At 69.4% G+C, this 56,046-nt stretch carries 56 protein-coding genes and 1 riboswitch (1 of these 57 only partly in view); of the genes, 29 read left to right on the top strand and 27 right to left on the bottom strand.

Translation table 11 applies throughout. From position 1 onward, the window contains the following. From rpmA to proB, 3 genes are all read left to right on the top strand, one after another. On the top strand, positions 1-82 hold the 3' portion of the coding sequence (gene rpmA, locus AVR91_RS25930; protein WP_007034782.1) for a 50S ribosomal protein L27. 176 nt of this gene lie to the left of the window's left edge; the window shows 82 of its 258 coding nt (coding positions 177-258); its start codon lies beyond the left edge, outside the window; its stop codon occupies positions 80-82. Positions 83-194: 112 nt separating this feature from the next. Continuing rightward, entirely contained in the window at positions 195-1,658 is a 1,464-nt protein-coding gene (obgE, locus tag AVR91_RS25925) for a GTPase ObgE (protein ID WP_063272873.1), read from the top strand. Continuing rightward, positions 1,655-2,764 (top strand): glutamate 5-kinase, encoded by a 1,110-nt coding sequence (proB, locus tag AVR91_RS25920; protein ID WP_037342725.1) that lies wholly within the window; start codon positions 1,655-1,657, stop codon positions 2,762-2,764. Before obgE ends, proB begins: the two co-directional genes overlap by 4 nt. On the opposite strand, the gene AVR91_RS25915 is transcribed toward proB, so the two are convergent. Next, a complete protein-coding gene (locus AVR91_RS25915) occupies positions 2,761-3,393 on the bottom strand; it encodes a TetR/AcrR family transcriptional regulator (RefSeq protein ID WP_063272872.1) in 633 nt (210 codons plus the stop codon). The two genes, proB and AVR91_RS25915, sit on opposite strands and share 4 nt — an antisense overlap. A 91-nt stretch (positions 3,394-3,484) precedes the next feature. Between AVR91_RS25915 and AVR91_RS25910 the strand changes: the two genes are divergently transcribed. Further along, complete coding sequence (locus tag AVR91_RS25910) at positions 3,485-4,759, top strand: FAD-dependent oxidoreductase (protein WP_063272871.1); 1,275 nt, start codon at positions 3,485-3,487, stop codon at positions 4,757-4,759. On the opposite strand, the gene argS is transcribed toward AVR91_RS25910, so the two are convergent. From argS to AVR91_RS25895, 3 genes are all read right to left on the bottom strand, one after another. Beyond that, positions 4,754-6,478 carry an arginine--tRNA ligase gene (gene argS / locus AVR91_RS25905; RefSeq protein WP_063272870.1) on the bottom strand — a complete coding sequence of 575 codons (1,725 nt, stop codon included), beginning with the start codon at positions 6,476-6,478 and terminating at the stop codon, positions 4,754-4,756. The two genes, AVR91_RS25910 and argS, sit on opposite strands and share 6 nt — an antisense overlap. A gap of 71 nt (positions 6,479-6,549) precedes the next feature. Further along, complete coding sequence (locus AVR91_RS25900; protein WP_063272869.1) at positions 6,550-7,836, bottom strand: MFS transporter; 1,287 nt, start codon at positions 7,834-7,836, stop codon at positions 6,550-6,552. Positions 7,837-7,927: 91 nt separating this feature from the next. Then, on the bottom strand, positions 7,928-10,033 hold the full coding sequence (locus AVR91_RS25895; RefSeq protein ID WP_063272868.1) for a RecQ family ATP-dependent DNA helicase: 2,106 nt from the start codon (positions 10,031-10,033) through the stop codon (positions 7,928-7,930). A gap of 161 nt (positions 10,034-10,194) precedes the next feature. Here AVR91_RS25895 and nadD point away from each other — a divergent pair, with 161 nt between their 5' ends. From nadD to AVR91_RS25860, 7 genes are all read left to right on the top strand, one after another. Next, positions 10,195-10,827: a nicotinate-nucleotide adenylyltransferase gene (nadD, locus tag AVR91_RS25890; protein WP_073846459.1), complete on the top strand. Its 633-nt coding sequence runs from the start codon at positions 10,195-10,197 to the stop codon at positions 10,825-10,827. A gap of 22 nt (positions 10,828-10,849) precedes the next feature. After that, positions 10,850-11,254 (top strand): ribosome silencing factor, encoded by a 405-nt coding sequence (rsfS, locus tag AVR91_RS25885; RefSeq protein WP_016332398.1) that lies wholly within the window; start codon positions 10,850-10,852, stop codon positions 11,252-11,254. Further along, positions 11,251-11,865 (top strand): histidine phosphatase family protein, encoded by a 615-nt coding sequence (locus AVR91_RS25880; RefSeq protein ID WP_063272867.1) that lies wholly within the window; start codon positions 11,251-11,253, stop codon positions 11,863-11,865. Before rsfS ends, AVR91_RS25880 begins: the two co-directional genes overlap by 4 nt. A 3-nt stretch (positions 11,866-11,868) precedes the next feature. Beyond that, a complete protein-coding gene (gene octT, locus AVR91_RS25875; RefSeq protein WP_063272866.1) occupies positions 11,869-12,597 on the top strand; it encodes a diglucosylglycerate octanoyltransferase in 729 nt (242 codons plus the stop codon). Between the two features lie 10 nt (positions 12,598-12,607). After that, positions 12,608-13,453 carry a DegV family protein gene (locus AVR91_RS25870; RefSeq protein ID WP_063272865.1) on the top strand — a complete coding sequence of 282 codons (846 nt, stop codon included), beginning with the start codon at positions 12,608-12,610 and terminating at the stop codon, positions 13,451-13,453. A 145-nt stretch (positions 13,454-13,598) separates the two neighbouring features. Next, positions 13,599-14,321: a ComEA family DNA-binding protein gene (locus tag AVR91_RS25865; protein ID WP_063272864.1), complete on the top strand. Its 723-nt coding sequence runs from the start codon at positions 13,599-13,601 to the stop codon at positions 14,319-14,321. Continuing rightward, a complete protein-coding gene (locus AVR91_RS25860; protein WP_063272863.1) occupies positions 14,318-16,723 on the top strand; it encodes a ComEC/Rec2 family competence protein in 2,406 nt (801 codons plus the stop codon). Before AVR91_RS25865 ends, AVR91_RS25860 begins: the two co-directional genes overlap by 4 nt. A gap of 17 nt (positions 16,724-16,740) precedes the next feature. On the opposite strand, the gene thrC is transcribed toward AVR91_RS25860, so the two are convergent. Continuing rightward, the gene (gene thrC, locus AVR91_RS25855; protein ID WP_005158594.1) at positions 16,741-18,006 is read right to left on the bottom strand and encodes a threonine synthase; all 1,266 of its coding nucleotides are present in this window, start codon (positions 18,004-18,006) and stop codon (positions 16,741-16,743) included. Between the two features lie 13 nt (positions 18,007-18,019). Then, positions 18,020-18,152: riboswitch (SAM riboswitch) on the bottom strand. Positions 18,153-18,287: 135 nt separating this feature from the next. Between thrC and holA the strand changes: the two genes are divergently transcribed. Further along, a complete protein-coding gene (gene holA / locus AVR91_RS25850; protein ID WP_016332404.1) occupies positions 18,288-19,271 on the top strand; it encodes a DNA polymerase III subunit delta in 984 nt (327 codons plus the stop codon). A gap of 51 nt (positions 19,272-19,322) precedes the next feature. On the opposite strand, the gene rpsT is transcribed toward holA, so the two are convergent. Further along, a complete protein-coding gene (gene rpsT, locus AVR91_RS25845; RefSeq protein WP_005158599.1) occupies positions 19,323-19,583 on the bottom strand; it encodes a 30S ribosomal protein S20 in 261 nt (86 codons plus the stop codon). Between the two features lie 331 nt (positions 19,584-19,914). On the opposite strand from rpsT, the gene AVR91_RS25840 reads away from it, so the two are divergent. Together AVR91_RS25840 and AVR91_RS25835 are read left to right on the top strand one after the other, a co-directional pair. After that, a complete protein-coding gene (locus tag AVR91_RS25840; protein WP_063272862.1) occupies positions 19,915-20,820 on the top strand; it encodes an EamA family transporter in 906 nt (301 codons plus the stop codon). Positions 20,821-20,843: 23 nt separating this feature from the next. Next, entirely contained in the window at positions 20,844-21,218 is a 375-nt protein-coding gene (locus AVR91_RS25835; RefSeq protein ID WP_016332406.1) for a VOC family protein, read from the top strand. On the opposite strand, the gene AVR91_RS25830 is transcribed toward AVR91_RS25835, so the two are convergent. Next, on the bottom strand, positions 21,215-21,802 hold the full coding sequence (locus AVR91_RS25830; protein WP_063272861.1) for a class I SAM-dependent methyltransferase: 588 nt from the start codon (positions 21,800-21,802) through the stop codon (positions 21,215-21,217). The two genes, AVR91_RS25835 and AVR91_RS25830, sit on opposite strands and share 4 nt — an antisense overlap. A gap of 113 nt (positions 21,803-21,915) precedes the next feature. Here AVR91_RS25830 and lepA point away from each other — a divergent pair, with 113 nt between their 5' ends. Then, positions 21,916-23,757: a translation elongation factor 4 gene (lepA, locus tag AVR91_RS25825; protein WP_016332408.1), complete on the top strand. Its 1,842-nt coding sequence runs from the start codon at positions 21,916-21,918 to the stop codon at positions 23,755-23,757. A gap of 50 nt (positions 23,758-23,807) precedes the next feature. Here the strand turns inward: lepA and AVR91_RS25820 are convergent, their stop codons facing one another. Then, positions 23,808-24,254 carry a pyridoxamine 5'-phosphate oxidase family protein gene (locus AVR91_RS25820; protein WP_063272860.1) on the bottom strand — a complete coding sequence of 149 codons (447 nt, stop codon included), beginning with the start codon at positions 24,252-24,254 and terminating at the stop codon, positions 23,808-23,810. Between the two features lie 57 nt (positions 24,255-24,311). Further along, a complete protein-coding gene (locus tag AVR91_RS25815) occupies positions 24,312-26,075 on the bottom strand; it encodes a family 20 glycosylhydrolase (RefSeq protein ID WP_063272859.1) in 1,764 nt (587 codons plus the stop codon). A gap of 151 nt (positions 26,076-26,226) precedes the next feature. Between AVR91_RS25815 and AVR91_RS25810 the strand changes: the two genes are divergently transcribed. Next, positions 26,227-27,279, top strand: a complete 1,053-nt coding sequence (locus AVR91_RS25810; RefSeq protein ID WP_063272858.1) for an NAD(P)H-dependent flavin oxidoreductase — start codon at positions 26,227-26,229, stop codon at positions 27,277-27,279. Here the strand turns inward: AVR91_RS25810 and AVR91_RS25805 are convergent. The 3 genes from AVR91_RS25805 to AVR91_RS25795 all read right to left on the bottom strand — a co-directional run bounded on the left by AVR91_RS25805 (position 27,254) and on the right by AVR91_RS25795 (position 31,001). Next, on the bottom strand, positions 27,254-28,729 hold the full coding sequence (locus AVR91_RS25805) for an amino acid permease (protein ID WP_063272857.1): 1,476 nt from the start codon (positions 28,727-28,729) through the stop codon (positions 27,254-27,256). The two genes, AVR91_RS25810 and AVR91_RS25805, sit on opposite strands and share 26 nt — an antisense overlap. Before the next feature lie 79 nt (positions 28,730-28,808). Further along, positions 28,809-29,852 (bottom strand): alpha/beta hydrolase, encoded by a 1,044-nt coding sequence (locus AVR91_RS25800; RefSeq protein ID WP_063272856.1) that lies wholly within the window; start codon positions 29,850-29,852, stop codon positions 28,809-28,811. A 183-nt stretch (positions 29,853-30,035) separates the two neighbouring features. Beyond that, positions 30,036-31,001: a zinc-binding dehydrogenase gene (locus tag AVR91_RS25795; protein ID WP_063272855.1), complete on the bottom strand. Its 966-nt coding sequence runs from the start codon at positions 30,999-31,001 to the stop codon at positions 30,036-30,038. Between the two features lie 59 nt (positions 31,002-31,060). On the opposite strand from AVR91_RS25795, the gene AVR91_RS25790 reads away from it, so the two are divergent. From AVR91_RS25790 to AVR91_RS25780, 3 genes are read left to right on the top strand one after another with little or no spacing between them, the layout of a single operon-like run. After that, positions 31,061-31,264, top strand: coding sequence for a CDP-alcohol phosphatidyltransferase family protein (locus AVR91_RS25790; protein ID WP_016332415.1), 204 nt, complete (start codon positions 31,061-31,063; stop codon positions 31,262-31,264). Positions 31,265-31,275: 11 nt separating this feature from the next. Further along, positions 31,276-31,755 carry a ribonuclease domain-containing protein gene (locus AVR91_RS25785; RefSeq protein ID WP_063272854.1) on the top strand — a complete coding sequence of 160 codons (480 nt, stop codon included), beginning with the start codon at positions 31,276-31,278 and terminating at the stop codon, positions 31,753-31,755. Then, positions 31,752-32,108 (top strand): barstar family protein, encoded by a 357-nt coding sequence (locus AVR91_RS25780; protein ID WP_063272853.1) that lies wholly within the window; start codon positions 31,752-31,754, stop codon positions 32,106-32,108. The genes AVR91_RS25785 and AVR91_RS25780 overlap by 4 nt, the downstream gene beginning before the upstream one ends. Here the strand turns inward: AVR91_RS25780 and AVR91_RS25775 are convergent. The 10 genes from AVR91_RS25775 to AVR91_RS25735 form a co-directional block, all read right to left on the bottom strand. Beyond that, the gene (locus AVR91_RS25775; RefSeq protein ID WP_016332418.1) at positions 32,105-32,878 is read right to left on the bottom strand and encodes an enoyl-CoA hydratase family protein; all 774 of its coding nucleotides are present in this window, start codon (positions 32,876-32,878) and stop codon (positions 32,105-32,107) included. The two genes, AVR91_RS25780 and AVR91_RS25775, sit on opposite strands and share 4 nt — an antisense overlap. A 79-nt stretch (positions 32,879-32,957) precedes the next feature. After that, positions 32,958-33,581 (bottom strand): hypothetical protein, encoded by a 624-nt coding sequence (locus tag AVR91_RS25770; RefSeq protein ID WP_016332419.1) that lies wholly within the window; start codon positions 33,579-33,581, stop codon positions 32,958-32,960. Between the two features lie 179 nt (positions 33,582-33,760). Beyond that, on the bottom strand, positions 33,761-34,498 hold the full coding sequence (locus AVR91_RS25765) for a sirohydrochlorin chelatase (RefSeq protein ID WP_063272852.1): 738 nt from the start codon (positions 34,496-34,498) through the stop codon (positions 33,761-33,763). Next, on the bottom strand, positions 34,495-35,757 hold the full coding sequence (locus AVR91_RS25760; RefSeq protein WP_016332421.1) for a sulfate adenylyltransferase subunit 1: 1,263 nt from the start codon (positions 35,755-35,757) through the stop codon (positions 34,495-34,497). Before AVR91_RS25760 ends, AVR91_RS25765 begins: the two co-directional genes overlap by 4 nt. Then, positions 35,757-36,677, bottom strand: coding sequence for a sulfate adenylyltransferase subunit CysD (cysD, locus tag AVR91_RS25755; RefSeq protein ID WP_016332422.1), 921 nt, complete (start codon positions 36,675-36,677; stop codon positions 35,757-35,759). The genes AVR91_RS25760 and cysD overlap by 1 nt, the downstream gene beginning before the upstream one ends. 11 nt (positions 36,678-36,688) lie before the next feature. Beyond that, a complete protein-coding gene (locus tag AVR91_RS25750; RefSeq protein ID WP_063272851.1) occupies positions 36,689-37,384 on the bottom strand; it encodes a phosphoadenylyl-sulfate reductase in 696 nt (231 codons plus the stop codon). After that, entirely contained in the window at positions 37,381-37,533 is a 153-nt protein-coding gene (locus tag AVR91_RS25745; protein ID WP_063272850.1) for an eL43 family ribosomal protein, read from the bottom strand. The genes AVR91_RS25750 and AVR91_RS25745 overlap by 4 nt, the downstream gene beginning before the upstream one ends. Further along, positions 37,530-39,224 (bottom strand): nitrite/sulfite reductase, encoded by a 1,695-nt coding sequence (locus AVR91_RS25740; protein WP_063272849.1) that lies wholly within the window; start codon positions 39,222-39,224, stop codon positions 37,530-37,532. The genes AVR91_RS25745 and AVR91_RS25740 overlap by 4 nt, the downstream gene beginning before the upstream one ends. A 36-nt stretch (positions 39,225-39,260) precedes the next feature. After that, the gene (locus AVR91_RS44525; protein WP_350573702.1) at positions 39,261-39,347 is read right to left on the bottom strand and encodes a putative leader peptide; all 87 of its coding nucleotides are present in this window, start codon (positions 39,345-39,347) and stop codon (positions 39,261-39,263) included. Between the two features lie 153 nt (positions 39,348-39,500). Continuing rightward, entirely contained in the window at positions 39,501-40,073 is a 573-nt protein-coding gene (locus tag AVR91_RS25735) for a TetR/AcrR family transcriptional regulator (RefSeq protein ID WP_063272848.1), read from the bottom strand. Positions 40,074-40,154: 81 nt separating this feature from the next. On the opposite strand from AVR91_RS25735, the gene AVR91_RS25730 reads away from it, so the two are divergent. From AVR91_RS25730 to hemW, 3 genes are all read left to right on the top strand, one after another. Continuing rightward, on the top strand, positions 40,155-40,568 hold the full coding sequence (locus AVR91_RS25730; protein WP_063272847.1) for a VOC family protein: 414 nt from the start codon (positions 40,155-40,157) through the stop codon (positions 40,566-40,568). Between the two features lie 85 nt (positions 40,569-40,653). Next, entirely contained in the window at positions 40,654-41,010 is a 357-nt protein-coding gene (locus AVR91_RS25725) for a hypothetical protein (protein WP_063272846.1), read from the top strand. A 65-nt stretch (positions 41,011-41,075) separates the two neighbouring features. Next, complete coding sequence (hemW, locus tag AVR91_RS25720) at positions 41,076-42,290, top strand: radical SAM family heme chaperone HemW (RefSeq protein WP_063272845.1); 1,215 nt, start codon at positions 41,076-41,078, stop codon at positions 42,288-42,290. Here the strand turns inward: hemW and AVR91_RS25715 are convergent. The 4 genes from AVR91_RS25715 to AVR91_RS44440 are packed head-to-tail and all read right to left on the bottom strand — an operon-like array spanning position 42,283 to position 48,292. Next, positions 42,283-42,975, bottom strand: a complete 693-nt coding sequence (locus AVR91_RS25715) for a hypothetical protein (RefSeq protein ID WP_063272844.1) — start codon at positions 42,973-42,975, stop codon at positions 42,283-42,285. The two genes, hemW and AVR91_RS25715, sit on opposite strands and share 8 nt — an antisense overlap. Beyond that, positions 42,972-44,774 (bottom strand): carbamoyltransferase family protein, encoded by a 1,803-nt coding sequence (locus tag AVR91_RS25710; protein WP_016332431.1) that lies wholly within the window; start codon positions 44,772-44,774, stop codon positions 42,972-42,974. Before AVR91_RS25710 ends, AVR91_RS25715 begins: the two co-directional genes overlap by 4 nt. Before the next feature lie 21 nt (positions 44,775-44,795). Then, positions 44,796-46,061: a hypothetical protein gene (locus AVR91_RS25705; RefSeq protein WP_063272843.1), complete on the bottom strand. Its 1,266-nt coding sequence runs from the start codon at positions 46,059-46,061 to the stop codon at positions 44,796-44,798. After that, entirely contained in the window at positions 46,058-48,292 is a 2,235-nt protein-coding gene (locus AVR91_RS44440) for a glycosyltransferase (protein WP_063272842.1), read from the bottom strand. The genes AVR91_RS25705 and AVR91_RS44440 overlap by 4 nt, the downstream gene beginning before the upstream one ends. A 322-nt stretch (positions 48,293-48,614) precedes the next feature. On the opposite strand from AVR91_RS44440, the gene AVR91_RS25695 reads away from it, so the two are divergent. From AVR91_RS25695 to AVR91_RS25680, 4 genes are read left to right on the top strand one after another with little or no spacing between them, the layout of a single operon-like run. Next, a complete protein-coding gene (locus tag AVR91_RS25695) occupies positions 48,615-49,340 on the top strand; it encodes a hypothetical protein (protein WP_063272841.1) in 726 nt (241 codons plus the stop codon). Further along, the gene (locus tag AVR91_RS25690; protein WP_063272840.1) at positions 49,340-50,431 is read left to right on the top strand and encodes a hypothetical protein; all 1,092 of its coding nucleotides are present in this window, start codon (positions 49,340-49,342) and stop codon (positions 50,429-50,431) included. The genes AVR91_RS25695 and AVR91_RS25690 overlap by 1 nt, the downstream gene beginning before the upstream one ends. Continuing rightward, on the top strand, positions 50,428-51,471 hold the full coding sequence (locus AVR91_RS25685; RefSeq protein ID WP_063272839.1) for a hypothetical protein: 1,044 nt from the start codon (positions 50,428-50,430) through the stop codon (positions 51,469-51,471). Before AVR91_RS25690 ends, AVR91_RS25685 begins: the two co-directional genes overlap by 4 nt. Then, entirely contained in the window at positions 51,465-52,484 is a 1,020-nt protein-coding gene (locus tag AVR91_RS25680; protein WP_143254088.1) for a GNAT family N-acetyltransferase, read from the top strand. Before AVR91_RS25685 ends, AVR91_RS25680 begins: the two co-directional genes overlap by 7 nt. A 3-nt stretch (positions 52,485-52,487) precedes the next feature. Here AVR91_RS25680 and AVR91_RS25675 read toward each other — a convergent pair whose 3' ends face one another. Next, entirely contained in the window at positions 52,488-53,162 is a 675-nt protein-coding gene (locus AVR91_RS25675) for a TetR/AcrR family transcriptional regulator (protein WP_143254087.1), read from the bottom strand. A gap of 112 nt (positions 53,163-53,274) precedes the next feature. Between AVR91_RS25675 and AVR91_RS25670 the strand changes: the two genes are divergently transcribed. From AVR91_RS25670 to AVR91_RS25660, 3 genes are read left to right on the top strand one after another with little or no spacing between them, the layout of a single operon-like run. Beyond that, entirely contained in the window at positions 53,275-53,715 is a 441-nt protein-coding gene (locus AVR91_RS25670; protein ID WP_063272838.1) for an SgcJ/EcaC family oxidoreductase, read from the top strand. Between the two features lie 30 nt (positions 53,716-53,745). Then, entirely contained in the window at positions 53,746-54,546 is an 801-nt protein-coding gene (locus AVR91_RS25665; RefSeq protein ID WP_063272837.1) for a siderophore-interacting protein, read from the top strand. 10 nt (positions 54,547-54,556) lie between these two features. Further along, on the top strand, positions 54,557-55,792 hold the full coding sequence (locus AVR91_RS25660) for a serine hydrolase domain-containing protein (protein WP_063272836.1): 1,236 nt from the start codon (positions 54,557-54,559) through the stop codon (positions 55,790-55,792). Positions 55,793-56,046: the final 254 nt, after the last annotated feature.

Below are 56,046 nucleotides of genomic sequence, written 5' to 3'. Positions count from 1 at the left end.
GTTCGCGCTGGCCGCCGGTGCGGTCCAGTTCGGCGAGAAGCGTGGCCGCAAGACGGTCAACATCGTGCCGACCGAAGCCTGAGTTCCGGCTTCGAGTTAGAACCTCGGACGAGGGGTGGGGCCGGAATATCCGGGCCCACCCCTCGTTTGTTTTGTGTATCCCCTTTTCTTTCGCGAGTGAATAGAGGCAAGTCATGGCGTCCCGGTTCGTGGACCGAGCGGTGATCCACCTGGCCGCCGGCGACGGTGGGAACGGCTGCGCCTCGGTGCACCGCGAGAAGTTCAAGCCCCTCGGCGGCCCGGACGGCGGCAACGGCGGCAACGGCGGCGACGTGCTGCTGGTCGTCGACCCGAACGTCCACACGCTGCTCGACTTCCACTTCCGCCCGCACGCCCGCGCCGGCAACGGCAAGCTGGGCCAGGGCGGCAACCGCGCCGGTGCGGCGGGGGAGACGCTGGAGATGCGCGTCCCGTCCGGCACCGTCGTGATGACCGAGGACGGCGAGATCCTGGCCGACCTGGTCGGGCCGGGCACCACCTTCGTCGCCGCCCAGGGCGGCCGTGGCGGCCTCGGCAACGCGGCGCTGGCCTCCAAGGCCCGCCGGGCGCCCGGGTTCGCGCTGCTGGGCGAGCCGGGGGAGACCCGCGACCTCGTCCTGGAGCTGCGTTCGGTCGCCGACGTCGGGCTGCTGGGCTTCCCGTCCGCGGGCAAGTCGTCGCTGATCTCGGTGCTGTCCGCGGCCAAGCCGAAGATCGCCGACTACCCGTTCACCACCCTGGTGCCGAACCTGGGCGTGATCACCGCCGGATCGACCGTCTTCACCATGGCCGACGTGCCGGGACTGATCCCCGGCGCGAGCGAGGGCAAGGGCCTCGGCCTCGACTTCCTCCGCCACATCGAACGCTGCGCCGTGCTGGTGCACGTCGTGGACTGCGCCACCTTCGAGCCCGGTCGTGACCCGCTGTCCGACATCGACGCCCTCGAAGAGGAGCTGGCCCGTTACACCCCGAGCCTCGGCGGCGACCTCGCCGACCGGCCGCGTGTGGTGGTGCTGAACAAGATCGACATCCCGGACGCCGCCGAGCTCGCCGAGTTCGTGCGCCCGGAACTGGAAGCCCGCGGGCTCAGCGTGTTCGAGATCTCGACGGCGTCGCGGCAAGGCCTGAAGGAACTGACCTACGCGCTCGCCGCCGTCGTCGAGAAGTACCGCGCCGAACAGCCCGCCCCCGAGCCCGCGAAGGTCGTGCTCCGGCCGATGGCCGTCGACGACGCGGGCTTCACCGTCGAACTCGACCCGGAGGAGGAAGGCGCGTTCATCATCCGCGGCTCCCGTCCGGAGCGGTGGATCCGGCAGACCAACTTCGGCAACGACGAAGCCGTGGGTTACCTCGCGGACCGGCTCAACCGGCTGGGTGTCGAGGAAGTACTGGCACGCAAGGGCGCCGTACCCGGTAGCCCCGTCACCATCGGCGACGTCCAGTTCGAATGGGAGCCGTCGACCCCGGCCGGGGTCGCGGTGCACCTGTCGGGCCGGGGCACGGACGTGCGGCTGGAGAACACCAACCGCGTCGGTGCCGCCGAGCGCAAGGAAGCCCGCCGGATCCGTCGTGACGGACCGGACGGCGTCGAAGACGAAGACGAGATGGACGACGAGTGAGCTCAACCCGGGTGGCGATCGCCGACGCGAAGCGTGTGGTCGTCAAGGTCGGTTCCTCCGCACTGACCACCGCCGGCGACGGTCTCGACGTGGCCAGGCTGGACGCGTTGGTGGACGCGATCGCAGACCGGGTCTCGCGTGGCACGCAGATCGTGCTGGTGTCCTCGGGCGCGATCGGTGCGGGGCTCGCGCCGCTCTCGCTCGGCAAACGGCCGCGTGATCTCGCCACCCAGCAGGCCGCGGCCAGTGTCGGGCAGCTCGCGCTGGCCCACGCCTATGCCGAGTCGTTCGGCCGCTTTTCGTTGACAGTGGGCCAGGTTCTGCTGACGTCGGACGACGTCGTGCGCCGTGCGCACTACCGCAACGCGCAGAACACGTTCACCCGGCTGCTGGCCCTCGGCGCCGTTCCCGTGGTCAACGAGAACGACACCGTGGCCACCGAAGAGATCCGCTTCGGCGACAACGACCGGCTGGCCGCGCTGGTGGCGCACCTGATCGGCGCCGATGCGCTCGTCCTCCTGTCCGATGTGGACGGTCTGTACGACGGGGATCCCCGTGACGGCGCGACCCGCAAGATCGCCGAGGTCGCCGGGGAGTCCGATGTGGACGGAATCACCGTCGGCATGTCGAGCTCCGGGCTCGGCACCGGCGGCATGGTGTCGAAGCTCGCCGCCGCCCGCACCGCCGCCGGCGCCGGGATCCCGGTCCTGCTCGCCGCCGCTTCCGAGGCCGCGCGTGCCCTGACCACCGCCGAGGTCGGCACGGCGTTCGCCGCCGCGGATTCCCGGCTGTCGGCCCGCCGGTTCTGGCTGGGCTACGCCGCGGGCGCGTCCGGGAAACTGCATCTCGACGACGGCGCGGTCGCGGCCGTCGTCCGCCGCCGTCGCTCCCTGCTGGCCGCCGGGATCACCGGCGTCGACGGCGATTTCCAGGCGGGCGACGTCGTCGATCTCGTCGATCTCCGGCAGCGGACCGTGGCACGCGGTGTGGTGGCCTTCGACGCGGGCGAACTGCCCGACCTCATCGGCCGCTCCAGTCACGACCTCCCCGCGGAACAGCGACGCGAGGTCGTCCACGCGGACGATCTCGTTCCCCTGCGCCGCTAAAGCTCCTGCTCGCCGAGATGGCCGACGAGGCGAGCCAGCTGTTCGCCGTAAGCCTCTGCGAACCCGGCCGAGCCCGGGTCTTGGCCCGTCACGGCCCGGACGATCCGAGGTAGGGTCAGCGCGGCGCTGGACGCGGCCATGAAGATCACCAGCAGGAACGCCGGGTCGAGATCGGCGGGGAAATCGCCCGCGGCCTGACGGGCCCGCACGTACTCCACCTGCCGCTGGAGGAATTCGCGCTGCCCCTCGACGCCGATCGCGTCGGGGGCGCCATCGGTCAGGTTCTCCCAGAGGAACAGCTTGGCGAGGTCGTGGTCCCGGACTCCCGACTGGGCGAAGAACCGGACGACCTCCGCGAACGGTTTCCCGTGGTCGGCGACCGTGACGTAGTCGTCGTACATCGTCGCGGTCAGCGCGTTGTACAACCCTTCCTTGCCGCCGAAGTAGTACGAAATCAGCTGCTTGTTCACGCCCGCTTTCGCGGCGATCTCGCTGACGCGTGCCGCGGCGTAGCCCTTCGCGCCGAACTCGGCCTTCGCCGCCTCCAGGAGCTGCGCCTTCGTGCGCTCGGGATCGCGCTGGCGTTCGACGGGGGCACGGCGAGGGCTGCGCGGGGCGGCTTCGGACATGCGGTTCAGCTTAGCCGCTGACTCTTTCATCTGTATGGTTGACAGTATCATCCGCATGGTTGATAGTTGTCGGCGGAGAGAGGAGAACCCCATGACCACGAGAATCGCGATCATCGGCGGCGGAACGGGCGGTCTCTGCCTGGCGCAAGGGCTGCGCAAGGCGGGAATCGACGTGTCCGTTCACGAACGCAGCCGCACCCGGACCGAACGTCTGCAGGGCTATCGCGTGCACATCAATCCGCACGGCTCCGCCGCTCTGCACGAATGCCTTCCCGCCGAGCTCTGGCAGCGGTTCCTGGACACCACCGGCACCACGAGCGGCCCGTTCTCCTTCGTGACCGAGCGGCTGCGGGACCTGATGGTGATCGACACCGAGCTGACGTCGAGCCCCGATCCCGCGTCGGACCATCATTCGGTCAGCCGGATCAGCCTGCACCAGGTGCTGTCCGACGGGCTCGAAGGAGTTCTGCACCACGGCAAGGAGTTCGTCGGCTACCGCCGTGAAGGCGAGGTGGTCGTTTGCGAGTTCGCGGACGGCAGCACCGTCGAAGCCGACCTGGTCATCGGCGCCGACGGGGCCAATTCCCGCGTACGCAAACAGTTTCTTCCCGACGCCGAGCGGGTGGACACGGGGATCATCGCGATCGCGGGCAAGCATCCGCTGACCGAAGAGACCCGCAAGCGGTTGCCCGCTCGGCTCACCGACGGTCCGAGCCTGGTGATGCCGCGTACCGGGGCGGGCCTGTTCACCGCGCCGCACGAATTGGCCGGCGTCCCGTCGGTGAACGACGAGACCGCGGACTACGACCCCGTTCTGTTCGACAACACATCGAGTTACGTCATGTGGGCGTACGCGGCGGACGACCGGCGCTACCCGGACAACCTGTCCTCATTGGACGGTGCTGAACTGCGCGCCCTGGTGCTGGACCTGATCCACGACTGGGATCCCGCCTTCAAGGAGTTGGTCGCCGGTTCGCCCGAGGGGGCGGTGTCCAGGCTGCCGATCTTCACCTCGAAGCCCGTCGAGCCATGGCCGACGAGCAACGTCACGTTGATCGGCGACGCGATCCACAGCATGACCCCGTTCCGCGGCATCGGCGCGAACACCGCGCTCCGGGACGCGCAACTGTTGTGCCGCAACCTCGTCGAAGCACGGAAGACCGGCACGATGCGCTCCGCGGTCGCCGACTACGAGCACCGGATGCGTGACTACGGCTTCGCAGCGGTGCGCGACTCGGAACGCAGTGCCCGCCAGTTCGTGTCGGAGAACCGGGCGGGCCGCACGATGGCACGAGGGATGTTCCGCTTCTTCCAGGCGGTCCCTCCGCTGAAGCGCAAGGTCTTCAGCGACCACGGCGACTCATAGCCGGGCGGGAGTGGAGATGCCCAGCAGGGACAGGCCCAGCGTCAGTGTCCTCGAGGTGAGTTCGGCCAGCAGCAGTCGTGAGTCGCGGACGCCGGGGCCTTCCGCTTCCAGCACCGGGCACTGTTCGTAGAACCGCGAGAAGACGACCGCGGTCTCGTACAGATAGGTGCACAGCTTGTGGGGGAGATGTCCGGCGGTCGCCGCGCCGATCGCCTCGGGGAAGCGAGCCAGCGCGAGTGCCAACGCGCGTTCCGCGGGGTGGCCGAGCAGGACCCGCGCGCCCGTGAGGTCCTGATCCGCTTTCGCCAGCACGGAGCGGATTCGCGCGTTGGCGTACTGCAGATAGACCGACGTGTTCCCGCTCTTGGCGAGCATCCGTTCCCAGGAGAAGACGTAGTCACGTTCGCGATCGCCGGAAAGGTCGGCGTACTTGATCGCACCGATCCCGATCGCCGTGGCGACCTCTTCCCTGATTTCGGGGGAGAGGTCGGCCCGGTCGTCGATCACTTCGGCGGCGTGGGAGATCGCCTCGGTGAGCAGGTCGGAGAGCCGGACCGACTCACCCGCCCTGGTCTTCATGGCGCGGCCGTCCTCGCCGAGCACCGAGCCGAACCCGATGTGCTCGGCTCGATGCTCCTCGCGGAGCCAGCCGGCCGCCCGGCTCACGGCGAACACCATCGCGAAATGCTGCGCTTGCGGCGCGCCGACGACGTAGAGCAGATCGGTGACGCCGCGTTGTTCCGTCCAGTACCGCAGGGTCGCGAGATCGGTGGCCGCGTAGCCGTAGCCGCCGTCCCGCTTCCGCACGATGAGCGGCAGCGGATCGCCTTCCCGGTTGTGGAAACCGTCGGGAAAGACACAGACCGCGCCGTCGCTGATCTCGGTCAGCCCGGCGGTGCCCAGGTCGTCCACGACCGCGGCGAGAAACGGGTTGTAGAAGCTCTCGCCGTAGACGTCCTCGCTCGCCAGGCCGATCCCGAGCAGTTCGTAGAGCTGGGTGAAATGCCGTGTCGACTCGTCGACCAGACGCCGCCACAGCGACAGGGTCTCTTCGTCGCCGCTTTGCAGGAGCACCACCCGCTCGCGCGAGCGGGTCGCGAAGCCTTCGTCTGCGTCGAACTTCGCTCGGGCGGCCCGATAGAAGCCGTTGAGGTCCCCGATCGCGTACGGGCCGGACGGGCGTTCGTCGAGCAGATGCTCGATCAGCATGCCGAACGGCGTCCCCCAATCGCCGAGATGGTTGTGCGGGACGACCTCGTGGCCCGCGAACCGTGAAAGCCGGACGATCGCGTCGCCGATGACGGTCGACCGCAGGTGCCCGACGTGCATTTCCTTCGCCACGTTCGGGCTGCTGTAGTCGACGGCGATCCGCCGGGGCCGCGTCGCCGCCGCGACACCCAGCCGCGGGTCACCGTTGAGCGCGGTCGTCCGCTCCGCGAGCCAGGACGAGCGCAGCGTGAAGTTGAGGAAGCCCGGCCCCGCGACCGCCGGCGGCTCGGCGATATCGGCGACGTCGAGCCGGGCCGCGATGTCGGCGGCGATCTGCCTCGGCGGCTTGCCGAGCCGTTTGCCCAAGCTCATCGCGAGATCGCACTGATAGTCGACGCCGCTCTGCGCGGAAACCCGCACCAGGGCGGACGGCGGTTCGAAGTCGGTGACGTGGCGAAGGGCCTTCACCACGCGTCGCGCCAATTCCTCGCTTACATCGCCGAACAACACGGTGTCCCTCCTTCGCGCTCGTCGTAGGAGCGCGAGAGTAGCCACCTACCCACGTCGTCGGCGACGGAGTTTCAGCGCAGGTCGCTGCCCTTGGTCTCCGGCAGGGTCCGGATGACGAAGAAGGCGATCACCGCGCCGGCGGCCACGTACCAGAAGAACAGCGTCGAAAGCCCTGCATCGGACAGCGCCGTGAGCACCAATGGAGCGGTTCCGCCGAACAGCGCGACGGTCAGGTTGTACCAGGCGCCGATGCCCAGGCCGCGCAGTTCGGTGGGGAACAGCTCGCTCATGATGGCGGGCGCGATCGACGTCATCGCCGTGTACAGGCAGAGCCCGACGCAGAACACGACCAGCAGACCAGGCAGCCCCGGACGGACCAAAGTGGACAGCGGGACGATGAGGATCGCGGTCGCCGCCGCCCAGACGAGCAGCTGCGGCTTGCGGCCGAAGCGATCCGACAGGACGCCCATCGGGTACTGAAGCGCGACGAACAACGCCGTCGCGATCGACAACGCGAGGAACACGTCGACGTCGTCGGCCTTGCGGGTCTTGACCGCGAACGAGGTCAGCGCGCTGAAGAACGTGTAGTAGCAAAGGGTCGACAGCATCGAGAAACCCACGAGCTGCACGACGGCCCGCGGGTGCTCGCGGAGGGTGGTGCGTAGCGGTCGCTCGACCCGGCGCGCCGTCGACTTCTTCTCCTCGAAGATCTCGGTCTCGGCGAGACTGCGCCGCAGCCACAGGCCGATGATGCCGAGAACGCCGCCGAGCAGGAACGGGATCCGCCAGCCGTATGCCGTCAGATCCGCCTTGGACATGGTCCGCGCGAGCACGAATCCGAGGATCGAGGCGATCAGGACGGCGGAACCGGTCGAGATGTAGAAGAAGGCGGAGTACCGCCCGCGGCGGGCGGGCGGCGCGATCTCGCCGAGGTACGCCGAGGCGTTGGAGACCTCGCCGCCGAGCGACAGTCCTTGCGCCACCCGCGCCAGCAGCAACAGGATCGGGGCCAGCCAGCCGACCTGGTCGAATGTCGGCAGGAGGCCGATGGCCACCGAACCACCCGCCATCAGCACGATGGTCAGGATCATCGCGGGCTTCCGGCCCTTGATGTCGGCGAAGCGCCCGAGCAACATCCCGCCGAGCGGCCGGAAGAAGAACGCCAGCGCGTACGTGGCGAAGGTGTTGATCAACGCGAGGGCTTCGTTGCCCTTCGGGAAGAACTCACTGGCGAAGTAGATGCTGAAGGTCGCGTAGATGGTCCAGTCGAACCATTCCAGCGCGTTCCCGACACTGGCGGCGAACAACTTCTTCACCGGGAGCCGATGCCCCAGCCGCTCCGTCGTTGCGTCCGCCATCGGCACCTCCGTACTCGCGCGTGGACGGAACCTTGCCAGAAAGTTCCCGCGCGGGAAAGAACCTGTCGAATGTCGGGATCGGGATCCCCGGTTACGAGGTGCTCGCGAGAGCGAACGGGAGTACGGCGCGAGCCCCGGCCTGGCGGAGCAAGCGCGCGGACAGGGTCATCGTCCATCCGGTGTCGATCAGGTCGTCGACCAACAGGATCGGGCCCGCTGCCGAGGCGACTTCGGTGGCGAGCTCCTCGGAAAGGCCGAGGCGATTCCACAGGTCGGCCAGCCGCTGCGCGCTGTTCGCCTGACGCGGGGGTGGACCCGTCGAAGTCATGGCGCCCAGGTAGTCCAGCCGTCCGATGGACGCCAGCTTCGTCGCCAGACTGTGGACCAGCCGGGGGCGGGTGGCGGAGGGTACCTCCACGACCGCGACCGGGCGCTCCGCCCACTGCCAACCCTTGAGTACCTCGATGCAGGCTTGGAAGACCGGATCGGGGAGTTCGGAGTCCGCCGCCGACGGACCGACGAGTTCGCGCAGCCGCGTGCCCCAGCCGACGTCGGTCACCCGCCCGACGACCTGACCGGTTTCGGCCTGCTCGCCCGCCGGCAGCCGCCCGGAGAGCGGGACCTCCAGCCCGGCCATCCCGGTCGGCCACATCTTCCTCGGCGCGACCTCGACCCCCGGACGGCGCAGCCGCTGCCGGGTGGCGTCGACGACGTCGTCGGAGATCGTGGTGTCCCAATGCTTCCCGGTGCAGTTGTCGCACCGTCCGCAGGGTGTCGCCTCGGGATCGTCCAGTTGCTTCCGCAGGTACTCCATCCGGCAGCCGGTGGTTTCGAGGTAGGCCAGCATGGCGTTCTGCTCGTTCGTCCGCGCCGCGCTCACCCGCGCGTAGCGTTCCTTGTCGTAGCGCCACTCCTCGCCGGTGCCTTCCCAACCGCCCTTCACCCGGCGGACGGCGCCGTCGACGTCCAGAACCTTGAGGACCATCTCCAGCCTGGAACGGGACAGCTCGACGAACGGTTCGAGCGCGGGTGTCGACAGTGGACGGTCCGCGTACGCCAGCGCGTTGAGCACCTGGGTCACCCGCAGTTCGTCCGGGAACGCGAGCGAGCCGAAGTACGCCCAGATGTCCTTGTCCTCGTGGCCCGGCAACAGGATCACTTCGGCGCGATCGACGCCACGCCCGGCACGGCCGACCTGCTGGTAGTACGCGATAGGGGAGGACGGAGCGCCGAGATGGACGACGAAGCCCAGATCGGGCTTGTCGAACCCCATGCCCAGCGCCGACGTGGCCACCAGCGCCTTGACGTTGTTGTTCAACAGATCGTCTTCGGCCGCCTGACGGTCCGCGGGATCGGTCTTCCCGGTGTAGGCGGCGACCGGATAGCCGCGCTCGGTCAGCAGGCCCGCCACGTCGTGGGCGGCGGCGACGGTGAGCGTGTAGATGATCCCGGAACCCGGCAGTTCCTCCAGATGCTCGGCCAGCCAGGCGAGCCGGGCCTGCGACGTCGGCAGCTTGGCCACCGACAGATGGAGGCTTTCGCGGTCCAAGCTGCCCCGCAGGACGAGCGTGTCGCCCCCGTTGCCGATGCCGAGTTGTTCGGCGACGTCGGTCGCCACGCGGTCGTTCGCGGTGGCGGTGGTGGCGAGCACCGGGACGCCGTCGGGCAGATCCTTCAGCAGCGTCCGCAACCGCCGGTAGTCCGGCCGGAAGTCGTGCCCCCAGTCCGAGATGCAGTGCGCCTCGTCGACCACGAGCAGACCGGCGCTCGCGGTCAGCTTCGGCAGGACGGTATCCCGGAAGTCGGGGTTGTTGAGCCGTTCCGGGCTGACCAGGAGGACGTCGACCTCGCCGGCCGCGATCGCGGCCTGGACCTGATCCCACTCCTGCGGGTTCGCGGAGTTCATCGTCGCCGCGTGGATGCCCGCCCTCGCCGCCGCGGAGATCTGGTTGCGCATCAGCGCGAGCAGCGGCGAGATGATCACGGTCGGGCCGTTGCCCCGCTCTCGCAGCAACGCGGTGGCCAGGAAGTACACGGCGGACTTCCCCCAGCCGGTGCGCTGCACGACGAGCGCGCGACGGCGGTGCGCGACCAGCGCCTCGATGGCCGTCCACTGGTCGTCGCGCAGCCGGGCGCCCTCGCCCGCCAGCGACTGGAGGAGGGTCTCGGCGCGATCCCGGAGAGTCGATGTGTCCACGTCCCCACCTCTACCCCATGCCACCGACGAAGTCGCGACCGGGAAGTCGTGAACGGACCGTTCATCCATGGAACCGACTGTAATGTGATCCAGATCACGCCTGTTCGGTGGGTCCGGCGACCCGAGCGTGAAGCCTCGCGCGCTGTATAGGCTCACGACCCATGTCACCACGCAGGATCGGGGTCATGGGCGGCACGTTCGACCCCATTCACCACGGGCACCTCGTCGCGGCCAGTGAGGTCCAGTCGCGATTCGCGCTCGACGAGGTCATCTTCGTGCCCACCGGTCAGCCGTGGCAGAAGTCCGACAGGGTGGTCACCCGCGCCGAGGACCGCTATCTGATGACGGTGATCGCGACGGCGTCCAACCCCGTCTTCTCGGTCAGCCGCGTCGACATCGACCGCGTCGGGCAGACCTACACCGTCGACACCCTGCGCGACCTGCGCGCGGAGTATCCGGACGACCAGTTGTTCTTCATCACCGGCGCGGACGCGCTCGAACAGATCCTCACCTGGCGCAACGCCGACGAGCTGTTCGACCTCGCGCATTTCATCGGCGTCACCAGGCCGGGTTACCGCCTCAACTCGCAGCATCTGCCGAGCGGGAAGGTGAGCCTGGTCGAGGTGACCGCGATGGCGATCTCGTCCACCGCGTGCCGCGAACGGGTCGAAGGCGGGGAGCCCGTCTGGTACCTCGTTCCCGACGGTGTAGTGCGCTACATCGCCAAAAAGGACCTCTATCGCAAAGACCGGGGTTCGCCACCGGGTACCCTCGTCGGGCGCACCCGCGAGTAAAGCCATCTGTTTGAGGAGAACTGTGACAGCCACGTCCGAGGCACGAGAGCTGGCCGTAGCGGCCGCCCATGCGGCGGCGGACAAGAAGGCGAGCGACGTGGTCGTGCTGGACGTGTCCGACCAGCTGGTCATCACCGACGCCTTCGTCATCGCGTCCGCGCCCAACGAGCGCCAGGTCGGCGCCATCGTCGACAACGTCGAGGAGCAGCTGCGGCTCGGCGGGCACAAGCCCGTCCGCCGTGAAGGCGCCCGTGAGGGCCGTTGGGTCCTGCTGGACTACGTCGACGTCGTCATCCACGTCCAGCACCAGGAGGAACGCTCCTTCTACGGTCTCGAGCGGCTCTGGAAGGACTGCCCGCGGATCGAGGTCGCCGGTCTGGAGACACCCGCCGAGGAGGACCCCGCCGACGCGCAAGGCGCCTCGTGAGCCCGCGGCGGCTGGTGCTCTGGCGCCACGGCGAGACCGATTACAACGCGGCGGGCCGGATGCAGGGACATCTGGACTCCGCGCTGACCCAGGTCGGCTGGAACCAGGCCAGATTCGCCGTTCCCGCGCTCGCCCGGTTCTCCCCGGATCTGGTGATCGCCTCGGATCTGCGCCGCGCGACCGACACGGCCACGGTGCTGACCGAGGCCATCGGCGTCCCGCTGCGCATCGACAAGCGCCTTCGGGAAACCCATCTGGGTGAATGGCAGGGCTTCACCGGCCAGCAGGTCGACGAGGCGTACCCCGGCGAACGCGCCCGCTGGCGTGTCGACGCGACCTGGGCGCCGCCCGGCGGCGAGTCGCGGGTCGACGTCGCCGAGCGCGCGCTGGAGGTCGTCGCGGACCTGGATCAGGCCAATTCCGACGCCGGCGACGCCGTGCTGCTGGCCACGCACGGTGGTCTGATCATCGCGCTGACCGCGAAACTGCTCGGCCTGCCGGTCGCGTCGTGGCCGTCGCTGGGCGGGATCGCGAACTGCCATTGGGTCGAGCTGACCAGGCGTGACGGCAACTGGCGCCTGGCCGCCTACAACGCGGGAATCACCGGCTGATCCATGGCCCCGCGCCTGCTGGTGTTCGGCGATTCCCTCAGCTTCCACGGCCCGGACGGTCCGCACGCCGCCGACGACGCGCGCCTGTGGCCCAACGTCGCCGCCGAGGCGCTCGGCGGTGGTGAGGTGGACCTCGTCGCCGGGTTCGGCTGGACCGCCCGTGACGCCTGGTGGTCGCTGATCGGCGACCCGCGCGTCTGGGCGGATCTCCATCACGTCGACGCCGTCGTGCTGGCCGTCGGGAGTATGGACACGCTGCCCTCGCCACTGCCCACCTACCTGCGCACCGGCCTGCGGTACCTGCGGCCCGATCCGCTGCGGCGAGTGGCGCGCAAGGCCTATCTGGCCGCCCAGCCGCGGCTCGCGATCGCGCTCCGAGGACGTCCGGTGGTCTTGCCGTCGAAGCTCACGATCCAGTACCTCGACACCGCTGTCGGCGCTTTGCGCACGCTGCGGCCGGAGTTGCCGATCTTCGGCATGCTGCCCTCCGTGCATCGATCCGACTCGTACGGCCGCGTCCACACCGCCCGCGCCGGAGCCGCCGCGGCCCTCGCCGCCTGGGGTCGGCGCGCGGACGTCCCGCTGCTGGATCTCGAAGCCGTCGTCGGCGACCACGTGCTGAGCGGACGGGGCAATCCGGACGGGATGCACTGGGGCTGGGAAGGACATGCCGCCGTCGGCGCGGAAATGGCCCGCCTGATGGCCCCGGTGCTCCGCCCCTCGGCAACGTAGGCTGGCTGCCGTGTCGGTCGCCGTAGTCACGGATTCCACCGCCCACCTGCCGGAAGGCTTCGCCGAACGGAACGGGATCCGGGTGGTCCCGTTGCATGTCCTCGTGGACGGCGTCGTGTTCCTCGACGGCGTCGAGATGGGGCCCGCGGCCCTGGCCGAGGCGCTCGGCAAACGCAGCCTGGTGACGACCTCCCGGCCGACGCCCGCCGAGTTCGTCAAGGAGTTCCGGGCGGCGCTGGCCGAGGGCGCGGACGCCGTCGTGTCGGTCCACCTGTCGCGGGAGCTGTCGGGAACCTGGGAGGCGGCGGTGCTCGCGGCACAGGAGGTCGGGCCGGACAAGGTGCGTGTGGTCGATTCGCGCAGCACCGCGATGGGGCTCGGGTTCGCCGCCCTGCGCGCGGCGGGCGCCGCCGCGGCCGGGGCGGAACCGGCCGAGGTGGAGGCGGCCGCGGTCGACGCGGTGAACCGTTCGGAAACCCTGTTCGCCGTCGAGACCCTCGAATACCTGCGTCGCGGTGGACGGATCGGCCCGGCTGCGGCCCTGCTCGGTACGGCGCTCGCGGTGAAACCGGTGCTCCACATGTCCGAAGGCCGGATCCAGCCACTGGAGAAGGTGCGGACGATGAATCGCGCGGTGGCGCGGCTGGTCGAACTCGCCGTGAAGGCGGCCGAAGGCGGGCTCGCCGACATCGCCGTCCACCACCTGGCCTCGCCCGAGCGCGCCGTCGAACTGGCCAACCGGCTCGAGGAATCCATCGATTGCCCGGAAGGGTGCGTGGTCTCGGAAATCGGCGCGGTCATCGGGGCCCACACCGGGCCCGGTGTGCTCGGTGTCGTGATCCAGCGAACGGGCTAGGGAAACCCGCCAGCGTCCCATGCGGCACCGACGCGAACGGTGATCCGGTCCCGGTCGCGGCCGAGTTGTCCACAACACCCCACTTGTCCACAGCCTCGGCATTCACCACTCCCGCCCGCCGCCCCCGCTCCGTAGCGTCGTTCACGTGTTCGACCAAACCGCCCGGTCACCGGGTCCCTCCGTCAACGCCAGGCTGGCGTGGCTGGCCGCCCAGCTGTCGCCGCCCACCCAGGGCCCGCCCGCGGGCAGGCTCGTCCGCCGCTGGGTGCCCGCCCGGTTCACGGCGGACGGGATCCCGGTGAACCGGCGGTGGTTCGCCGTGGTGGCCGTGCTGATCGCGGTGGCCGTGATCGTGGCCGGAGCGATCGCCTTGTTCGGACACCGGCCGGGGGCGGAGACCGTGCCGCCCCTGCCGTCGGCGAAGGCCGCCGGAGACGTCCCCGCCGCGGCGGGCAAGGCGCCTCTGGTGGTCAGCGTCGTCGGCCGGGTGCACAAACCCGGCCTGGTCACGATCCCTCCGGGCGCACGGGTCGCCGATGCCCTCACGGCGGCCGGTGGGGCACAGCCCGGAACGGATCTGACCGGAGTGAATCTGGCCCGACGGCTCACCGACGGTGAGCAGGTGGCCGTCGGTGTCCCCGTCCCGGCCGCGGCCGGAACGGCGGCACCGGCGGGAAAGCTCGACCTGAACACGGCCACGGCCGAGCAACTCGACACGCTGCCCGGGGTCGGCGAGGTGATGGCGAAACGCATCGTCGACTGGCGGTCCGGGCACGGCGGGTTCACCACCGTCGAGCAACTCCGTGACGTAGAAGGGATCGGCGAAAGTAAGTACCGAAAGCTCCGGGAACTGGTGTCCGTCGGATGAACCCGTCCGCCGATCCGTCCGAAGTGGACACCGCGTCGTGGCGGGGTCAAGACCTGCGGCTGTTACCGGCCGCGGCGACGGCCTGGCTCGGCACACTTTCCGGACTTCTCGCCGGCTGGTGGATCACGATGCTCTGCGGTGCGGCCGCCGTGGTGCTCGCGATCATCGCCGGTGTCCGTGCCCGCCGGACGGCGTCCCGGTGGGTCGCGGGCCTGGGTGCCCTGGCGGTCGTCGGCGTGCTCACCGCCGGTCCGGTGGCGCTGCGGATCCGGGCCGCCGAGCACGACGACCTCCGTGCCGCCGCCGCACGGGGGATCGACGCCACCACGACGGTGATGGTCACCGAGCGGCCACGTCCGGTCCGCGGTGCCGGATACGCCGATCGCCGGGCGGGCACCCGCCTGGTGGTCATCGCCGCGACGGTGGACACTGCGGTGGCGGGTGAGCGGGTGGTGGATTCGGCAGGCCGGATCCTCCTGCTCGCTCCCGCCGAGGGGTGGACGGACCTGCTGCCCGGGCAGCAGGTCACCGCCTCCGGGAGGCTCGCGCCGGCGAAGGGGGCCGAACTGACGGTCGCGGTCCTCTCGGTGCGAGGCCCGCCCTCGGCCGTCGGGCCGGCGCCCTGGTGGCAGCGAGCCGCGGAATCGCTGCGCACCGGGCTCCGGGATCTGTGCACCGTCCTCCCAGAGGAGGAAGCCGGTCTCGTGCCCGGACTGGTCGTGGGGGACACGAGCACCCTCTCCCCGAGGGTGGAACACGAGTTCACCGACTCCGGCATGTCCCACCTGATGGCCGTGAGCGGTGGGAACGTGGCGATCGTCTGCGGCTCGATCCTGCTCCTGCTGCGAGTGCTCCGGGTCGGGCCGCGGACTTCCGCCGCCGCGGCCGCCGCGGGGCTCGCCGGGTTCGTGGTCCTCGCCGGGCCCGCGCCCAGCGTGCTCCGCGCCGGGGTGATGGGGGCGGTCGGGCTGCTGGCGCTGGCACTGGGGCGCCGGGGTTCGGCGCTGCCCGCGCTGGCGTTCGCGGTGGCCGGGCTGGTGGTGGCCGATCCCGCGATGGCCGCCGACTTCGGGTTCGCGCTTTCGGTGCTCGCCACGGCCGGGCTCGTACTGCTGGCGCCGAGGTGGGCGGACTGGCTGGTCGGACGCGGCGTCCCGGCCGGCTATGCCGAGGGGCTGGCCATCCCGCTGGCCGCGTTCGTGATGACGGCGCCGGTCATCGCGGGCATGGCGGGATCGGTCAGTCTCGTCTCGGTGCTGACCAACGTGCTCGCCGCGCCGGTGGTCGCCCCGGCCACCGTGTTCGGCGTGCTCGCCACCGTCGTCGGGCCATGGTGGCCGTCGGCGGGCAGACTGCTCGTCCGCCTGACCGAACCCGAGGCGAGCTGGCTCATCACCGTGGCCCGCCACGGCGCCCGGGCGCCGGGAGCGGTCGTGGACTGGCCGGATGGCTGGTGGGGTGGGCTATTGGCGGCAGGGCTGCTCGCCGTTCTGCTCGCGGTCGTCCGGTTGCGGCACGGCAGGATCCTGCTTGCGGTCGCGTTGGCCACCGGGCTGGTCGTCTTCGTGCCGGTGCGAGTGCTGGCGCCGGCATGGCCGCCGTCGGCGTGGAATGCCGTCGCCTGCGACGTCGGACAGGGCGATGCCGTCGTCCTCGCCACGGGTGAGCCGGGGAGGGCGGTCCTGGTCGACACGGGGCCGGAACCGGGACCGGTGGACGAATGCCTGAGCAGGCTCGGCGTGGACCGCGTGCCGCTGATCGTGCTGAGTCATCTGCACGCCGACCACATCGGCGGTCTCGAGTCCGTCTTCGAGGGCCGGTCGGTCGGAGCGGTCGCCGTCGGGCCTGGCCGGGCTCCGGCCTGGGCGTGGCAGCAGGTCGCCGACGAGACGGCGCGCCGCGGGATTCCCTTGCTGGAGCTGGAGATCGGCCAACGCCTGGAGTGGCAGGCGTTGTCACTCGACGTACTGGGGCCGCGTTATGTCACCCGGCGCTCGGTCCGTGAACAGGACGGAACGGTGATCAACAACGGTTCGGTCGTCCTGCGCGCCGGGACCCCGGCGGGCCGACTGCTGCTGACCGGCGACATCGAGCTCGCCGCACAGGCCGACCTGATGGCCGAGGGAGCAGACCTGCGTGCCGACATCCTGAAGGTCCCGCACCACGGAAGCCGTTACACGGCACCGGATTTCCTCAACGCCGTCGCGCCACGGGCCGCTTTGGTGAGTGTCGGTGCCGGAAACACCTACGGTCATCCGAACAAGTCCACTTTGGACAATCTGGTGGCGGTCGGCGCGTCGGTCGCAAGGACGGACACGGACGGCGACACCGCTGTCATCGCCGACGGGCGAGGCCTCGCCCTGGTACGCCGGGGTGAGCCCCGCGGCCCGCCTCGTTCCTGAGGCGGGCCGTCGGGAACTCAGATACCCAGAGCTTCGCGGACCGCGTCGGCCGAGGCGCTGACGGTGGCCTTCGGGCCGATCTTGTCCTCGACGGCGTCGAGGGTCTTGAGGCCGTCACCGGTGATCAGCAGGACGATCTCCTCGTCCGGGTTGAGCTTGCCGGTCTCGATGAGCTTCTTGGCCGTCGCGACGGTGACGCCGCCCGCGGTCTCGGTGAAGATGCCTTCGGTGCGGGCGAGCAGCCGGATGCCCTCGACGACCTCTTCGTCGGTGACGTCTTCGATCGCACCGCCGGTGCGGTTGACCACGTCGAGCACGTAGGGGCCGTCGGCCGGGTTCCCGATCGCCAGCGACCGGGCGATCGTGTCCGGCTTGACCGGCTGGACGACGTCGTGGCCGGCGCGGAAGGCCGCCGAGACGGGGGAGCAGCCGGTGGCCTGCGCGCCGAACACCTTGTACGGCGTCTCGTCGACGAGGCCGAGCTGGCCGAACTCGCGGAAACCCTTGTCCACCTTGGTGAGCTGGGAACCGGAGGCGATCGGCACCACGATCTGGGAGGGGAGCCGCCAGCCGAGCTGTTCGGCGACCTCGAAGGCCAGCGTCTTGGAGCCTTCCGAGTAGTAGGGCCGGACGTTCACGTTCACGAACGCCCAGCTCTCCTGCTCGGCGGCGAGCTGGGTGGCGAGCCGGTTCACATCGTCGTAGTTGCCGTCGACCGCGATCAGGTCTCCGTCGTACACGGCGGTGGTGAGGATCTTGGCGCGTTCGAGGGTCTTCGGGATCAGGACGACCGACCGCCAGCCCGCGCGGGCCGCCGCGGCGGCGACGGCGTTGGCCAGGTTGCCGGTCGACGGACAGGCCAGCACGTCGAACCCGAATTCGCGTGCGGCGGCCAGCGCGACGGCGACCACGCGGTCCTTGAACGAGTGCGTGGGGTTCCCGGTGTCGTCCTTGACCCAGACCTTCTTGACGCCCAAGGCTTTTGCGAGCCTGTCTGCCTGGATGAGCCGGGTGGCGCCGGGTTCGGTGTTGGGGATCTCTTCGACGTTCGACGGAACGGGAAGGAGCTTCTTGTAGCGCCAGATGTTCTTCGGCCCGGCTTCGATGTCCTCGCGGCGCACACGGCCGAAGTCGTAGGCGACCTCGAGCGGCGAGAAGTCCTCGGCGGAAACGAATTCGGGGGCGAGCGGCTGCCGATGTCCCTCTTCCTTCGACACCAGTTCGACGGCCGGTCCGAGATCCGGGGTCTTGGTGGTGGAGGTCGTGCCGAGGGTTGCGGTCATCGCGAGGTTCCTTTCCTCATCTGCCCCGCCGTGGCGGGCCGGAATTGGCACCGTGTTCGTCAGCTACCCCGCGATCGCGGGATGACAGGCTGACGCCGGTTGCCGGGGCTTCATCGGGCCGTTCCCTCTGCCCCTCTGGATGAGCGGTATTCGATTGTCGGCACGCGCGTCATCGCGTCGCCTCGCCAACACCGTACGACATGAGGCTCCGGTGGGGCCACCGTGCCCGGAACACATCACCGGACAAAGCACACGAGAGGAGGAGTGGCAGGATCGTCACCGTGACGACGCAAGCTTCCGCCCCATCGCCGCTGGTCCTGGTTCTCGGTGAGGAAGAGCTGCTGATCGAACGAGCGGTCCGCAGCGCTTCGGACGCGGCCAAAGCGGCCGATCCGACGGCGGATCTCACCCGGATCCGGGTGTCGGACCTCACAGTCCCGGCGCTCGCGGAAATGGTCAGCCCCTCGCTGTTCGCCGAGGGCCGGGTGATCGTCCTCGAATCCGCGCACGACATCTCGCAGGAGCTCGCCGACGGGGTGATGGCCTACGTCAAGGCGCCCGCCGACGGCATCGTGCTCGTCGTCGTGCACAGCGGAGGCGGCCGGAGCAAGGCCGCGAAAGGGCTTCCAGCCGCCTTGAAGAAGGCGGGTGCGGAGGTCGTCGAGTGCCCGAAGCTGACCAAGGCCGCCGAGCGGGAATCCTTTGTCCGCAACGAGGTCCGGCGGGTCGGCGGTAAGATCGACGGTGCGGCCGTGCTCGCGTTGATCGACGCCGTCGGCTCCGATCTGCGCGAGCTGTCGTCGGCGGCGACGCAGCTCGTCGCGGACGCCGGCGGGGCGGTCGACGAGCAGGCCGTCCGGCGCTACCACCGTGGCCGCGCGGACGTGAACGGTTTCGCCGTCGCCGAGAAGGCCGTCGCCGGTGACAAGGCGGCGGCGCTGGAGTCGCTTCGCTGGGCGATGCAGCTGGGCGTACCGCACGTCCTGGTCGCGGACGCGCTCGCCGACGCCGTCCGGACGATCGCGCGGGTGTCCGGCGCCGGTCGCGGGAACCCGAACCAGATGGCGGGCGAGCTGGGGATGCCGCCCTGGAAGGTGCGCAAGGCGCAAGGACAGGCCCGCGGCTGGGGGCAGGATGGTCTGGCCACTGCGATGAGGGTGGTCGCCCGGCTCAACGCCGAGGTCAAAGGAGTCGCGGCCAACCCGGAGTACGCCTTGGAGCGTGCCGTCCTGGAGGTCGTCGACGCCCACGGCACAAGCCGCTGAGAACGGCGAAGGGCCCCGGCGACCGAGTCGCCGGGGCCCTTCGAAAGCCGATCAGAGAGAGTTCGCGCGCTTCGCGAGCGCGGACTTCTTGTTGGCGGCCTGGTTGGCGTGGATGACGCCCTTGGTCACGGCCTTGTCCAGCTTCTTCGCCGCGTCCTTCTGCAGCTCCAGGGCCTTGGCCTTGTCGCCGGCGTCGGCGGCCTCGCGGAACTTGCGGATCGCGGTCTTCACCGAGGACCGGATCGCCTGGTTGCGCTGACGCGCCTTCTCGTTGGTGGTGATGCGCTTGATCTGCGACTTGATGTTGGCCACGGGGGCGCTCCTCTTGAATCTCTCGGTGGTTTCACCGCCGCGCTGTGACCGGCCCTGCGCGCTCGTGGAGCGGCGCGGGTTTCCTCCATGACGGAATGCCACACGACGGTGAAAGGCAAGCTTAACAGCCGTCCCGGCGCGGCTCGCGGCAGCCTCGGGAGGGTGCTTGCGGTACGGTGAAGATCGTAGTGCCTAGGGTTCCGCCGCCTGCCCGGCCAGCGAAAACACACAATCAGGGCAGACGGGACAGGTCCGAGCGGCACCATCGGCGGAGCCGGAAGCACCGCCGTTCATCTGACGGGACAAAAGCCTGGAGGACCCGGTTTTCCGCATGCGCGGAAAACGTGAAAGGTCCGCTGTGAACGCCACCGCTCTGTCCTTCGTCGTCATCGCCGCCGTCATCCACGCGGGCTGGAACCTCGCCGCCAAACGGATCCGCCGTGGCGGGGCCCGGTTCGTCTGGGCTTACTACAGCCTTTCCGCGATCCTGCTCGTCCCGGTCATGGCGGTCTCGCTGGCCGTGGAACCACAACGTCCACAGTGGACCTGGCTGTTCGCCGCCGTGGTCACCGCGGTGTTCCATGTCACCTACGGCGTCGTCCTCCAGCGGGGGTACGCCGTCGGCGACCTGTCCGTCGTCTATCCCGTCGCCCGCGGGACCGGGCCGCTGATCTCGGTGCTCGCCGCAGTCGTGCTGCTCGGCGAGCGGCCGGGGATCCTCGGCCTGGTGGGCGCCTTCCTCGTGATCGCCGGGGTGCTGGTGATCGGGACCGGACGAGCACCGGCCCACGTCGGCGCCGCCGAGCGTGTCGCTCGCCGCAAAGGTCTGGTCTACGGCCTGCTGACCGGCCTCACGATCGCCGCCTACACCCTGTGGGACGCGCATTCGGTCACCGGTCTCGGTGTCCCGCCGATCGTGTACTTCGGAACCGGCGCGATCGTGCAGAGCCTGCTCATGGCGCCGTACGCGCTGAAGGATCGCGAGGAGGTCGCGTGGCTCTGGCGCGAGCACAAGCGTGAGGTCGTCATCGTCGGCGTGCTCTCGCCGGTCGCCTACCTGCTGGTGCTCTACGCCCTCCAGATCGCCCCGGTGAGCCTCGTCGCGCCCGCGAGGGAACTGAGCATCGTCTTGGGCGGCATCGCCGCCTGGCTGGTCCTCGGGGAGGCGAACGCCGTCCGGCGGCTGGCCGGGTCGGTGGTGGTGCTGGCGGGTATCGCCGCGATTGCGATGGCCTGAACCCATCCGGTAGGGATTGAGCCATGGACGTGCTGAGCAGCAGGGTGCTGATCCACCCGAAGGACCTCGACGTGTCGACGGCGTTCTATCGGGACACCCTGGGCCTGGCCATCGACAAGGAGTTCCCCGGCGGGACGGTGTTCTTCGCCGGGAACGGGTCGATCGAGATCGTCGGTACCGGAGAGACCGGCCCGACCCCTGACGTCGCCTTGTGGCTCCAGGTCCGGGACCTGCCCGCGGCGCTCGAGGAGCTCGCGGGGAAGGGCTTGGAGCCGGTTCGCGGGGCGCGGCGTGAGCCCTGGGGGCTGGACGAAGCGTGGATCGCCGACCCGGACGGCACCAGGATCGTGCTGGTCGAAGTGCCGCGTGAGCACCCGCTGCGCACTGACCCGCGCTAGGCGAGGGGCTTGATCGCGCGCAGCTGAGCGGCGAGGGACGCGCCGAAGCCCGGCGGGTCCCAGGTCCAGGTCTGCAGGTCGACGAAGCCGGCGGCGGCCGCCTCGTCGGCCAGCTCGTGCCGGGACACCGGCAACCACTTCTCGTGCGAGGAAAGCAGCAGCCTGCCACCGGGACGCAACACCCGGAACAGTTCGGCGAACCCCGCCGCCCGGTCTTCCCACAGCTGCACGTTGTTGACGCTCAGGACCACGTCGACGCTGTCGTCGGGCTCACCGGTGGAGTCCGCAGTGCCCTGCCGCAGCTCCACCTTGTCACCGCAACGGCGGCGAGAGCGGGAAAGCATCTCCTGGGAGGGGTCGACCCCGATCGCCCGGCCCGCGCGTTCGGCCGTGGCCCGCAGCCCGACGCCCGGGCCGGGGCCCACGACCAGGGCGGTCTCGCCGGACTCGATCGACGCCAGCTCGACGACGCGAAGCTCGGTGGCGGCATTGCCGTGCGCCATCGCCCGCCCGCCGAACCGGCCGAGCAGTCCCCGGGGATGACCGAACGTCCGGTCGAGCATTTGGGACAGTGAAGTACTCATACTTCGAGGGCACCACAGCTCATCACGGGCCGCATCGGGGATGACCCCCACTCGCACCCGGAGCGGCATGGGACCATAGAGCTGGCACACCCCGACCTTCGCGAGGAAACCCGTTGACGACGTTCGCCGACACGACCTTCACGCCCCCGGAGCTCATCCGGAACTTCTGCATCATCGCGCACATCGACCACGGCAAGTCGACCCTGGCCGACCGGATGCTGCAGCTCACCGGCGTGGTCGAGGAGCGGGCCATGCGCGCTCAGTACCTCGACCGCATGGACATCGAACGGGAACGCGGGATCACCATCAAGGCGCAGAACGTGCGCCTGCCCTGGAAGGTCGACGGCCAGGACCACGTCCTGCACCTGATCGACACCCCCGGCCACGTGGACTTCACCTACGAGGTCTCCCGGGCCTTGGAGGCCTGTGAAGGGGCGATTCTGCTGGTCGACGCCGCACAGGGGATCGAGGCGCAGACGCTGGCGAACCTCTACCTGGCGCTCGAGAAGAACCTGCACATCATCCCGGTGCTGAACAAGATCGACCTGCCGTCGGCCGACCCGGACAAGTACGCGGCCGAGCTGGCGCACATCATCGGTTGTGAACCCTCCGACGTGCTCCGCGTATCGGCGAAGACCGGCATGGGCGTGACGGATCTGCTGGACGAGTGCGTGCGGCAGGTCCCGCCGCCGGTCGGCGACCCGGACGCGCCGGCCCGCGCGATGATCTTCGACTCGGTTTACGACACCTACCGGGGCGTCGTGACCTACATCAGGGTCGTGGACGGCAAGATCACGCCGCGCGAGCGCATCAAGATGATGTCCACCGGCGCCACCCACGAACTCCTCGAGGTCGGGATCATCTCGCCGGAGCCCAAGGCCAGCAAGGGGCTCGGGGTCGGCGAGGTGGGGTACCTCATCACCGGGGTGAAGGACGTCCGCCAGTCGAAGGTGGGTGACACCGTCACCTCCGAGCGCAAGGGCGCGTCGGAGCCGCTCGCGGGCTACCGCGAGCCGAAGCCGATGGTCTACTCCGGCCTCTACCCGGTGGACGGTTCGGACTACCCCGAACTGCGTGAGGCACTGGACAAGCTCCAGCTCAACGACGCCGCGCTCGCCTACGAGCCGGAAACCTCGGTGGCGCTCGGGTTCGGCTTCCGCTGCGGTTTCCTCGGCCTCCTGCACCTGGAGATCACGCGCGACCGGCTCGAGCGCGAATTCGGCCTCGACCTGATCTCCACCGCGCCGAACGTCATCTACAACGTCGTGCTCGAGGACAAGAGCGAGGTCGTGGTGACGAACCCCTCGGACTGGCCGTCCGGGATGAAGATCTCCGAGGTCCACGAGCCGGTTTCCAAGGTGAGCATCCTGGCGCCGTCGGAGTTCGTCGGCACGATCATGGAGCTGTGCCAGGCCAAGCGCGGCACGCTGCTGGGGATGGACTACCTCTCCGAGGATCGCGTCGAGCTGCGCTACAACATCCCGCTCGCGGAGATCATCTTCGACTTCTTCGACACGCTGAAGTCGCGTACGCGCGGTTACGCGTCGCTCGACTACGAAGAGGGCGGCGACCAGATCGCCGATCTGGTCAAGGTCGACATCCTGCTGCAGGGGGAGACCGTCGACGCCTTCTCGGCGATCGTGCACAAGGACGCCGCGTACGGCTACGGAAACCGGATGGCGACACGGCTGCGCGAGCTGATCCCGCGGCAGCAGTTCGAGGTGCCGATCCAGGCGGCCGTCGGGTCGCGGATCATCGCCCGCGAGACCATTCGCGCGATCCGCAAGGACGTGCTCGCGAAGTGTTACGGCGGTGACATCTCGCGTAAGCGCAAGCTGCTGGAAAAGCAGAAGGAAGGCAAGAAGCGGATGAAGACCGTCGGCCGGGTCGAGGTCCCGCAGGAGGCCTTCGTCGCCGCTTTGTCCACTGAGGACGCCGGCAGCAAGAAGAAGTAACCGATACTCGCGAAGGCCGCCCGGATCACCGTCCGGGCGGCCTTTTCGTGTCAGCGGTTCCCGGAGATCCGGTTCGCGGTGACGAAGACGGCGACACGGCGTTCGGCGGCCATCACGCGGTCGTACTCGTCCCAGTCGTCGTGGGTCCCCGTCGCCGCGATGAAGACCTCACGCAGCAGCTTGGGGAGACCGGCGGGATCGAAATCCGGGTCCGGGTCGTCCGGGCCGATGAGGTGGGTGCTGCCCTGGACCGCCGCCCACTCCCAGCCGCGCCGGAAGGTGATCGTGGCGTGGCCTGCCCGGCGGAACAGGTCGAGTTTCTTCACCCCGCCCATCGCCACGAAAGCGACCCCTGGTGCCTTGGTGACCGGGTCTTCGTAGACACCGGCGTTGACCACCGAGGAGTGGACGGTGCCGTCCGCGCGGACCGTCGAGACGGTCGCGAGTCCGTTTTCGCGCAAGCAAAGGGTGCGGACGAGTTCGAGGTCTGCGGCCATGGATCCACCGTAGCCTGCTCGGCCCGGTGAAGGGGCCGAGCAGGCTACGGGGACGGGTCAGCAGGTGCCGTTGTCGCGCCAGACACCCCATTGGCCGGTCGTTCCGGGCTCCTCGCCCTGCGTCCACCACTGGGCCGTCCACTTGTGCCCGTTGTGGGAGACGGTCGCGCCGCCGGTGTAGACCGAAGCCCGATCCCACGCGGGGAGCGTGCAGGTGCCCGGGTTGCCGGACCCGGTCTCCCAAGGCACCTGGCCCGACTTGTAGTAGTCGAGGCCCTGCGCCTGCCAGCGCGGGGCTTGAGCGCCCAGGCGGACGCGGAAGGTGTTCCAGTCGTGCGTCGACCACGGTGACCAGCCGAGTTCGGCGTGCGCCGGGAGCCGGGGGAAGGCGAGGTAGTCGATGTTCGCCGGAGTCACCACGGTTTCGGTCCACAGCGGGGATTCGACGCCGCGTACGGCCGATTCGGGTACCCCGGAGAGGTAGGCGCCCGGGTTCCAGTTGTAGGCGTCCTGGACCTCGATGTAGCCGGCCCACGAGAGGCCGATCGGCGTGCTGGAGTTGTACTTCATGTCCAGGTACGCCTTGTTCGCCGGCGACAGGATCACCTTGCTGCCGCGGGCGACGGCGTTCGAGACCTCCGTGCTGGACGTCGTCGTGCCCCAGAACTGCGGGGTCGCCGTGGCGGGCAGGGTGGCCTTGCCGATCTCGTGCCAGCCGACGACCTGTTTGCCCGCGGCGGCCACCATCGGCAGGACCCGGTTCATGAACGTGCGGTAGTCCGCGTCGCTGGTGGCCTGGGCCTCGTCGCCGCCGAGGTGGAAGTACGGCCCGGGCGTCAGCGCGGCGACCTCGCGGATGACGTCGTTGACGAAGGTGTAGGTGATCTCCTTCGAGATGCAGAGCGAGCTGTAGCCGACGGCGGTGTCGGTGCGCAGCGGAGGAGCGGTGTTGTTGCAGTTCAGCTCGGCGTACGACGCCAAGGCGGCGTTGGTGTGCCCTGGCATGTCGATCTCCGGGATGACCGTGATGAACCGCGAGGCCGCGTAGTTCACGATCTCCGTGTACTGCGCCTTGGTGTAGTAGCCGCCGGGGCCGCCGCCGACCTGGGTGCTGCCGCCGTAGGTGGTCAGCCGCGGCCAGCTGTCGATCTGGATACGCCAGCCCTGGTCGTCGGCGAGGTGCAGATGCAGGTTGTTGATCTTGTACTGGGCCAGCTGGTCGATGTACCGCTTGACCGTGGCGACCGGGTGGAAGTGCCGGGCGACGTCGAGCATCGCGCCCCGGTAGCCGAAACGCGGGTAGTCCAGGATGTTCGCGCCCGGGATCGTCCAAGGACCCTGCTGCACCGTGGCGCTTTCGATCTTGCCGGGCAGCAACTGGCGCAGCGTCTGCACGCCGCCGAAGAGGCCTTGTGCCGTCGTCGCGCGCAGGATGACCGAAGCGGACGTCGAGTTCAGTTGGTAGCCCTGGTCTCCGACGCGAGAGTCGGCGCCGGACAGGAGGAGCGAGATGCCGTCGGCCGGTGTGCCCGACGGCGCGTCGGCGACGGGCAGGGCGAAGCCGGTGGACGTCCGGAAGATCCCGGCGAGGTATTCGCCGACGGCCTTGGCCTGCGGCGACCCGGCCTGGGTGTAGATCTTGGTGTTCGCGGTCAGGGTGTGGTCGGAGCCGGTGACCGCTTGGGCCGAGACCGGGACCGGGACGATCGCCTGCAGCGGCGGGGTGGCCGCGTCGGCGACGGGAGCGGCTGCGGTGGTGACGCCGGCGAGCAGCGCCACCCCGACGAAGGCGCGACCCAGCCGCGCTCTCAAGGTCTTCACCGGGGCCTCCAAGGGGACGGGGCCGTGACGTGCGTCACGACCGTCCGATCGTCGCATTTTCGCCGTTAAAGGTCTAGACCACCAGGAGGGAACCTTGGAGTGACTCGAACGTCACAATGCGTGCCGCTGAGAGGGGGCTATCGTCGGAAACGTGTTCGAAGACTTGCGTTTCCCCGTGATCGCGGCCCCGATGGCGGGCGGGCCGACCACTCCCGAGCTCGTCGCCGCGGTGACCACGGCGGGTGGATTCGGCTTCCTGGCCGGGGGTTATCTCAGCGCCGACGCCCTCTCGGACCGGATCGCCAAGACGGCCGAGCTGACCGGTGAGCCGTTCGGCGTGAACCTCTTCGTATCGGGTGGCTCCGCCGCCGAAGCGGATCTCGGTGTGCACATCGAGCGCTGGCGCGTGGAAGCCCAGCGCCTCGGCGTCGAGCCCGGTGAGCCGACCTGGGACGACGACGCCTATGTCGCGAAGCTCGAGGTCGTCCTGGAACGGAAGGTGCCGGTCGTTTCCTTCACCTTCGGAACTCCTTCTGCCGAGGACGTCGAACGCTTGCACGCCAACGGGAGCAAGGTGGCCGTGACGGTCACCAGCCCGGCGGAGGCCGATCGCGCCGTGGCCGTCGGCGCGGACGCGCTCGTGGTCCAGGGATTCGAGGCGGGAGCGCATCGAGGGCTTTTCGCCGATGAGCCCGAGGCCGAAGGCGGGGGAGCGCAATATGGCGTCTTGAGCCTGCTCCGGCTGGTCTCGGCACGGACGGACCTGCCGCTCGTCGCGACCGGTGGACTCGTGCACGGCGCCGACATCGCGGCGGTGCTGGCGGCCGGGGCCGTCGCGGCTCAGCTGGGCACCGCGTTCCTGCGGGCGGACGAGGCCGGGACCCAGCCCGCGCACCGGCAGGCGCTGGCGGACGGGGGAAGGCCGACGGCGTTCACCCGGGCGTTCAGCGGACGTCCCGCGCGGTCGCTGGTCAACCGCGCGGTCGCGGACTTCTCGGCCACCGCGCCGTCGGCGTATCCGGAGGTCAACAACCTGACGAAGCCGATCCGCGCGGCGGCGGGGAAGGCGGGTGACCCCGAGATCATGTCCCTCTACGCGGGGCAGACCTACGAACTCGCGGGCTCCGGCCCGGCGGCGTCGATCGTCGAACGCCTCCAGACCGAAGCCCGCGAAGCCGCTACGCGTTTGAGTCGTCTCCGCTGACCTGCTTCGCGTCGCCGTTGTTCGCGTTCATCACCGAGTGACGGCGGCTGTAGGCGAAGTAGATGATCAGGCCGACGCCGAACCAGGCCGCGAACCGCAGCCAGGTCTCCGGGTTCAGGAACGTGATCAGCCAGATCGAGAAGACGATCCCGATGATCGGCACGATCGGCATGCCGGGGGTCTTGAAGGACCGGGGCAGGTCCGGCTGCTTGTAGCGGAGCACGATCACCGCGACGCAGACCACGACGAACGCGAGCAGGATGCCGATGTTCGTCAGTTCCGCGGCCTCGCCGATGGGCAGCAGCCCGGCGATGACCGCCGACGCGACGCCGAGCACCCAGGTCATCCGGCTCGGCACCTTGCGCACCGGATGGGTCTTGCTGAACCACTTGGGCAGCAGGCCGTCGCGGCTCATCGAGTAGCCGACGCGGCTCGCGCCCATGAGGAAGGTGAACAGCACCGTGGTGATACCGATGATCGCGCCGACGGCGATGATCAGGCCGAGCCACTTCATCCCGAGGCCGGCGAAGGCGCTGGAGAAGGCGGCTTCGCTGTCGATGTCCTTGTAGTTGACCATCCCGGTCAGGACCAGGCAGGCCAGCACGTAGAGCACCATCGAGATGGCGAGCGAGTAGATGATCGCCTTCGGCATGTGCTTCTGGGAGTCGGTCGATTCCTCGGCCGCGGTGGACATGGCGTCGTACCCGAAGACCGCGAAGAACACCGTCGCCGCTCCGGTGAACGCGCCGCTGAGGCCGAACGGGAAGAAGTTCGAGTAGTTGTCGGTGTTGATGTGGAAGACGCCGACGACGATCACCAGCAGGACCAGGCCGACCTTCAGGTAGACCAGCAGCGTTTCGAACCGGGCCGCGTTCTTCATGCCCTGGTTCAGAATGAAGGCGATCAGCAGGCACAACAGCACGGCGAACAGGTTGATCTTGTAGGACCCCGGCGCGACATCGCCCGTTTCGGTGCCCGGAGCGCCCAGCATCCACGTCGGGAGCTTGATGTCGAGATAGCCCAGCAGTTCGTTGAAGTAGCCGGAGATGCCGATCGCGACCACCGCCACGATCGCGGTGTACTCCAGCAGCAGGTCCCAGCCGATGAACCAGCCGACGATCTCGCCCAGCACGGTGTAGCCGTAGGTGTAGGCCGACCCGGCGCGGGGGATCAGCCCGGCGAACTCGGCGTAGGAGAACGCGGCCGCGGCGCTGGCGATACCCGCGATGAGGAACGAGATCAGCACGGCGGGGCCCGCCGTCTTGTTCGCGACCGCGCCGGCCAAGGAGAAGATCCCCGCGCCGATGATGCCGCCGACGCCGATCGCGGTCAGCTGCCGCAGGCCCAGCGTGCGTTGGAGCCCTCCGCCTCCACTGAGTTCTTGGATCTGATCGATCGGTTTACGGCGGAAAATCCCGGATCCCGAGCCCAGGCTGCGCGGTGCGGACATCGTCGTCTCCCAACAGGTTGTGCCCTTCGGACTGGGTCACAGTCCGAAGGGCACCGTACTGGCAGACGGGCGATCGCACCTATCCGGCGACGGTGTCCTCGCTCACTTCGGCGGCGACACGAGCGGCGATCTTCGACGGCCGGGACGCGCCGGCGGAGAAATAGGTGAGCAGCTCCGAGATCTCGACGGGGTCGTCCAGCTGCGGGCAGTGGCCCCAGTCCTCGCGCACCATCAGCCTGCTGTGCGGGACCAGTGCGTGCAGCTGCCGTCCGGAGGCGGCGCTGACCAGCTTGTCCTTGCCGCAGACGACCACCAGGAGCGGGACGCGGACCTCTTCGAGCCGGTACGCGTTCGCCAGCTCTTCGACGAGCTGCCTCGCCTGCTGGAGCCTGGTGGTGGTGGAGCGGTAGTCCGGGAACAGCGAGGTGAACCGGCGCACCTGGGCGGCGTCCGCGGCGGCGGAGTCGGCGTACAGAAGCCGGGGGACGACCTGCTCGGCGACGGCGCGCACGAGGAAGCCGGGGATCGGCAGCGGCAGGGCCGAGTACATCCGCAGCGGCAGCGGGTACCTGGCCACGGTGCGGATGAGCCAGCTGTCCACGAAACCGGGCGCGGCGATCGACACCACGCCGTCGACCGGCAGCCGGTGGTTCTCCGCGGCACGCAGGCTCATCGTGCCGCCGAGCGAGTTGCCGGCGAGCACCACCGTGCCGAGTACGGCCTGTTCCTTGACCACGGCCGCGGTGAACGCGTCCAGTTGCGGCAGCATCGGGCCCGGCCGCAGTGGCTGAGCGTCACCGAATCCGGGCAGATCGACCGCGACCGCCGGAACACCGGCGGCCGCGAGCAGCTCCAGGACCGGGCGCCAGGTATCGGCGCTGTCGCAGTAGCCGTGCAGCAGCACCAGCCTCGGCGCGGTCGGCTTGACCTGCCCGCGCGCCGTGGCCCGCTTACCGAGCATCCGCCGAGGAGTGCGGTCGATGGATTCCACCGGCTGCGGCCCGACTTCGAGCACTCTGGTGCGGACACCGGCGTAGCGCCGGAACGAGACGCGGATCGGGTCGGTGTCGGTGGTGGTCCGGCCCCCCGGGTCCGCCGGTTCGGGCCGCTGCGATGCGGTCATGGTTCCAGGCTAACCGCGAGAGGTCGGATTTTGGTCGAACTTTGGTCGTAAGAAGCTCGCCAAGTCATAACGTTCTTGACACTTGACAAGACCGCGAAATGGCTGTTTGACCTGCGCGTAACGCGCGGACGTGCGCTTCTGTGCGCGCTTGATCACGGTGAGGGGGTGAACTCACCCCTCCGATCAATGCGTGAAGACCACCTTGCCGGAGGTTTCCCCGTCGAGCATGTTCTTAAACCCGGTTTCGGCTTCCGCGAACGGTAGTTCGGCACCGATCTGCGGCCGGACCCCGGTGAGTTCCAGGTACGCGAGGAGATCGTTCAGTTCGTCCCTGGTCCCCATGGTCGAACCGGCGATGCGCAGTTGCAGAAAGAACACGCGCTGCAACTCCGCGTGAGCGTCCGGACCGCTGGTCGAGCCCGAGACGACGATGATCCCGCCCGGCTTCAGCGACTTCACCGAGTGGGACCAGGTCGCCTTGCCGACGGTTTCGAAGACCGCGTCGACCCGCTCCGGCAGCCGCGCGCCGGACTCAAAGGTCTGATGTGCGCCCAGATTCCCGGCGAGCGCACGCTTCTCTTCACTACGTCCGGTGACCCAGACCCGGAAACCGGCCGCACGTCCGAGCTGGATCAGCGCGGTCGAGACACCGCCGGAGGCGCCTTGGACGAGCATCGTCTGTCCGGGCCGCAGCCCAGATTTCACGAACAGCATCCGGTACGCGGTCAGCCACGCCGTGCCCATGGTCGCGGCTTCCGCGAAGCTCAGGCCCGACGGCTTCGGAACGACATTGCGTGCCGGGACCACGACCTGCTCGGCGAAGGTGCCCTGGTGCTTCTCGGTGAGCAGGGTCCGCTTCGGGTCGAGGGTGTCGTCGCCTTGCCAGCCCGGGGCGTTGATCACCGAATGGACGACGACCTCGGTGCCGTCGTCGAGGGTGCCCGCGCCGTCACAGCCCAGGATCATCGGGAACTGCTCGGGTTTGATGCCGACGCCGCGCAAAGTCCACAGGTCGTGCATGTTGAGGCTGGCGGCCTTGACGTTGACCCGCACCCAGCCTTCGGGGACCTCGGGTTCGGGTCGCTCGCCGATCACCAGCGAGTCCAGCGGCTTTTCGGCGTTGGGTTCGGAAGCGTAAACGGCGAACATGTCAGCAACCTACATGGCCTGACCGGTGGCGGCACCGGGTGCGAGCGTAGGCTCACAGTGTGTTCAACGGGCTTGCGGACTGGTGGGACGGCGTCGAACTGTGGCTCGCGCAGGCCCCGTTCCCCGTGCAGTTCGTGCTGGTCATGGCGGTCGTGGTGCCGCTGTGCCTGGTCGCGGCCTGGGTGCTCGACACGGTCTTCGGCAAGGTCGCCCGACGCTTCGGCACCGCCCGCGATGCGAACGACCCCGACCGGCCGTCCTAAGCTGGCACACCATGTTCAACCGTAGGCGGATCACCGCCGCCCTGATCGGCCTGATCGTGCTGGTGCTCGCAGGCTGGTTCGTCAAGGACGGCATCAGCGGTGACGACACGAAGAGCGCTCCGGCGAGTTCGTCCGCTTCGGCCGCGCCCTCGGGCGACGCCGCGGCGAGCGGGGCGAAGGGCAAGGTCGCGGGCGAGGAATCCGGTCTCCCGGTCAAGCCGCTGACGAAGCTTCCCTCCCAGGCGTCCGACACCTGGAAGCTCATCCAGGCGGGCGGGCCGTACCCGTATCCGCGCAACGACGACGTCACCTTCCAGAACCGGGAGAAGGTCTTGCCCGCCAAGGGTTCCGGCTACTACCGGGAGTACACCGTGAAGACGCCGGGCAGCCCGGATCGCGGGGCGAGGCGACTGGTGACCGGTGGCGGTAAGGAGCTGTACTACACCGAGGACCACTACAAGTCCTTCGTCGTCGTGGACCCCAGCCGATGAGCGCGGGCAAGGACGCGGCGGACAAGGCGTTCGCCCGCGGCGCGTATCCGCACCTGATCGACGGTGCGAGGACGGTCGACAAGGACTCGACGCTCGAAGCGATCGCGGAGGCGCTGTCGTTCCCGGACTACTTCGGGAAGAACCTCGACGCGCTCTACGACTGCCTCACCGACCTGTCGTGGCTCCCGCCCGGCGAGCACGTCCTGATCTGGGCCGGTTCCTCGGGGCTCCGGGAGCGTGATCCCAAGGCGTACCTGGCCGTCCGCAGCGTGCTTTCCGACGCGCAGCGGGCGCTGGGGCCCTCCGGTGACCGGAAGGACTCCCGGCGCCTCACTGTCGTCTTGCCCGACTAGGCCTCCGGGACCCAGTTCGGCTTGCGCTTCTGCGCGAAGGCCGTGATGCCCTCCTGGCCTTCTTCGCTCGCGAAGAACCCGGCGGACAGCTTGTTCATGGCCTCGAAGCCTTCGGCGGGGGTCGCCGGGCGCGGCTTGCTGAGCAGTTCCTTCGTCGCCGCGAGCGCCTTCGGGCCGCCGAGCGCGAGCGCCTTGACGTAGCGGGCGACCTCGTCGTCGAGTTCGTCGGCGGGGACGGCCGAGTTCAGCAGGCCGATCTCGACGGCGCGCTTCGCGTCGAAGGTGTCACCGGTCAGGAACAGCTCGTGCGCGGCGCGGGCGTTGAGCCGCGGCAGCACGGTGAGCGAGATGACGGCGGGTACGACGCCGATCCGCACCTCGGAGAAGGCGAAGGTCGCTTCGGGTACGGCGACGGCGATGTCGGTCGCGGCCACCATGCCGATCCCACCGGCCCGGGCGGGGCCCGCGAGCCTCGCCACGACGGGCTTGGGGCTGGTCCACAGCTGCTCGAGGATCTTCGGGAACTCGTTCACGCCCTGGGCTCCCGCACCGGCGCCGCGGGCCTCCTTGAGATCCATGCCCGCGCAGAACACCGGACCGGTGTGGGTGAGCACGATGACCCGCACCGCGTCGTCCGCCTGTGCCTTGTCCAGCGATTCGCTCAGTTCACGCCGCAGCTGGGCGGAGAGCGCGTTGCGGTTGTGCGGGGAGTCCAAGGTGATCGTGGCGGTGCCGCCCACCACGTCGTAGTGCACCAGTTCGTCAGCCATGCCCCACCTTCGCACGGGCGAAGTCGGGCCGGGCAGTGGCCTGCGCCACCATCGCAGGCGACGGTGGCGCAGGCACGGGTCAGCCGATCGTCGTCGTGGTGAACGTCGGGCTCGGGTTCGGGAAGCACGCCGTCGGGGCGGAGACGTCGAAACCGGCGCTGACCACGGCGGTGAACGTCAGGCCCGGATCGCTGTAGCTGGAACCGCCCAGTTTCGTCTCGATGGTGCCGGACGAGCCCGCGGTGAGGTGCGCGGTCACGGTCGGCAGTTCGAACGTCGAGCCGCCCGCGATCGGGCCGGGGAAGCTCAGCGTCGCGACGCTGCCGGAGACGGTGATCTTCGGCGGGGTCGAGCCGATGCCGGAGCCGCCGGCGAGGTCGGCGCCCACCCAGGTCGAGTTCGCCGGGATCGGGATCTTCAGGGAGAAGTCCTTGATGTTCTTCACCTGGTAGCCGCTGACCTCGGCCGGGACGGTGTTGGGCGCCGGGTCGATGACGACGTCGAGCGCGGCACCGGGGGCGACCGTGGCGGGGGCGGTGACGTCCGCGTCCTGGTTCAGCTTGAGGTACTTGTTGCCGACGAGCGGCGGCTTGGCCTCGCAGTCGAAGACGACGGTGGTCGCCGCCGAAGCCGGCGCGGCCAGACCGGCGATCGGGACGAGTACGGCCGAAGCGCAGACGAGGGCACGGATGGCAGCCTTCATGTTCCACCTACCTGGGGGTTCGATGGGGAGAAAGGGAGCTGCGCAGCGATTAGAGAGTTACCGGCAAGTTAAGTAACTCGTCAAGAAATCGCCGTTCCCATACGCGGGGCGTCACGGAACTGGGAACGGAACCCACCGAAAATCGGCATCAAGCGCCCGTACGGGACGGGCCGTGCTACTCAGGCGGCGAGCCGGGCGGCGGCGACGTCGTAGCGGTCCAGGACGAGCCCGGCGATCCGCGGATCCGGCCCCAGTGGCCCGGCGACGATCACCGACGGGTCGGCTTCGCGGGCCAGGCGCGCGATCCGGTCCGGCAGCAGTCCCGGTGCGAGGAACCAGCCCGCGACCGCGAACCGTCGGGCACCGTTGAGCCGCAGCCGCGCGATGGCGGCGGGCACGTCCGGCTGCGCGGCGCTGGCGAAGGCGGGGGTCGCGAGCAGTCCGCGCCGCAGGTGCCAGCGAGTGGTGATCCCGGCGACGGCGTCGTTCGCCGCCACGTTCGACGAGCCGACGCCGGCCAGCAGGACACCGAGCCCCGGGTCGTCGAGATCGGCGCCCGCCTCGGTGAGCCGGTCCAGCGCGACCGTCTCGATGAGCGGGTCGATGCCCAGTACGCCGGAGACCCGCACGTCGAGACCCGGGCAGTCCGCGGTCACCTCGGCGACGAGCGCGGGCAGGTCGACCCGGGCGTGGTAGGCCACGCCGAGCAGCAGGGGCACCACCACGACCTCGCGGTGCCCCTCGGCGTACAGGCCGCGGAGAGCGTCCGTGAGCAACGGCTCTGAAAGGTCCAAAAAGGACTCGCGGATATCGAGTTCCGGTGCCAGCCCACGGGAGACGTCGAGCAGGGCGCGGATGGTCGCGGCGGACCGCGGATCGCGGCTGCCGTGGGCGACGGCGAGAAGGGGTGGCGTCATGCGAACCTTTCGCCGACGAGTCCGGCGGCGAGGGTGTCGCCGTCCTTCGGATCGATGACCAGGAACGCGCCCGTCCGGGGGCTGACGCCGTAGTCGTCCACGCCGATCTCTTCGGCCAGCCTCAGCGTCACCCGGCCGATGTCGTTGAGCTCCAAGGTGGCCGGATCGTCCACACTGGACAATGTCTGCTCGTCGAAGCGGGCGTGGAGTTCGCCGACCAGAGCCTGCACCGTCCGTGTTCCGTGCTTGACCAGCACCCGCGCACCCGGCTTCAACGGTTTCGCCGAGAGCCAGCACAGGGTCGCGGTGATCTCGTCGGTCACCGTCGGCTGCCGGTCGGCGGCGGCGATCAGGTCACCGCGCGAGATGTCGACGTCGTCGGTGAGCAGCAGGGTCACCGAGGTGCCCGCGCCGGCTTCGGCGAGCGGTCCGTCGGCGGTGTCGATGGCCTCCACGCGGCTGCGGATTCCTTGCGGGAGCACGACGATCTCGTCGCCCGGCCGGACGGTGCCCGCCGCGATCTGCCCGGCGTACCCGCGGTAGTCGGGATGGTCGGCCGTGCGCGGCCGGATCACGTACTGCACCGGGAAACGGAACGCCGAATCGTGCGGATCCGGTGCCACCGGCACGGTTTCCAGGTGCTCCAGCAGGGTCGGGCCCGAGTACCACGGGGTCTTGTCCGACTTCTCCGCCACGTTGTCGCCCACCAGCGCCGAAACCGGCACCGCGAGCACGGAACCCCGTTCGTAGCCCAGGGAAGCGGCGTGCTCGGCGAACTCCTCGGCGATCACGGTGAAAGTCGCCTCGTCGTAGCCGACGAGGTCGATCTTGTTCACCGCCAGCACCAGGTTCGGGACGCCGAGGAGCGCGAGCACCGCGGCGTGGCGGCGGGTCTGCTCGATGACGCCCTTGCGCGCGTCGACCAGCAGCACGGCCAGCTGCGCGGTGGACGCGCCGGTCACCGTGTTCCGCGTGTACTGCACGTGACCCGGTGTGTCCGCGAGCACGAAACTGCGCTTCGGCGTCGCGAAGTACCGGTACGCCACGTCGATCGTGATGCCCTGCTCGCGTTCCGAGCGCAGGCCGTCCACGAGCAGCGAGAGGTCCGGAGTGGACAGTCCCTTGTCGACACTGGCGCGGGTGACCGCGTCCAGCTGGTCGGCGAGGACGGATTTGGTGTCGTACAGGAGCCGCCCGACCAGGGTCGACTTCCCGTCGTCCACACTGCCCGCGGTCGCGAGCCTGAGGAGGCTGGACATCAGAAGTACCCTTCCCGCTTGCGGTCTTCCATCGCCGCCTCCGACATCCGGTCGTCGGCGCGGGTGGCGCCGCGTTCGGTGAGCCGGGAGGCCGAGACCTCGGCGATGACCTCGTCCACCGTGGCGGCGGTCGATTCGATGGCGCCCGTGCACGAACCGTCGCCGACGGTCCGGTAACGCACGGTCAGTTCCCGGACGACCTCGTCCGGCCGCGGGCCGCCCCACGGGCCTTCGGCCAGCCACATGCCGTCGCGCTGGTAGACCTCGCGCCGGTGCGCGTAGTAGATCGACGGCAGCTCGACCTTCTCCCGCGCGATGTAGTTCCAGACGTCCGCCTCGGTCCAGTTGGACAGGGGGAAGACGCGGACCTGCTCGCCGGGGCGGTGCCGCCCGTTGTAGAGGTTCCACAGTTCCGGACGCTGCCGTCGTGGCTCCCATTGGCCGAAAGCGTTGCGCAGGCTGAAGATCCGCTCCTTGGCGCGGGCGCGTTCCTCGTCGCGGCGCCCGCCGCCGAAGACCGCGTCGAACTTGTTCTCGGCGATCGTGTCGAGCAACGGCGTGGTCTGCAGCGGGTTGCGCATCCCGTCGGCGCGCTCTTCGAGCCTGCCGTCGTCGATCCAGTCCTGGACCTTCGCCACGACCAGCCGGAGCCCGTGCTGCTCGACGACGCGGTCGCGGAAGTCGATGACCTCGTCGAAGTTGTGCCCGGTGTCGACGTGCAGCAACGGGAACGGCACCGGCGCCGGCCAGAACGCCTTGATCGCCAGGTGCAGCAGGAGCGTGGAGTCCTTGCCGCCGGAGAAGAGGATCACCGGCCGGTCGAACTCACCCGCCACCTCGCGGAAGATGTGGATGGCCTCGGATTCCAGCGCCGCCAGATTGTCCTGGGCGGCGTCTGTGGCCGGTTCGAGCGTGGTCATTTCGTCCCTTCTCACCCGTGCAGGCCGCATTCGGTCTTGCCCTGCCCGGCCCATCGGCCGCTGCGCGGGTCCTGGCCCGGAGCGACCTTCGCGGTGCACGGCGCGCAGCCGATCGACAGATAACCGATGGACACCAACGGGTTCTCGAGGATCCCGTGTTCGCTGATGTAGCCGTTGAACTCGTCGTCGGACCACGGCGCGATCGGGTTGATCTTCACCAGCCCGTTGCGGTCGTCCCAGGTGACGATGGGGGTGTTCGCGCGGGTCGGCGCGTCGACGCGGCGGACGCCGGTCACCCACGCCGAGTACTTCGCGAGCGTTTTCCGCAGCGGTACCACCTTGCGCAGGTGGCAGCACCGGTTCGGGTCGCGTTCGTGCAGTTTCGGGCCGTACTCCGCGTCCTGTTCGGCGACGCTCTGTTCGGCTTCGGCGTTGACGATCCGCACGCCCGGGTACACCGCCTGCACCGCGTCACGGGTGCCGATGGTCTCCGGGAAGTGATAGCCGGTCTGCAGGAACAGCACGTCGACGTCGGGTTTGACCTGGGTGGCCAGATCGATCAGGACGGCGTCCTGCATGTTCGACGCGACGATGAAGTCGTCGCCGAAGGTCTCCGCGGTCCAGCGCAGGGCTTCGGTCGCGGTCGCCTCCGCGAGCTCCTTCGAGGCCCGTTCGGCGAGCGTCTTGTAGTCGGCAGTGGCGGTCATCCTTGCGACACCTCCGGAAAGGACAGTCCGAGGAACTTCACGGTGAAGACCCGGCGGCAGCCCGCGCACAGCCACGAGCCGCCTTCCTCCGGCCGGAGGTCTTCATCGCCACAGAAAGGGCAGTGGTACGGGGTCGCGCGTTCGGTCATTGCAAGACGCCTTCGTCGGCCCGCAGGACCCACTGGGCGAACCGTTCGCCGGGTTCGCGGCCGGCGATGTACGCCCGCACGACCCGCTCGACGTACGCGGTCAGCTCCGCCGCGGTCACCTTGTGCCCGCGCAGTTTCCGGCCGAATCCGGCGTCCAGGCCGAGCCCACCGCCGAGGTGCACCTGGAAGCCTTCGACCTGGTTGCCGTCCTCGTCGGTGACGATCTGGCCCTTGAGCCCGATGTCGGCGGTCTGCACCCGGGCGCAGGAGTTGGGGCAGCCGTTGAGGTGCACGGTCACCGGGTTCTCGATCTCGGCCTGGATGTCGGCGAGGCGCTTCTCCAGGTCGGTGACCAGTTCGATCGCGCGGGCCTTCGTTTCGACGATCGCGAGTTTGCAGAACTCCAGCCCGGTGCAGGCCATGATCCCGCGCCGCCACGGCGAGGGCTCGGTCTGCAGGCCGAGGTCGGCCAGTTCGGTTTTCAGCCCGTTCACCTCGGCCTCGGGGACGTCGAGGACCACGAGCTTCTGGTGCGGGGTGAGCCGGACGCGGTTCGACCCGGCCCGCTCGGCGGCCTTGGCGACCGCCAGCAAAGTGGCGCCGGAGACGCGGCCCGCGACCGGCGCGGCGCCGACGTAGAACCGGCCGTCGATCTGCGGGTGCACGCCGACGTGGTCGATCTGGGTGGCGGGCACCTCGGGCGCCGGGCCGTCGGTCAGCTTGCGCTTGAGGTACTCGTCTTCCAGCACCTGACGGAACTTCGCGGCGCCCCAGTCCTTCACCAGGAACTTGATCCGCGCACGGGCGCGGAGCCGTCGGTAGCCGTAGTCGCGGAAGACACTGATCACGCCTTCCCAGACGTCCGGGACCTCGTCGAGCGAGACCCAGGCGCCGAGGCGCTGCCCGATCATCGGGTTGGTGGACAGGCCGCCGCCGACCCAGACGTCGAAGCCGGGGCCGTGTTCCGGGTGGTTCACGCCGACGAAGGCGACGTCGTTGATCTCGTGCGCGACGTCCTGCTGCCCGGAGACCGCGGTCTTGAACTTGCGCGGCAGGTTCGAGTAGCGCGGGTCGCCGATGTAGCGGCGTTTGATCTCGTCGATCGCGGGGGTGCCGTCGATGATCTCGTCGGCGGCGATACCGGCGACGGGGGAGCCGAGGATGACACGCGGGCTGTCGCCGCACGCCTCCATCGTGGTCATCCCGGCCTTCTCGAGCTTCGCCCAGATCGTCGGCACGTCCTCGATCTGGATCCAGTGGTACTGGATGTTCTGCCGGTCGGTGATGTCGGCGGTGTCGCGTGCGTGGGTCTGCGAGATCTCGGCGAGCACGGCCAGCTGCTCGGTGGTCAGCGCGCCGCCGTCGAGCCGCACCCGCAGCATGAAGTAGCGGTCGTCGAGCTCTTCGGGCTCCAGCGTCGCGGTGCGGCCGCCGTCGATCCCCGGCTTGCGCTGGGTGTAGAGACCGAACCAGCGGAACCGGCCGCGCAGGTCACCCGGGTCGATCGAATCGAAGCCGCCGCGGGCGTAGATGTTCTCGATCCGCGCCCGGACGTTGAGCGGGTTGTCGTCCTTCTTGGACCGTTCGTTGGGGTTCAACGGCTCGCGATACCCCAGTGCCCACTGTCCCTCGCCCCGTTTCTGTTTGACCCGGGGCGTACGGGCAGGGGTCTCGCGCGTGGGCGACGACATGGGAGTCCTCCGGCTTATCGTGGTGGTGGCGGGGAGTCAGCGGTTCGTCGCACAGAGCGCGCTCGCCACACGACGGAGGTCCACGTGGCGGCGTGCCACGAGGCTGATTCCGGCGCGGGTCATTCATTCAGCGTGCCACGCGCCCACTATGTGGTCTAGGCCGGTCCGAATACTGGGAACAGTGTCCGAACTCCACGGTTTTCGCTGGTCAAAGGCATACTTCGCGGGTCAAGCCCGGGTTCGTGGCCGGGCATTGTGACGCAGAACGCGCACGACTCAAGAGGGCAGGACGCGGTCCACGATGATCCGGATGACCTCCTCGTCGGTGACGTCCGCGAGCACCTCCGGAAGCGTGAGCCGTTCGACGGTGAGCCCGGTCAGCGCGAGGTACATCAGCAGCACTTCGGCGCGCCCGCCCGGCATGCCCGCCGCGACGTGCCAGTCGACGCTCATGTCGATGCCTTCGCGGACGGTCTTGGTCAGTTCGGCCGAGAGATCCGGGCGCCGCGTGGCTTCGAGGCGGAGTTCGAGCAAGGCGAGATAAGGCTCCCGGTGGCCGGTCAGTCGCCCCATGAGCTCGCCGAGCAGGACGCCGACCCGGTCGTGGGACGGCGACTCGGCCTGCGGGTTCGCCATCACCTCGGCCGGCGCCGACAGCCGCTCCTGCACGCGGACGCCGACCTCCCCGAGCAACTGGTCCCGGTTGCGGAAGTAGTTGGACGTCGTCCCCGGCGGCACGTCCGCCTCGACGTCCACGGCGCGGTACGTGAGCCCGCGTGCGCCCTCGCGGGCGAGGACGGTGATGGCGGCGTCGGTGAGCGCGGTCCGGCGCTCCGGGTTCTGTCGCATCGGGACATTCTCCTTGCCTCAGTCAAACCACTATCTCTATAGTACTACGCATCAAGTGGTTCAACCTGGGAGGAACACCAGATGCAACTCAACGGTTTCGGCGCCTGCGTGGTCGTCGAGGACATCGCCGAGACCACCGCCTGGTGGAAGCGGCACCTGCAGTTGACGGTGACGATCGAGCTGGACTGGTTCTCCAGCCTCAACGCCGGAGTGCCGGGCTACGAGATGAGCTTCGTGAAGCGCGGCCACAAGGCCACGCCGGCGCCATGGCGGGCGCAGGAAGCGGCCGGATCGATGGTCGGGTTCATGGTCGAAGACGCCGCGGGCGAGTACGAGCGCCTGCGCGGGGAGGGGGTCAAGATCGTGACGGAACTCGTGGACGAGGAGTTCGGTCAGCGGCACTTCTACATCGAGGACCTGAACGGCTTCCTGATCGACATCATCGAGGCCATCCCGCCGTCCGCGGAGTGGCTGGCCGCTAACGGGTTGGCGTAATACCGCTTCGGGTGAGTGAGGCCGCGCGGGGCCGCCGTCGCCGCTAGCTTCGGTCTCCGATCCACAGAGGACGGAGGAGTTGCGCATGCGCCGATGGGTGGTCGCCGCGATGGTGCTGGCGTCCCTGCTGATCCCGGGTACCGCTTCCGGGGCTCAGCAGGGCTGCAGGCTGGTCTCGCCCGAGGAAGGGGCGGTGCTGCACAAGGGTGACTCGTACCGGTTCGAGGCGGTCGGCTGTTCGCCGGGTGTCCGGGGACATCTGGCCCATACCGTGCTGGTCGAGGTCGCCATGAGCCGCGACGCCGTCGTGGACGAGCAGGGCGATTGGTCGGTCGACCACGTGGTCAACGACTACTCGCTGAACATGGAGACCCTCGTCTGGGTGCGGTTCGACGACGGCACCCGTTCGACCTCGGTCAAGGTGCGCATCGCCGACCGATGACGCGTTTACGTGAAGGCCTCTTTCCCCCGGGAAGGAGGCCTTCACGGCGTGGGGGACACTGGGGTGTGCCCGCGTTGCTGCCCGAAACCACCACGCCCGTCGAATCCGCGCTCCCCGAGAGCGCGCTGGAAGGGCTCGGCACGCGACCGTTCGGCGTCTACGTGCACGTCCCGTTCTGCGCGACCCGGTGCGGCTACTGCGACTTCAACACCTACACCGCCGGAGAGCTGGACAGCGATTCGTCGCCGCAGTCGTGGCTCGAAGGCCTGAAGCGCGAGTTCGACCTGGCCGCGCGCGTGCTGAAGGCGCCGCCCGCGGTCGACACCGTCTTCGTCGGCGGCGGCACCCCGTCCCTGCTCGGCGCGGACGGGCTCCGAAGCGTTCTCGACGCCGTTCGCGACACCTTCGGGCTCGCGCCGGACGCGGAGGTGACGACCGAGTCCAATCCGGAGTCCACGTCGCCCGAGTTCTTCGCGGGCATCCGTGACGCCGGATACAACCGGATCTCACTCGGGATGCAATCGGCCGCACAGCACGTGCTGAAGATCCTCGACCGCGTGCACACCGCGGGCCGTCCGGTCGCGGCCGCCGAGGAGGCGCGCGCCGCCGGATTCGACCACGTCAACCTCGACGTCATCTACGGCACGCCGGGGGAGCGGACCGAAGATCTCCAGGCTTCGCTGGACGCGGTGCTGGCCGCCGGTGTCGACCACGTCTCGGCGTACGCGCTGATCGTCGAGGAGGGCACCGCGCTCGCCCGCCGCATCCGCCGCGGCGAGCTGCCAGCCCCGGACGACGACGTACTGGCCGCCGACTACGAGATGATCGACCGCGTCCTCGCCTCGTCGGGTTTGCGCTGGTACGAGGTGTCCAACTGGGCGACCTCGGAGGAGGCCCGCTGCCGGCACAACATCGGCTACTGGCGCGGCGGGGACTGGTGGGGTGCCGGGCCGGGCGCGCACAGCCACGTCGGCGGTGTGCGCTGGTGGAACGTCAAACATCCGGCCCGCTACGCCGCGTCCCTCGCGGCCGGGGAGTCGCCTGCCGCGGGCCGTGAACTGCTGACCGCCGAAGACCGGCATCTCGAACGCGTGATGCTGGAACTCCGCCTGGCCGAGGGACTTCCGCTCGACGCGCTCGACGACGACGGCCGGGCCGAAGCCCGCGCCGCCGCCGCCGAGGGATTGCTGGAACAGTCCGCTTTGGACGGTCAGGGCCAGGCGGTGCTGACCGATCGGGGCCGGTTGCTGGCCGACGGCCTGGTGCGACGGCTCACCTGAGCCCCAGCGCGCGGTCGACCCACCGGCCCACCGGCAGCGCCACCACGACCGCCGCCAGCACCAGGTGCACCAGCATGAACAGCACCGCGACCGGCACGCTCGGCGGCCCGCCGAGGAACACGATCATGTGCGAAGCCCACTTCAGCTCGGTCGGTTTCGTCCCGGCGGCCCAGACGTCGTTGAGTGCCCAGAACGTCAGGTCGTTCGCGCCCGAGATCACCACGAGGATCGCCGCGACACCGGTCTTGAGCACGTTCGCCGTCCGGCCGCCGCCCAGCCGGTACGCCATCAGCCCGAACAGGACGATGAACGTCACGATGAACAGCTCGAACTGGTACACGGGCTGGAAGGCGTCGTCGTCGGTGGCGGCGTTCCTGGCGAACGCCTGGATCCGCATGATCAGCTCGGTGTCCAAATAGGACATGTAGACGAACACGGCGAGCACGATCAGCGCCGGACCCCATTTGGTGCGGGGGAACAGCGCCACCGTGGCGACCGCGAAGACGAACGGGCACAGCTTGAACGCCCAGTCCGCGACGTTGTCCAGCGTCTGGTCCGGCGGCAGGATCACCATGATCAGCAGCGTGGTCACCACGGCCGGGACGGCGGCCACCAGCCACAGCCATTTGCGCCGCCGGTAGAGCGCGGGGATCCAGCCGTCGGTCTCGGGCAGGGTGGCGGTCACAGGTCGTCCTTCTCTGCCCAGAACGGCCCGAGGGCGAGGGCGTCGACGTCGGTCTTCAGGTAGCAGGCCACCGCGTCGGCGGGGCTGGCGACGATCGGTTCGTTGTTGTCGTTGAACGAGGTGTTGACCACCATCGGCACGCCGGTGAGCTTCTCGAACTCGCTGATCATCCGGTAGTACAGCGGGTTGTCCGTCTCGGTCACCGTCTGCACGCGGGCGGTCCCGTCGACGTGGGTGATGGCCGGGACCACGTCGCGTTTGTCCGGCAGGACGTCGAACACCAGCAGCATGACCGGCGACGGGTAGTCGCTGACGAACCAGTCGCCCGCGCGTTCCGCCAGGCACGACGGCGCGAACGGCCGGAACGCCTCGCGGTGCTTGACCTTCTCGTTCATCCGCGTCTTCGAGTCGGGGTCGCGCGGGTCGGCCACCAGCGAGCGGTTGCCGAGCGCGCGCGGCCCGCATTCCATCCGGCCCTGCACCCAGCCGATGATCTTGCCCTCGGAGATCTTCTTCGCCGTGTGCGCGGCGATGTCGTCGACCTTCGTGTAGCGGACCCCGGCGTCCTGCAGCGCGAGTTCCATCTCCGCCTCGGTGTAGTCCGGGCCGGTGTAGGTGTAGCCGTCGCGAGGACGGGGCTTGCCGTACTTGCCGACCGACACCTCCAGCGCCGAACCGAGCGCGCAGCCGTCGTCGGCAGCGGCGGGCTGGGCGAAGAAGTCCTCGAACGGGGTCTCCAGCAGGATCCGGCCGTTCATCACGCTGTTCAGCGCGACCCCGCCCGCGACGGACAGCCGCCGCGATCCGGTCTCGCGCTGCAGCCAGCGCGCGATGTGCAGCCCGGCCTCCTCGAGGGTGACCTGCAAGGCGTAGGCGATGTCGCAGTAGTGCTGCGGCACCGGGTTCTCCGCGGTCACCCGGGTCTTGGGCCGCGCCGGGCCGAACAGATCGGTGAACTTCTTCGACATCACGTGCTTGCCGGTGCGGTGGTGGCCGAAGAAGCTCAGTTCTAGCTCGTACCCGCCGTCGTCGTCCAGATGGATCAGCTGCTTGAACGCGTCGACGTAGGTGTCGTTGCCCAGCGGCGCCAGCCCCATGATCTTGCCCTCGTCACGGGTGGGGTAGAAGCCGAGGTAGCCGGTGACGCCGGCGTACATCGCGCCGAGCGAGTGCGGGAACTTGATCCGCCGGATGTCGATGATCCGGTTTCCCTTGCCGTGGCCAAGATAGGTCGCGGTGCCGTCGCTGCCGATGCCGTCGAAGGTGAGCACCGCCGACTCTTCCCACGGCGAGATGAAGTAGCCGCTGGCGGCGTGCGCCTTGTGGTGGTCGACCAGATGCGTCTTGAACTTCGTCGGGCCGGTCCAGCCCACGGCCTCCTTCACGTCGCGTTCGAGGGTGAAGGACCGCTTGATGTGCGCGAGCACCGCGCCGCCGACGTGGTAGTCGTCGACCCCTTTGCCGCCACCGGTCTTGAACGTCTCCACCATGCCCGCCGACGAGCCGCCCTCGTCGCCGTTCTGGTTGCGGAACACCTCCAGCGTTCCCGGGAAGTACTTCGCGAACACCTTCGCCGCGTGGATGCCTTCGCGCCAGCGCTGCCAGTAGTAGGCGACGTGGTCGACGTCGGCGAGGGTGATCCCGCCGCGTTCCAGGCAGAACTTGATCGCCTCGGCGGGGAAGTCCCCGTCGTGCTTCTTGCGGGTGAAGCGTTCTTCTTCGGCGAAAGCGATGATCTCGCCGTCGCGCACGAGCGCGGCCGCCGAGTCGTGGACCCTGCTGATTCCCAGTACGTACATGTTCCTTCTCCAGTGCGACGTTCAGAGTTCGGGGTGGTGGCGGCGCAGCAGCCGCCGGAGGACGAGCGCCCGCGCGCCGATCGCGAAGACGAGGGCGGCGAACCCGCCGACCGGGCCCATCGCCGGGACGAGCGCGGCGGCGGCCGCCGGGGTGGCGATCAGCCCGGCGATCGACGCCGACGCGGTGAGCGTGAGGACCTTGCTGTTGGTGTTCTCGATCAGGAAGCCCGCGTAGAGCTGGACGGCGAACAGCACCGTTTCGGCCAGGACGAAGACGCCGAGGACGACGTACGCGCCGGCAGTGTCTTCGGCGGTCAACACCGCGCGGGCCGCCGGGATCACGAGGGCGACCCCCACCAGGACGAGGAACGCGAGCGCACCCCGTTCGACCAGTTTCAGCAGGTCGACCGCGCGGGCCCGGCCGGCCGCCGCCCCGCCACCGCGCAGCCGCGCCGAGATCGACGGCTGGTGCACCCGGAGTTGATAGAACAGCAGCGAGCAGAACGCGCTGCTGGCCAGCAAGGCGACGTAGAACGGTCCACTGTCGACGGTCCGCCCGGCGAGTGCCAGCACGCCGAACACCGTCGAGGTCGCGAGGACGTCCAGCACCTCGGTCATCCCGAGCAGCACGGTGGTCCGGCCGAAGGCGGGCAGGAGCCGGTGCCCGTCGATCCTTTCCACCCGCAGCCACTTCTTCGGCAGCAGCGCCGCGGAGCAGCCGAGGATGACCAGGATCCCGCCGAGCAACAGGCCGAGATGCGTCAACGGCGACCAGCGGACGAACCAGGTGCCCACCGTCACCACGCCGACCACCAGCGCGCCCGCGGTGAACGCCAGAGCGTCCAAAGTGGACTTACCGGTGAAGCGGTGCAGGCCCGAGACGGTCATCAGCAGGCCGCCGGAGATCGACCAGCCCGCGGCCGTCAGGTACAGCGCGGCGTCCGAGTGCGGCGCGACGAGCAGCGCGACCGCCATCGCCGCAAGTACCACCAGCACCGGGACGACGGCGACGCGGACGGCCAGCGCCGCGACCGCGTCCCGCGTCATCCTCAAGCGCGGCAAGCACTTCAACGCCGACTTCTCCGCCGCCGACGGCACGAAGTTGAGCCACGTCATCAGCCCGAGCGCGGTGGCGAACCGGCCGTAGTCGTGCGCGCCCCAGGCGGTGACCAGCACCAGGCCCATCGCCTGGATCGCCAGCCGGAACACGCCACGGCCGGCGAGCAGCCGGAGCATCACCGACGGCTTCGGCGCCGCGATCGAGGCGGTGAGCGAAGTGCCGGTCAAGGGAGCGGTACCGCCGCACCCTGCTCGTCGAGCAGGAACTTCAGTGTGCCGCGCAATTCGTCCTCCGCCGCGAGCACGTCGGGCACGGTCGGCGCCGACAGCACGGCGTACCCCATCTTGTAGCCGGCCTGCTCGTACGGTTTGACGTAGGAATCCTCCTCGGCGAACAGTTCCAGGTTGTGCACGGCGGGCATGGCGCGGACCTCGTCTACGCCCTCGATGCGCACGATCCGGCCGCCGCGGTCGGAGGCGAGGATGTGGATGAGCGTCGGCCGCGGGTCGCGCGGGGAGAGCACGACCTCGTCGCCGGTCGCGGCGGCGATCCCGGCGGCGATCAGGTCGACGCCGGTACTGTGCTCGATCGCTTCGGCGAGGCCGTTCCCGCCCATCCGGGCGCCCATCTCGATCAGGTAGAACTTCCCGTCACGGCCGAGGACGGCGTCGAGGGTGAGCGGCCCGGTGCGGTAGCCGAGCTCGGCGCACAACGCGGCCAGCATCACCGGCAGCGCGCGGTCGACCACCGGCGGCAACCCGGCGGGCAGCAGATGCGACGCCGTCACGAAGAACGGCGGCGGCGTCAGCGTGCGCCGGGTGACCGCGTGGAACACGATCCGGCCGTCGACCGCGAGTGCTTCGATCGTGTAGTGCGAGCCGTCGAGGTGTTCCTCGACGACCAGCTTGCCGGACGGCGAGAACGCGAGGGAGTCGGAGAACGCGGTGGTGAGACCGCCGGGGCTCGCGCACGAGACGACACCTCGGCTCCCGGAGGAGTCGACCGGTTTCACCAGCGTCGGGAACCGCAGTTGCTGCGCGGCGAGCGCGAGGTCCGGGCCGGGCTTCCCGCCGACGCTGCGATAGGTCGGCAGACGCAGCCTGTCGCAGAGTTCGCGGAAGACGGACTTGTCGACGGACGCCGCGACGGCGGCCTCGGGCAACGGGTCGGGCAGGTTCCAGTGCCGGGTGAGCCAGGCGAGCGCGGGCAGTCCGACGTCGCTGGCCGGGCAGAGCACCCCGGCGATGTCGTCCCGCCCATCGAGGGCCGCCGCGATCTGTTCCGGCGCGCGGACGCTGACCTGGACGAACTCGTCGGCCAGCGCCACCGCGGGCGCGCTCGCGCGGACATCCACGCAGATGGTGCGGAAACCGAGTTCCCGTGCCCGGTGGTACGTGCTGACCGAACCGTCGGCGCCGCCCAGGATCACCAGGCTCCGTACCGCCGCCGTGTCTTCGGTGTTCTTCACTCCCGCTTGCCTTTCCCCAGGATGGATCTCGGCCATGGCCGAGGCGTAGAGCCGGTCGTCCTCGTCGACCGGGAAGTTGGCCTCCCTGATGTAGAACTGCCGTGGCCGCGCCTGCCCCGCGCCGACCACGACCAGGTAGCGGACGGACAACGCGAGCACGGTCAGCAGCACGGAGAACATGACGAACGTCAGCGTCGACGCGGCGGTCAGCCCGAGAAGCCCGGTGGCGGCCGCGATCCCGGCGAGCACCGAGATCACCGCGGTCAGCACCGCCGTCGTCGAAGCCATCGTCGTCAGCCGCCGGGTGAAGCCGACGAACAACTCGATGGCGTGCGAGGAAAGGAAACCGAAGCCCACTTTGGACTCGCCGCGTTCGCGGGCCCGGTGTGCCACCTGGACGGTGGTGTAGCGGCTGGTCAGCCTCGGCACGGTGGCGAGGAAGTACGGGGTGCCCAACCGGAGATCGACGATCTTGCGCGCGAGCTCCGTGCGCACCAGGCGGAACGCCGTCGCGCCGGGCGGGATCTCGATACGCAGGACGCGCCGGCCGAGGAAATGGAAGGCGGCGGTACCCCAGCGTCTTAGTAAGGGATCTTGTCTATTGGTGCGAACACCGAAAACGGCGTCGTTGCCCGCCTCGGCGGCGATGATCAATTTCTCCACCTCGGACGCCGGGAACTGTTGATCGGCGTCCATGTGCAGCAGCCAGGGTTTCCCCGCGTACCGATAACCGGCGGAAAAGGCCGCTTCGAACCCGTAGTTCCGGGTAAAGGACAAGTACCGGACCCGGGGGTCGGTGTGCGCGAGCGCCCGGATGACGTCCAGCGTCCCGTCGGTGCTCCCGTCGTCCACATAGAGCAGTTCGAGCGGGAGATTTCCCAACTCGGCGACGATCTCCCGGTACGAGGGCTCGACGTTGTCGACTTCGTTGAAGCACGGGACGACTACGGTGAGTCCACTTTCCACCGGGCCGGGGGTCGACCAGCTCATCTGGCGAATCCCTGCGGTGGGTGCGCTATTGTGTTCGTAGCGTCACGCGTTGTGTTTTCACGGTTCATGAGTCCCCTTGGCCCCAGGTGCCCGGCAGGTCGTGCCGGCTCGAAAGTTCCCGTGTTATAGGCAGACTGGCTTTGTTCCCGCCAGCGGAATCCGCAAGTTCGTCCTTTCAGCTCAGTCGAAAAGGTGGGAAGTCGGCCGAAAACCGGATGAACCCGGCGCGGGGTATTCCCAAACCGGCGCCGATGACGCAGGCTTGCGCGCCATGTGGACTGTGGGGGTGAATGCTGCCTGGCAGGCTGCCTATCGGCGGTCCGTGCGGTCGGCCTTCGCGACGGTGCCGTTCTACCGGGAACGCTGGGCTCTCGACGGCAGAACGGATCCCGTGCTGGTGCCGGGGCGCACCGGGACGGATTCCGGCGCGGCGCCACTGGCCGAGGCGGTGCACAAGATCGTCGACCTGGTCCCGCTCGCCGGTGGCGCGCAACGGATCGAGCCGAGCCGGGGCCTGGGTCCCGTGCTGCGTAAGGCACGTTCGGTGACCGGGGACGCGCTGGTCGTCGTGCTCGGCGGCGACGGGGTGCGGCCGCCGTCGGACCTGCCGCGCGGGAGCCGGTGCTGTGTGGTGGATCCCGACGTCCCGGCACCGAGTGTGCTGGCGGAACTGTCCTCCGCGCTGCGCCGCGGCCGTCGCGTGCTCGCGGTCGGTGACGACAAGCAGCTGGCCGCCTTTGCCGCGGCCTTGCCCGAAGACCGTGCGTACCGGGTCGAATCCGTACCGCGACGGGAACTGGACACAATGGACTCCGGTCCGTACGGGGTGCTCCACGATCCGGCGCTGGGTTACCTGGGCGCGATCGAGGAATGCGGCCGCTGGCACCTCGACTGGCCCCGTGTCTACGCGCGCCCGACGACGGGCGGTCTCGCGTTCACCCTGCTGCGCCAGGATTCCCCGCGGTTCGTGGACGTGCTCCCGGCCGGTGGCGTCCGCGGTGAGATCGCGCCGTGCCCGCGACACGGGACGCCGGTCGTGCTCACGTGATGAGGACGACGAGAAGCACCGTGTTCGAGGTCGACGTGCTCGATCCGAGGACCGCGGCGGAACCAGAGGGCTGGAGTGGCTTCCGGCGGCGGGCGAAGTTGTGGCCGGTCTGGGAGTACGAGGTCCTGCGCCGGGAAGCCTGGATGGCGAAGAATCCCGCGGTGCTCGCGGTGCTCCGCCGGAACGGGACGATCGTCGGCGCGTTCACCGTGATGGTCTGCCGGAGCTGGCGGGCGGGGGACTTCGCGCCGTTGTCCGTGTTCGGTGGACGGTTCCGCCCGCGCTGGGCCGAGGCCTACCTCTGGCAGCTCAGCGGCTATCCCGCCGGGGTGCTCGACGAGCGGCTCGACGAGGCCGAGCGGCGGGAAGTGGTCCGCCGGTTCGAACAGGCACTGTGCGCCCACCTCGGCCCGGGACTGCTGGGCCTGATCTACCGCGCGATGAACCCGGAGCTCCTCCCGGCGCTGGAAGGCCGGGGCCGGATGTCCCGGGAGATCGACCCGACCGCCGTGCTGGCCAACGAATACTCCACTGTGGACGATTGGGAGCGGGCACTCGGCGACGAGACCCGGAAGACACTGCACGAACTGCGGGAAGACGGGGACCTGCGCACCGAGGCGGCCACCGCCCGCCGGGACCTGGACTGCCACGAGCTCGCCTTGCTGCTCAACGCCCACCGGAGCAGGCAGGACGACCGGGCCTGGGCGGGCGGGCAACGGTCGCGGTTCGGCGGGCTGCACATGGACACCCGGAGCCCGATCGCACCGTCCTATCTGGACGCGTTGATCCGCCGCCCGGACGTCGTCACCCGTACCTACCGGGACGGATCCGGACGGCTGCTGGGTTTCGGCACGGTGTTCGACGCCGACGACGGCTGCGCGCTGCATCAATGGGCCGCGCTGCCGAGCGCGGCAGGGGGACGGAAAGGGCTCTATGTCGACTTCTACGCCAGGGGAGTGGAGCACATGATCACGCATCGGCGCCCCGAACTGACCGCGGGCCGGGCGATGCTGGAGAACAAGACCCCGCTCGGTTTCGGCACCAGGTCTCTGGTGTCGGTCGCCGTACCGAGACCGGTGCTGGGCCGATGACCTGGGAAGTGCGGGTACTCGACCCGCGGACCGACCCGGAACCCGACGGCTGGCCCGGATTCCTCGCCGCGCAACAGGCCCCGGTCCCGTGGGACTACGGGTTGCTGCGGGTGGAGTCCCGGTTTTCGCGCAGCCCCAACGTGCTCACCGTGATCAGCGACGGCGGCGAGATCGTCGCCGCGGTGCTGGCGATGCTGTGCGCCCCGATCTCCCCGGACGGCCCCGGTGCCGTGCGCGGCGTGGCACGGCTGGGTCCGCGCTGGGTCGAGGTGCAGCACGCGTGGCTTTCCGGATACCCGCCGTGGCTGTTCGCCGACGGCCTCGACGCGGCCGACCGGCGGGAGATCATGCGCCGGTTCGAGCGGGCCGTCTGCCGCTTCACCGGGCCAGGGTGCGTCGGCGTGCTTTACCGGACCGTCGAGCCGGAGTCGCTCGCCATGCTGACCGGACGGGGCAGACCCGTTCGCGACACGATGCCGACGTCGGTGCTGGAGAACCGGTTCGTCGACGTCGACGGCTGGCTCGCGTCGCTGCGCCGGAGCAGGCGGCTGAGCCTGCGCGGCCAGTCGAAGAAGATCGCCGCCGACCCGGACGTGATCGTCCGCACCGAAGCCGCCCGCACCGACCTCGACGCGCTGGAATTGGCGACCCTGCTGAGGGAGCACCGCGAGCGGATGGGACCGGTGAAGTTCGACCGGCGCGGTCCGGTCACCGCCGAATACCTCGGCGAGCTCGTCCGCAGGCCGGACGTGATCACCTCGACCTACCACGACGGCGAAGGCAGGCTGCTCGCGTTCACCAACGTGCTCGACCACCCCGTCGCGCCGCTGCACCAGCATTGGGCCGCGCTCGCCCCGGAGGATGGACGGCCGAAGCACCTCTACTTCGAGGCCGTCGTCCGGAACGTGCGCTACATGATCGAGGGCAACCGGAAGTCCCTGTCGATGGGCCGGGGCCTGAGCGACCTGAAGGCGACGCTCGGTTTCCAGCCGGTCCCGCTGCTCGGGGTCATCGTGCCGAGGCCGGTGACGCGATGGTGATAGAGGTGCTGGACCCGCGCCGCGACCCGGAACCCGCGTACTGGAAAGCGTTGCGGGACAAGGCGGGACTGCGCGCGGACTGGAGCTGGGAGGTGCTCACCACCCAGGCGTGGGCGGCGCGTACCGAACAGCCGGTCACGGTCCTGCTCGAAGACGGCGAACCGCGGGGCGTGGTCAGCTCCGCGTGGGTCACCGGACTCACCCGGCGGCACCGGTTCGCCCGCACGGCGGGACGGGGGCGGCTCGGCGGGCTCGACGTCCGTTCCCCGGGTGCGGGGGCGATGCCGGGCTGGTGGTTCGACGGCGAGGACGGCGACGGCGGCGTCGGCAGGCTGCTGGACACTTTCGTCCCCGCCATGCGCGCGGAACTCGGGTTCGGCCTGCGCGCACTGCTGGTGCGCCAGGTCGGAGAGTCCGGAGTGGACAGTGTCCGCGGGCTGAAGATGGTGCGCCGGACGGAGGACGTGGCCGTCCTCGAGGTCTCGCCGTTCTCGAGCCGGGACGACTGGATGCACTCGCTGGCCAGGAAGCGCAAACAGAACCTGCGCAAGATCTTCCGCACCTTCGAGGCCGATCCGTCGCTCGCGGTGCGCGTGCGGCCGGGGGCCGAGGCCGATCCGGTCGAGATCGCGGAACTGTTGCGGTACAACGAGACCAAACACCACGATGTGCCGATCGTGCCGCTGCCGGCGTTCGTCGGTTACGTCGGCGCGCTGCTGCGGCAGCCGGACGTGCACGTCATCGAGTACCGCGAGACCGCCACGGGCCGGGCGGTCGCCATCGCCACCCTGCTCGACCACCCGGCGCTGCCGATCGCGCGGCATTGGGCGGCGCTGCCGCCGGAACTCGGCGGGCGGCCCAATCTGTACTTCCACTTCTACGGCGAAGTGGTGCGCTGGGCGATCGGGACCGGACGGCCGCGGGTGGTGTTCGGCAAGAAGATGTCCGAGATGAAGGCCTCGCTGGGCGCGCATCTGGTGCCGCAGTACGCGGCCGCGGTCGCGCTGCTCTAAACCTCACGAGGTGGCGGAGACCAACCCGCGCAGGAAGAGGTCTATGGCGAACTCGAACCGCTCCTGCGCGGTCTCCGCGGTGAAGTACTCGCCCGCGCCCAGCAGGTTCGGGAAGGCGCCGGGCGGGAACGACGTCATGTACTCGACCATCCGCCTGCCGCGCTGTTCCTGCTCGGCGAGGTCGATGTCGCCGTGCTGCCAGCCGGCGCCTTCGTAGGCGAAAGCCTTGGCGTAGAGCCATAAAGCGTCGGCGGCGAACAGCGCCTGCTTGAGGTCGAGGCCGCCGGCGCGCAGGACCGCGAGCATCGCTTCAGCCTGCTGCAGGGCGTTCGCGCCGACCGGGACGGGGATGGCCCACGCGATCTTGGCGATCCCGGGAACCGACGTCAGCGCGCGCACGTTGTCGCGCAGCAGATCCTTCGCCTGCTCCACCCAGCGATCCGGGTCGGGTTCGGGGAACGGGCCGAAGGCGAGCACGTGGTCGACCATCAGCTCGTGGAGCTCTTCCTTGTTCGCGACATGGGCGTAGAGCGACGCCGGGCCGGTCTCCAGTGCCTTGGCCACGCATCGCATGCTCACCGCCTCCAGCCCTTCGGTGGCGAGGAGGTCCAGTGCCGTCTTCACCACGAGCTCCTGGGACAGCACGGGTTTCTCGGCGCGACGCCGGGGCCTGCTCACTTCGTTCGCCTCCTGATCCGGGGTTCGCCGGGAACTCTACTTGACGCGAACGGCGTTCGTCTGTAGAACGGTGTTCGTCAAACGAACGCCGTTCGTCTAACTGGAGGAAGCCGTGCCTGATCGACAGAACGAAGTGCTGGCCGTCCTGGGCGGGCTCGCCGATGCCTGGAACGCGGGCGACGCGGCCGCGTACGCCTCGCATTTCACCGAAGACGCCGACTACGTGACCTTCTTCGGGAGGAACATGCCGGGCCGCGCGATCATCGAAAGCGCGCACCGTGCCCTGTTCGAGGGGCCGCTCCGTGGGTCGAAACTGGTTTCGGGTGGCGGTGAGCCCAAGGTCCGGTTCATCCGGCCGGACGTCGCGATCGTCGTGTCCGGCGGCGGGTCTTCGCTCTCGGGTGGCGAGCCCGAGCCAGGCCGGGAATCGACGCTGACGTACGTCCTCGTCGAGGAGTCCGGAAGCTGGCGGGTCGCGTCGTTCCAGAACACCAGGGTCAGCGATCCGGCCGCCGGTGTCCCGATGGGCGGGGAGAGGCGTACGCTCGGTTAGGTCTACCTAAGTCACAAAGAGGGAGTGTGAATGGCCGAGGCGCGGAGAGCGGTGTCGACGACCCGGTTGCGGGTACTGCGCACCGAGCGGATCACCCCGCATATGGTCCGGATCGTCGCCGGGGGCGAGGATATCGGTTCGTTCCGGCCCAACGACTTCACCGACGCCTACGTCAAGGTGCACTTCCGGGTGCCCGGCGTCACCTACCCCGAGCCGTTCGACCTGGCGCGGATCCGCGAAGAGCTGCCGCGCGAGCAGTGGCCGCGGATGCGCTCCTACACCGTCCGCGCCTTCGACGCGAACCTCGGCGAACTGGTGCTCGACTTCGTCCACCACGGCGACGAGGGGATCGCCGGACCGTGGGCCGCCGCCGCGAAACCCGGCGACGAGCTGCTGATCTCCGGGCCCGGCGGGGCGTACGCGCCGGGCGAGGAGGCGGACTGGCATCTGCTCGCCGGTGACGAGAGCGCCCTGCCGGCGATCGCCGCCTCACTCGAGGCGATGCCGGCGGGTGTTCCCGTGCACGCGTTCATCCTCGTGGAGGATTCCGCCGAAGAGCAGTCGCTGACCACCAAGGGCGACGCGCGGATCACCTGGCTGCACCGGAGCCGGGGCGACGATCTCGCCGCCGCCGTCCGCGCGCTCGAGTGGCGCGAAGGTGTGGTGCAGGCCTTCGTCCACGGCGAGGCCGGGTTCGTGCGGGACCTGCGGCGTCATCTGCTGGACGACCGGGGGATGCGGCGCGACCTGCTGTCGATCTCCGGATACTGGCGGATCGGGAAGACCGACGAGGCGTGGCGACTGGAGAAACAGGCCGAACGGAACGCGTAGCCTCGGTCGCATGATCGAGCTGAAGGTGGACGTCGACCCGGCCGAGGTGGGTTTCGACGCGGAGCGGCTGCGACGGATCGACAAGCACTTCGACGGGTACCTGGACCGGAACCGGCTCCCCGGGTACCTGGCCGTGGTGACCAGGAACGGGAAGGTCGCGCATCTCGCGGCGAACGGGCAGCGCGACATCGAAGCCGGGCTGCCGGTCGAGACCGACACGATCTGGCGTGTCTACTCGATGACCAAGCCGGTCACGTCGGTCGCCGCGATGATGCTCGTCGAAGAGGGGCTCGTCGACCTCAAGGATCCGATCTCCCGCTGGCTGCCGGAGTTCTCGGAGCCGCGGGTCTACACCGCGGGCTCGTCGATGAAGCAGGCGACCGTGCCCGCGGCGGAACCGATCCGGGTCTGGCATCTGCTCACCCACACCGCGGGGCTCACCTACGGGTTCCACCGCACGCATCCGGTCGACGCGCTCTACCGGGAGGCGGGCTTCGATTTCGGCACCGCGCCCGGACTCGACCTGGCGGGTGTCTCCGAGGCGATCGCGCGGCTGCCGTTGCTGTTCCAGCCGGGTTCGGAGTGGAACTATTCGGTCGCGACGGACATCCTCGGCAGGCTCGTCGAGGTCGTCTCCGGGCAATCCCTCGACGTCTTCTTCAGCGAGCGGATCTTCACCCCGCTCGGCATGCACGACACGGGTTTCCAGGCCGGTCCCGGCGCCCTCGACCGGCTGGCCGCGCTCTACGTACCGCATCCGGTGACGAAGGCGCCGTTCCGTCACGACGAGATGGGCGCCGTCGGCCGTGTCACGCCCACGTGCTTTTCGGGTGGCGGTGGGCTGGTCTCCACGGCCGGTGACTTCCACCGGTTCGCCCAGATGCTGGTGCGCGGCGGCGAGCTCGACGGCGTCCGCCTGCTCGGTCCGCGCACGCTCCGGCTCATGGCGACCAATCACCTGCCCGGCGGCGTGGATCTGGAGGCCTGCGGACGGACCGGGTTCTCCGAGGCGCCGTACGACGGTTTCGGCTTCGGGCTGGGTTTCTCCGTACTCGACGACCCGGTGAAGGCCAAGACGCTCGCCAGCGCCGGGGAGTTCGCCTGGGGTGGCGCGGCGAGCACCGCGTTCTGGGTCGATCCGGACGAGGACATCACGGTCCTGTTCTTCACCCAGCTGCTGCCGTCGTCGACCTATCCGATCCGGGTCGAATTGCGGAACCTGGTGTATCAGGCCTTGCTCGACTGAGGGGGAGCCATGCGCCGCGGACAGGTGCAGATCATGGTGTCCGCCTGGCTGACCGCTTTCGCCGAACGCGGCGGCGAGGTGTGGATCGCCAAGGTGACCCCGGGCGCGACTGTCCACAAGGGATGCCGGCCCGGTTTGGGTGCTTTGTGCAGCTGCCCGAGGGGGTCGTGAGTGGCAATGAGGGTTGGAGCGGACCGGTATTTGTCTACCTACGCCTGACTGGGGGAGAGTGCTGGTTCCGCGGCTGCCGGGCG

This window comes from Amycolatopsis keratiniphila subsp. keratiniphila (genome assembly GCF_001620365.2).
Taxonomy (GTDB): Bacteria; Actinomycetota; Actinomycetes; order Mycobacteriales; family Pseudonocardiaceae; genus Amycolatopsis; species Amycolatopsis keratiniphila.
This window is presented reverse-complemented; position numbering and strand designations above follow the sequence as displayed.

Coding starts and splice junctions, on each gene's coding strand:
- AVR91_RS25840 (WP_063272862.1), top strand. CDS start 19,915: ATGCGCGGAAAACGTGAAAGGTCCGCTGTGAACGCCACCGCTCTGTCC.
- AVR91_RS25835 (WP_016332406.1), top strand. CDS start 20,844: ATGGACGTGCTGAGCAGCAGGGTGCTGATCCACCCGAAGGACCTCGAC.
- AVR91_RS25750 (WP_063272851.1), bottom strand. CDS start 37,384: ATGACCGCCACTGCCGACTACAAGACGCTCGCCGAACGGGCCTCGAAG.
- AVR91_RS25745 (WP_063272850.1), bottom strand. CDS start 37,533: ATGACCGAACGCGCGACCCCGTACCACTGCCCTTTCTGTGGCGATGAA.
- AVR91_RS25660 (WP_063272836.1), top strand. CDS start 54,557: ATGATCGAGCTGAAGGTGGACGTCGACCCGGCCGAGGTGGGTTTCGAC.
- AVR91_RS25860 (WP_063272863.1), top strand. CDS start 14,318: ATGAACCCGTCCGCCGATCCGTCCGAAGTGGACACCGCGTCGTGGCGG.
- AVR91_RS25795 (WP_063272855.1), bottom strand. CDS start 31,001: ATGTTCGCCGTTTACGCTTCCGAACCCAACGCCGAAAAGCCGCTGGAC.
- AVR91_RS25830 (WP_063272861.1), bottom strand. CDS start 21,802: ATGAGTACTTCACTGTCCCAAATGCTCGACCGGACGTTCGGTCATCCC.
- AVR91_RS25760 (WP_016332421.1), bottom strand. CDS start 35,757: ATGTCCAGCCTCCTCAGGCTCGCGACCGCGGGCAGTGTGGACGACGGG.
- cysD (WP_016332422.1), bottom strand. CDS start 36,677: ATGACCACGCTCGAACCGGCCACAGACGCCGCCCAGGACAATCTGGCG.
- AVR91_RS25800 (WP_063272856.1), bottom strand. CDS start 29,852: ATGACCGCATCGCAGCGGCCCGAACCGGCGGACCCGGGGGGCCGGACC.
- AVR91_RS25780 (WP_063272853.1), top strand. CDS start 31,752: ATGAGCGCGGGCAAGGACGCGGCGGACAAGGCGTTCGCCCGCGGCGCG.
- obgE (WP_063272873.1), top strand. CDS start 195: ATGGCGTCCCGGTTCGTGGACCGAGCGGTGATCCACCTGGCCGCCGGC.
- AVR91_RS44440 (WP_063272842.1), bottom strand. CDS start 48,292: ATGAGCTGGTCGACCCCCGGCCCGGTGGAAAGTGGACTCACCGTAGTC.
- AVR91_RS25770 (WP_016332419.1), bottom strand. CDS start 33,581: ATGAAGGCTGCCATCCGTGCCCTCGTCTGCGCTTCGGCCGTACTCGTC.
- AVR91_RS25805 (WP_063272857.1), bottom strand. CDS start 28,729: ATGTCCGCACCGCGCAGCCTGGGCTCGGGATCCGGGATTTTCCGCCGT.
- AVR91_RS44525 (WP_350573702.1), bottom strand. CDS start 39,347: ATGACCCGCGCCGGAATCAGCCTCGTGGCACGCCGCCACGTGGACCTC.
- AVR91_RS25685 (WP_063272839.1), top strand. CDS start 50,428: ATGACCTGGGAAGTGCGGGTACTCGACCCGCGGACCGACCCGGAACCC.
- AVR91_RS25785 (WP_063272854.1), top strand. CDS start 31,276: ATGTTCAACCGTAGGCGGATCACCGCCGCCCTGATCGGCCTGATCGTG.
- AVR91_RS25820 (WP_063272860.1), bottom strand. CDS start 24,254: ATGGCCGCAGACCTCGAACTCGTCCGCACCCTTTGCTTGCGCGAAAAC.
- AVR91_RS25710 (WP_016332431.1), bottom strand. CDS start 44,774: ATGTACGTACTGGGAATCAGCAGGGTCCACGACTCGGCGGCCGCGCTC.
- nadD (WP_073846459.1), top strand. CDS start 10,195: ATGTCACCACGCAGGATCGGGGTCATGGGCGGCACGTTCGACCCCATT.
- AVR91_RS25725 (WP_063272846.1), top strand. CDS start 40,654: ATGCGCCGATGGGTGGTCGCCGCGATGGTGCTGGCGTCCCTGCTGATC.
- AVR91_RS25735 (WP_063272848.1), bottom strand. CDS start 40,073: ATGCGACAGAACCCGGAGCGCCGGACCGCGCTCACCGACGCCGCCATC.
- AVR91_RS25915 (WP_063272872.1), bottom strand. CDS start 3,393: ATGTCCGAAGCCGCCCCGCGCAGCCCTCGCCGTGCCCCCGTCGAACGC.
- thrC (WP_005158594.1), bottom strand. CDS start 18,006: ATGACCGCAACCCTCGGCACGACCTCCACCACCAAGACCCCGGATCTC.
- AVR91_RS25765 (WP_063272852.1), bottom strand. CDS start 34,498: ATGACGCCACCCCTTCTCGCCGTCGCCCACGGCAGCCGCGATCCGCGG.
- AVR91_RS25910 (WP_063272871.1), top strand. CDS start 3,485: ATGACCACGAGAATCGCGATCATCGGCGGCGGAACGGGCGGTCTCTGC.
- AVR91_RS25690 (WP_063272840.1), top strand. CDS start 49,340: ATGAGGACGACGAGAAGCACCGTGTTCGAGGTCGACGTGCTCGATCCG.
- AVR91_RS25740 (WP_063272849.1), bottom strand. CDS start 39,224: ATGTCGTCGCCCACGCGCGAGACCCCTGCCCGTACGCCCCGGGTCAAA.
- AVR91_RS25680 (WP_143254088.1), top strand. CDS start 51,465: ATGGTGATAGAGGTGCTGGACCCGCGCCGCGACCCGGAACCCGCGTAC.
- octT (WP_063272866.1), top strand. CDS start 11,869: ATGGCCCCGCGCCTGCTGGTGTTCGGCGATTCCCTCAGCTTCCACGGC.
- AVR91_RS25900 (WP_063272869.1), bottom strand. CDS start 7,836: ATGGCGGACGCAACGACGGAGCGGCTGGGGCATCGGCTCCCGGTGAAG.
- AVR91_RS25665 (WP_063272837.1), top strand. CDS start 53,746: ATGGCCGAGGCGCGGAGAGCGGTGTCGACGACCCGGTTGCGGGTACTG.
- AVR91_RS25775 (WP_016332418.1), bottom strand. CDS start 32,878: ATGGCTGACGAACTGGTGCACTACGACGTGGTGGGCGGCACCGCCACG.
- AVR91_RS25730 (WP_063272847.1), top strand. CDS start 40,155: ATGCAACTCAACGGTTTCGGCGCCTGCGTGGTCGTCGAGGACATCGCC.